Source organism: Crystallibacter permensis (assembly GCF_025960875.1).
GTDB classification, from domain to species: Bacteria; Actinomycetota; Actinomycetes; order Actinomycetales; family Micrococcaceae; genus Crystallibacter; species Crystallibacter permensis.
Map to the genome: position 1 here is coordinate 1 of NZ_JAODLR010000011.1, position 57174 is coordinate 57174.

Genomic DNA, 57174 nt, shown 5'->3' on the forward strand with positions numbered 1-57174 from the left:
ACGGGAACCAGCACTGCACTAAATTCAAACCAGGCTAAAAAACATCGCGGCACACCACGGAGGCGGTGCCCCACGACAATAATTCAACCAATAAACTAATTGGTATCAACAAACTTGGCACACTATTGAGTTCTCAAACAACAGGAGCAAACGAATACTTATTGAAACTAGAATCCTTGAATTCTTTTATTGTTTCGCATTTCTTCGCTGCGATGTTCATAAATTTATTTCATTCCATATCCCTTGTCAAATCGGCGTTTTCCGCGATTTTCCATTCGATAAAGAATGCGCCCGCAACAAATTTTCAGCGTTTCCGGCTCTTGCATCTAAGTGCACGCCGGAATTGCTTCCGATTCATCTTGGGATTTTGCCCTCCTGCTCGCTGTGTCTTTTTCAACTCAGCGGCGGCGACTCAGAAAACAATACACAAGGTTTCAGGCTCCTGCAAATCCGCCCAAATTACGCCTCAAAAATGAAAGCGGACCCGTCCCTGCGCCCGCTGCCATGCTGGCAGTTGACACGGGTACGGGCCCGCCATGTTGGCTTTGCCGGGGTTGTTCCCGACGTGCGGCCTCTGACTATGCAGGTACTTCGACCATGGCCAGGGTGCGCTTGCCCCTGCGCATCAGCAAGTACTTGCCGTGCAGCAGCTCTGCAACGTCGATGACTGCATCCGGATCCGTGATTTTTTCGTTGTTCACGTACGCACCACCTTCGGCTACGGTGCGACGGGCGCCGGAATTGCTCGGCACGAGGCCGGAGGCAACGAGCAACCCAATGATGTTCAGGGAACCGCGGTCCACTGTGGCGCTGGGCAGCTGCGAAGTGGCCGAAACCAATGTGGCTTCGTCCAGCGCTTGCAGCTCTCCCTGCCCGAACAACGCCGCCGAAGCAGCGATCACCTTGTCGGTTGCTTCCTCCCCATGCACCAGCGAGGTCACGTCGTAGGCCAGCACGCGCTGGGCCTCGCGGGTATGGGCGCGTTCGGCCACTGCCTTTTCAAGCTCTTCGATTTCGGTTCTGCTCCGGAAAGTGAAGACCTTGAGCCGCTCGACAACGTCGGCATCGGCCGTGTTCAGCCAGAACTGGTACATCGCGTACGGGCTGCACATTGCGGCGTCGAGCCAGATGGCGTTGCCTTCGCTCTTGCCGAACTTGGTTCCATCCGAGTTGGTAATCAGCGGAGTGCCGATGGCGTGGACGGACTGGCCCTCGACCTTGCGGATCAGCTCGGTGCCGCTGGTCAGGTTGCCCCACTGATCCGACCCGCCGGTCTGCAGCACACAGCCGTACTGGCGGAACAGTTCCAGGTAGTCCATGCCCTGCAGGATCTGGTAGCTGAATTCCGCGTAGCTGATGCCCTCGTCGGAGTTCAGCCGGGAGGCGACGATGTCTTTCTTGATCATGGTGCCGACACGGAAGTGTTTGCCGACGTCCCGCAGGAAGTCCAGCACACTCATTGGTGCCGTCCAGTCCAGGTTGTTCACCATCCGGGCAGCATTCTCGCCCTCGAAGCTGAGGAACCGATGCACCTGGCCCTGCAGGTAGCCGACCCATTCGGCGACGGTTTCCTTGGTGTTCATCGTCCGCTCCGCCGTGGGGCGCGGATCCCCGACCAGGCCGGTGGAACCACCGACCAGGCCGAGGGGCTTGTGGCCCGCCAACTGCAGACGGCGCATGGTTAACAGCTGGACGAGGTTGCCCAGATGCAGGCTCGGCGCCGTCGGGTCGAAGCCGCAGTAATACGTGATCGGTTCACCGGCCAGCAGCTTTTCCAGCTCCGCCTCATCGGTGGAGACGTGGACCAGCCCGCGCCACTTCAGTTCCTGCCATACATTGGCGAAACCGGGGTCATTGCTTTGGGAACTTAGAAACGTATTAGTTGACACGGACTCTAAAATATCAGCCTTCGATGCCCGGTGGGATATCGCCCTCCGCCAGAAGACGCAGACGCTGGGTGGGGCGTGTCATTGCGACGTACAAATCGCCCACCTTGCCGCTGACGCCGTCGAGCAGTTCCGCCGGTTCCAGCAGGACAACACCGTCGAATTCCAGTCCCTTGGCTTCCTTGGGTCCGATGACCGTGATGTCCTGGTCCAATCCGCCGGCTCCCGCACCCACGCGGCTTCCGTAGACAGCCGCCAGTTCCTTGCGTGCTTCCTCAACACGATGATCCGCCGCGATGACCGCCAACAGGCCGCCGTCGAGGGCGTCGAGTTCCTCCGGCATGACCTCGACCAGTCTGCCCAGGAGTCCGCCGTCGTCCACCTTGTCAATGATCGGATCCCAGATGCCGTCCCGGACAGCCTTGGGCGCGGAAATCACCAGTCCGGCCGCATTGGCCATGCGCACCGCGGCTTCCGCGATTTGCGACGGCGTGCGGTAGTTCACCGTCAGCTCTTCCAGCCGCCAGCGGTCCTGGGCAAAGGGCTCAAGGACCTGCTGCCAGGAGTGTGCGCCGGCAGCGGAGCTCGTCTGTGCTATGTCGCCCACCACTGTGAAGGACTTCAGCGGGCAGCGGCGCATCAACAGCCGCCACTGCATGGCCGAGAGTTCCTGCGCTTCATCGACCACGATGTGGCCGAAGGCCCAGGTGCGGTCCGACGCGGCACGTTCTGCCGCGGTGAAGCGAGTCTCCTGTATCTGGTTGTGGGCCGCCAGGTCCTCGGCGCTGACGAGACCGTCGATCCCGCTTGCCTTTAACGCCTCGTCCAGGTTCACGAGGGACTGCTCGGCATTCGCGACGTCGCGGGCACGCTGGTGCTCCCGCTGGGACTTGTCGCGGGCACTGGAAACATCCATCGGGCCGAGAAGTTCCGCCGCCTCGTCGAGGAGCGGCACGTCGGCCTCGGTCCACGGCGCCGACGGATCACGCAAGAGCAGTGCCCGTTCCGCGTCGCTCAACTGACGCGCAGCGCCTTCGAGGTGCGCGGGCTTGCTCAGCAGTTCGCCGATCAGCTGCTCCGGCGTCAGCGGCATCCAGCACAGGTTCAGGGCCACCCGAACGTCGCGGGAGGTGCGGACGTCTTCTGTCAGGTAGCTGCGGTCCGCATTATTGCCAGGCCCGGACGATTCTTCCAGCGCCTGGGTCAACTGCTCGGTCAGTTCGCGCAGCAGGATTTTCACGAACGTCGTGCGGGCCTCGTTGTGCGGCTTGCCGGTGGACCGTGCCCTGTCCCGTGCCCGGATCACCTGCTTGGGAGTCAGCGTAAGGATGGTGCCCTCGACGTTGAGCTTGCGCGGGCCCGCCGGGAGGCGCTGCCGGTTAGCCACCGCCCGCGCCACTACCTTGGCCATGGACGCCCGGCCCTTGAGTTCGGCAACGGCCTGGTCGGTTTCCGGCACGGCGTTAATACCCGGCATCAGTTTGCCTAGGGTGGACATCACCACACCGGTCTCGCCGAGCGACGGCAGGACACGTTCGATGTACTTCATGAACGAGTTCGACGGCCCCACCAGTAGGACGCCGGCGGACTTCAGCCGCTCCCGGTGCATATACAGCAAGTACGCCGCGCGGTGCAGGGCGACGGCGGTCTTGCCCGTCCCCGGCCCGCCCTGGACCACCAGCACACCTTGCATGGGACTGCGGATGATCCGGTCCTGCTCGGCCTGGATAGTGCCGACGATGTCCGACATCTGTCCGGTGCGTTTCGAGTTCAGCGCCGCCAGCAGGGCGCCCTCTCCCTGCAGGTTGCCCGAATCGAGCATCGACGCGTCCAGCACGTCGTCCTCAACGGCTTTAACGTCCCGACCCTTCAGGATCAGATGCCGACGCCGTCGTACGCCCTGGCGTTCGAAGGCCGTGGCCTGGTAGAAGACTCCGGCCTCGGGCGCGCGCCAGTCCACCATGAGCCGCTGCAGATCAGCCGTACTCAGGCCGATGCGGCCGATGTAGCGGGACTCACCGCTATCCAGATCCAGCCGTCCGAAGACAAGCCGGTCATCCACGGCGTTGAGCTGGGCGAGCCGGTCCTCGTACATGGTGGCGAAGGCGTCACGTTCAGAAATATTCTGCATCGTGCCTACTGCACCGCCGCTGCGGACCCGGTCCAGCTGCTGCTGCTTTTCGGCGCGCAACTCATCCAGACGCTGGTACAAACCCGCGACATAGTCCCGCTCGTGTTCAAGTTCCATATGTGCCGAAACCGCTTCCTGCATTATGTGTTCCTCCCGCAAAGGCAGAGCGTCAATCTTACAGTGCCCGGCATGAAATTACATGAACGCCCACGTCAGGGCCACAACAAGACGACAGAACCGGAGGGGTTCAGGAGAAGATCCGGAATAGATCCGGAACGGGTTCCCGACGTGATTACTCGCGGACCAGCGAGCGGATCCGGTGGCCTGCCAGTGCCGCGCGTCCGCGCAGGCCCGTCAGTTCAAGTACGACGCCGAACCCGGAAACCTGTACTCCGGCCCGTTCGAACAGCCGGCAGGCCGCGCCGAGGGTGCCGCCGGTGGCCAGCACATCGTCAAGGATAAGCACGCGCATGCCGGGCTTGAGATCATCGGCATGCAGTTCAAGCGTCGCCGTACCGTATTCGAGGGTGTAATCCTCCGCGTAGACCTTCCGCGGAAGTTTGCCCTTCTTCCGCACCGTCACCACGCCTTTGCCTGATGCATACGCTCCGGCGGCCGCCAGCAAAAAGCCGCGGGCTTCGATGCCGGCCACGGCGTCGAACTGCCCTTCGAAGGGGTCGATGAGCGCATGCACGATGGTGCGAAGAGCGGGACCGTCCGCGAAAACGGGCGTGAGGTCCCGAAAGACAATGCCTGGTTTCGGGTAGTCGGAGACGGTGGCCGAAAGCCGGCTGATGACTGACTCCGCGGACTCTGAAGCTCGTTCACTCACCCCACTACCCTACCGCCGCTGGCCTGCAAGGAAGACGGGAAGACGGCCGTGCCTGGGTAAAGACCTGCTGGCTCCGTCCGGCCCAGGATTCACCCGCCCGATTTTTATCCGTCCGAGCGGCGGCGGGGTTTGGCCGCGCGGTAGGGCGAGACGGTTTTCTCCCCCTCCAGCCAGAACCGCCAGGGGTAGCTATCGGTCCCGCCCTCACCGCTGACCCCCACCCGGGGCCCGCTGCGCACATGGGCTGGCGGAGCGGGCGTGGCAGGTAGCCGGAGCTCGAGTTCACCGGGAACGAAGGCCCGGCCGTTATCCGCCAGGGTCAGCCCCAAGGCCTGCGCCAGGCGGCCCGGTCCGCGAGCCAGCTCGGTATCGTTTTTCGCCGAGGTACGACGGCGGTACGCCAGTTCGCGTCCGTGGGTCACCTCCCCGGCGCGGATCAGCACACCGGTGGCTATGCCGGCGTGGCCGCAGACAATGTTGACGCAGTGGTGCATGCCGTAGGTGAAGTAGACGTAGATGTGGCCCGCCGGGCCGAACATGGCCTTGTTGCGGTTGGTCTGGCCGCGGAAGGCATGCGAGCCCGGGTCCCTTTCGCCCAGGTATGCCTCCACCTCGGTGATCCGCACCCCCACGGCGCCCTCCGCTGTTGCCCGCAGCAGTTGCGCACCGAGCAGTCCCGGGGCCACTTCATCGGCCGGACGTGCGAGCCATTTCAGCAGTGCTCCCGGGATCGCGGGGACAGTCTCCACTACGATCCGGCGCTGCCGGCCATCCGGCGGTAAAAGTGTGTCAAGGCATCCCGGTGGTGCGCGGAAGGATGGATTTCCGCCCCGGAGAAGTACAAGGCCAGCGCGTCGAGCCGCTCGTGCCACAGCGCCATGAGTTCGGCGGCGCTGGCCTTCGAGCGCAGTCCGTGGCGGAGTTTCAGCAGTGTCTTGCCGTCGGAGTTCTCCAGCATCCAGTGCACGGAACTCTGCTCCACTTCCGGGCTGCACCAGCTGTACTCCAGCGTCTGCTCGTTCAGGACGTTCGTTACGTCGCCGCGCATGCTGAACGTCTCGAAGTCCAGCCGGACGTCTCCGCCGACCTGCAGCTGCAGGGTTCCGGGTGCGAGCCATTTTCCAAACATGTCCGGCTCCGTCAGGGCCTGCCAGACCGTTGACCGGTCCACGCCCAGCAGCCGGTCAAAGTGGACGCAGTCGTGGCCGGAGTCCTTGCCGAGGGTGCCCATGGTGTGGGACAGCGAGTACTCGCGCGCGTAGGCTTCCCGCAGCTTGCTCCAGCGGTCCGGCTGCGGCTGCGGCGTGCGTCCGGCCGCCACGTCCTCGAATGCGTCCAGGATGGTTTCCCAGCCCGCGGCACCTTCGGTCAGGAACGCCCGGCTCTCGGAGCGCGCGCGCAGTTGCACCAGCGTGCCGCCGTTGCTGTTGAGCATCCGCCACTCGAGCACGGACTCATTGTCCAGCTCGTCCTCCCAGGTGATCTGCAGGCTCAGCGGCGCGTTCAGCTGCAGCACGGTGCCGGTGACGGTGCCCCCGACCTCCAGTTCGTAAGGCTGGCCCTGTTCCCAGCCGGTGATCAGGTTCCCCAGCCACTTGGCCACGTGTTCCGGCTCGGCCAGCAGGCTCCACAGGTAGCTGTGCGGATAGTCGAGCTGGCGGTCAAAGGCCAGCACGTAGTCGGACGCGATCCGTTCGATCCGTCCGGACGGAACTACTTTCTCATCCTGCGGGCTCAGCGTGGTCATCGTCACTTCCTCGGCTCGTGGGCTCCGGCTGCATCTCTGTTTCACAAACTACCCCAAAGACAGAAGTTACCGGTCGGTAACTTCTGTTTGGCGAGAGCGCCGAAGGGCAGAAACAAGGGTGCCGGCGGACAGAGAACGACGGCGGATCCGCACCTGCTCGCTGCAGGTGCGGATCCGCCGTCGTTAGCTGGTTTTTGCGGGGGTCAGGCGCCCGCAGCGTACGTGCGCACCGGTTCCAGCTGTGCCTTCAGCGCCTCCAGCTGGCTGGCCACGGCAGTGGGTGCGGTGCCGCCCTGGGAGCTGCGGCTGTTCAACGAGCCTTCCACGCTCAGGACCTCGCGCACCTGCGGGGTCAGGTGCTCCGAGATGCCGGCGTAGTCCTCGTCGCTCAGATCCCACAGCTCGATGCCGCGGCTTTCGGCCAGCTTCACGGCCGCCCCGGAGAGTTCGTGCGCCTCCCGGAACGGCACACCCTGGCGGACCAGCCACTCGGCGATGTCCGTGGCGAGGGCGAAGCCCTGCGGTGCCAGCGATTCGAGCCGTTCGGTGTTGAACTTCAGCGTGGCGATCATGCCGGAAACGGCCGGGAGCAGCAGTTCCAGGGTGTCCGCAGCATCGAAAACGGGCTCCTTGTCTTCCTGCAGGTCCCGGTTATAGGCCAGCGGCAGGCCCTTGAGCGTAGCCAGCAGCCCGGTCAGGTTCCCGATCAAACGCCCGGCCTTGCCGCGGGCCAGTTCGGCCACATCCGGGTTCTTCTTCTGCGGCATGATGGAGGAGCCGGTGGAGTACGAGTCATCCAGCGTGACGAAGGAAAATTCCTTGGTGGCCCAGAAAATGACTTCCTCCGAAATCCTGGACAGATCCACCCCGATCATGGCGGACACCCAGGCGAACTCGGCGAAGACGTCGCGGGAGGCGGTGCCGTCGATGGAGTTCCAGGCCGCGGAGTCGAAGCCCAGGTCGGCGGCGACGGCGTTCGGGTCCAGGCCCAGCGAGGACCCGGCGAGGGCGCCCGAGCCGTAGGGCGATACGGCGGCGCGCTTGTCCCAGTCGGCCAGCCGCTGCACATCGCGCAGCAGCGCCCAGGCGTGCGCCAGCAGATGGTGGCTCAGCAGCACCGGCTGCGCGTGCTGCAGGTGCGTGCGCCCCGGCATGGCCACACCGTGGTGCGCCTCAGCCTGCCCAATGAGGGCATCCACCGTGGCGAGGACGCCGCCGGCGATGATGCGGGCGTGGTCGCGCAGGTACATCCGGCCCAGCGTGGCAATCTGGTCATTGCGGGACCGGCCGGCGCGGAGCTTGCCGCCGAGCTGCGTTCCGGCCCGCTCGATCAGGCCGCGCTCCAGCGAGCCGTGCACATCCTCGTCCGATTCGGCGGCAACATAGGCACCGGAGCGGACATCGGCGTCGAGCTCATCGAGGGCGGCCAGCATGCCAGCCAGTTCGCCGTCGTCAAGCAGTCCGGCCTTGTGCAGCACCCGGGCATGGGCGCGCGAGCCGTCGATGTCGTAGAGCGCCAGCCGCCAGTCGAAGTGCGTGGACTTGCTCAGTGCTGCCAGCGCATCCGCGGGGCCGCCGGCAAAGCGCCCGCCCCAGAGTGCGCCTTCATTGGTTCCGTGTGCCATTCTTAGTTGCCTTCCGCTGCGCGCTGGTCGCGTCCGGACGCGACCTTGGAGGAGAGACCGAAGATCTCGATAAAGCCCCGGGCCATGGACTGGTCGAACGTATCGCCGGTGTCGTAGGTGGCCAGGTTGAAGTCGTACAGCGCCGTATCCGAACGGCGACCGGTCACGGTGGCGCGGCCGCCGTGCAGTTCCAGCCGGATCTCGCCGCTGACGTACTGCTGCGTGTCGTCGATGAAGGTGTCCAGCGAACGCTTCAGCGGCGAGAACCACTGGCCGTCGTAGACCAGTTCGGTCCAGCGCTGGCCCACGGTCTTCTTGAAGCGGGCCTGCTCACGTTCGATGGTGACGTTTTCGAGTTCCTTGTGTGCCGCGATCAGTGCCATGGCGCCGGGGGCTTCGTAGATTTCGCGGGACTTGATGCCCACCAGGCGGTCTTCGACGATGTCGATCCGGCCCACGCCCTGGGCGCCGGCGCGGTGGTTCAGCTGTTCGATGGCCTGCAGCGGGGTCACGGCGTGCCCGTCGATGGCCACCGGGATGCCTTCCTTGAACGTGATGACCACTTCATCGGCGATCGGCGGGAATTCCGGGGAGGCCGTGTAGTCGTAGACGTCCTTGGTGGGCGCGTTCCAGATGTCCTCGAGGAAGCCTGTCTCCACGGCCCGGCCCCAGACGTTCTGGTCAATGGAGAACGGGTTCTTCTTGGTGGTGACTATCGGCAGGTTCTTGGCTTCCGCATAGGCAATCGCCTTGTCGCGGGTCAGCGCCAGGTCGCGGACCGGGGCGATGCATTTCAGCTCCGGGCCCAGGGTCTGGATGCCCACTTCGAAGCGGACCTGGTCATTGCCCTTGCCCGTGCAGCCGTGGGACACGGTGGTGGCACCGAACTTCTGGGCCGCAGCCACGAGGTGCTTGACGATCACCGGGCGGGAGACGGCGGAGACCAGCGGGTAGGCATCCATGTACAGCGCGTTCGCTTTCAGCGCCGGCATGCAGTACTCGGTGGCGAACTCATCCCGGGCATCGGCCACATAGGCCTCGACGGCGCCGCAGTCCAGTGCACGCTGCCGGATGGTTTCCAGCGACTCGCCGCCCTGTCCTACGTCCACCGCGACGGCGATCACTTCGGCCCCGGTTGCCTCGGCGATCCAGCCGATGGCAACGGAGGTGTCGAGGCCACCGGAGTAGGCCAGAACAATGCGGTCAGTCACTTAAGGGTGCTCCTATTGGTTTACAGGTTTGGTACGTTTTCAGGTCTGGCTGTTGCGGGCGGGTTCGTCCGCGAACTGCAGGAAGCGGGCGGCCAGGTCGGCGCCGCCGTCGGGGTCCCTGGTCACCAGCAGTACGGTGTCGTCGCCGGCGATGGTGCCCAGCACGGAGGGCATGACGGAGTGGTCGATGGCCAGGGCCAGGAAGTTCGCGGCTCCGGGCGGAGTCCGCAATACCACCAGGTTGCCGGAGGCCTCGGCGGTGACCAGCAGGTCCGCGCACAGTTTGGCCAGGCGGGCGTCCAGAATCTCCTGGGTAATGCCCGCCTGCGGGGCGCGTTCTCCCCCTTCGGACCTGACGGCGTAGACCAGCGCGCCGTCCTGGCTGCGCACGCGCACCGCACCGAGTTCCACCAGGTCCCGGGACAGGGTTGCCTGCGTCACCTGGACGCCTTCGGCGGCGAGCAGGGCCGCGAGCTCCGCCTGCGAACGCACGGACTGCCCGGTCAGGATCGCGGTGATGCGGGCCTGGCGGGCGGTCTTGGTGGTGGGCATGCTGGTCACGGCCTGGTGTTCCTTCAGCGCCTTCAAGAAGTCTTCTGCAACGGTGCCAGGCCGGCCTTGTCCATCAGCCAGGTCATCAGCGCCTTCTGCGCGTGCAGCCGGTTCTCGGCCTCGTCCCACACCACGGACTGGTCGCCGTCGATCACGTCGGCCGCGATCTCGTAGCCGCGGTAGGCCGGCAGGCAGTGCAGCACAATGGCGTCCGGCGCGGCCAGCTTCATCGCCGCTGCATCCACCGCGTAGTCCTTGAACAGCTCAAGCCGCTGGGCCTTTTCCTCTTCCTGGCCCATGCTGACCCAGGTGTCGGTGGCGACGACGTCGGTCCCTGCCAGTGCCTCGGCCGCATCGGAGGTAACCAGCACCGAGCCGCCGGTTTCCGCGGCGCGCGCCTCGGCTTCGGCGACGACGGCGGCAGCGGGCAGGTAGCCAACGGGTCCGCCGATCCGCACATGCATGCCAGCCGTGGCGCCGGCCAGCAGGTAGGAGTTGGCCATGTTGTTGGCCGCATCCCCCAGGTACGTCATGGTCAGGCCGGCGAGTTCGCCCTTGTGTTCCCTGATGGTGAGCAGGTCCGCCAGCAGCTGGCACGGGTGGTAGTCGTCGGAGAGCGAGTTGATTACCGGCACGCGTGAGATGGCGGCCATCTCCTCAAGTCCGGAGTGGGCGTAGGTGCGCCAGACCACGGTCGAGACCATGCGCTCCATTACCTTGACGGTGTCCGAAATGGACTCCTTGTGGCCCATCTGGGATTCGCCCGGATTGATGATCAGCGGCACGCCGCCCAGATCCGCCACGCCGGCGGCGAAGGACAGCCGGGTCCGGGTGGAGGTCTTGTCGAAGATGACCGCCACGGTCTTGCGCGCAGACCCGTCCGCGGCATACGGCTGGTACAGGTAGGGCGACTCCTTCAGCTGCGCCGCCAGGTCCAGCACCGAGAGCTGTTCGGCCGGGCTCAGATCGGTGTCTTTGAGGAAGTGGCGGATCATGGCGTGTCCTTCGGGGCGTCGGCGTTGGGGTCGGCGGGGTTGGCCGCGGCAGTGGTTTCGGCGGCAGCTTCGGCGGCCGCTGCCAGAATGGCGGGCAGCGCCTGGATAAAGACCTCGGCCTGCGCCCCGGTGAGGATCAGCGGCGGCGCGAGGCGCAGCGTGCGCGGACCGGGGTTGTTGATAATGAATCCGGCCTCGAGCGCGGCGCGGACGGCCGGTGCGGCAATCTCTGCCGCCAGGTCGAAGCCGATCAGCAGGCCCTCGCCGCGGACCTCGGTGACGCCGTCGATACCGGCCAGAGCGGTGCGAAGCTGGGCGCCGACGTCGTTCGCATGCTGCAGCAGCTGCCGGGCCTCGATCGAGTGCAGCGTGGCCAGCGCGGCGGCGGTTGCCACCGGGTTGCCGCCGAACGTGGTGCCGTGCTGTCCGGCGGTCAGCAGCGTGGAAACCTGCTCGCCGAACGTCACCATGGCGCCGATGGGGAACCCGCCGCCCAGGCCCTTGGCCAGGGTCATGGCGTCGGGCAGGATGTCCTCGCCGCCGGCCACGCTGCCCTGGTAGGCGAACCAGTTGCCGGTGCGTCCCACGCCGGTCTGGACTTCGTCCAGGATCAGCAGCGCCCCGGCCTCGCGGGTGATTTCGCGCGCGGCCTTGAGGTAGCCCGGCGGCAGCGGCCGTACGCCCACTTCTCCCTGGATCGGCTCAAGAACGACGGCGGCAACGGTCCCGTCGACAGCGGCGCGCAGTGCATCCACGTCGCCGAAGGGGATATGCTCCACGCCGCCGGGCAGGGGCTCGAACGGTTCACGGTAGGCCTGTTTGGCCGTCAGTGCCAGCGCGCCCATGGTCCGGCCGTGGAAGGCACCGTCCAGGGCGATGATCCTGTTCCGCGTGGCGGTGGAGTTGCGGCGGGCCAGCTTGAAGGCCGCCTCGTTGGCTTCGGTGCCGGAGTTGGCGAAGAAGACCTTGGAGCCGGCCGGGGCGTGCGCCAGCTCCAGCAGCTTTTCGGCCAGCGCGATCTGCGTCGGGCTGGTGAAGAAGTTGGAAATATGGCCCAGCGTGGACAGCTGGCTGGAGATGATGCTGGTGATGAACGGGTCCGCGTGGCCCAGGGCGTTCACGGCGATGCCGCCGAGCAGGTCCAGGTATTCCTTGCCGTCGGCGTCCCAGACGGTGCAGCCGTTGCCGCGGACCAGCACGCGCTGCGGTGTGCCGAACACGCCCATCAGGGACTGGTTGTAGCGGGCCAGCAGTTCCTGGTTGTGCAGCCCGTCGAGGCTGGCCAGCTCCGACGCCGATCCGGCGGCCGGCTGTGGTGTTGCCTGTTGGATTGCCTCGCTCATTTCTCGTCTCCGTCCGGAACAACCTGGGTGCCGATGCCGGCAGCCGTAAATATTTCAAGCAGGATCGAGTGCGCCATCCGGCCATCGACCACGGCGGCGCGCTCCACTCCCCCGTCGACCGCCTTGAGGCAGGCTTCCATCTTGGGAATCATGCCGGATTCGAGCTGGGGCAGCAGGTCCCGCAGCTCGGAGGCGGTCAGCGAGGAGATCAGCGAGGACTTGTCCGGCCAGTTGGCGTACAGGCCCTCCACGTCGGTCAGGATCACCAGCCGCGAGGCATGCAAGGCATCGGCCACCGCAGCCGCGGCGGTATCTGCGTTGACGTTCAGCACCTGGTTGGTGCCTTCGCCGTCGTTGTTGATCTCCGGGGCCACGGTGGAGATGACCGGGATCCGGCCGGCATCGAGCAGGTCCAGGATGGCGGAGGGATTCACTCCCACCACTTCGCCCACGAGGCCCAGGTCCACTTCCTCGCCGTCCACCACGGTGCCGGTTCGCACGGCCTGCAGCAGCCGGCCGTCTTCGCCCGAAAGCCCGACGGCGTACGGGCCGTGCGAGTTGATGAGGCCGACCAGTTCCCGGCCCACCTGGCCGGTAAGCACCATCCGCACCACGTCCATGGCCTCCGGCGTGGTCACGCGCAGGCCGCCCTTGAACTCGGACTCAATGCCGAGCTTGGAGAGCATGGCGTTGATCTGCGGGCCGCCACCGTGCACCACCACGGGTTTGATGCCGACGTGGTGCAGGAAGACGATGTCCTCGGCGAAAGCCCGGCGCAGCTCGTCGTTGACCATGGCGTTGCCGCCGTACTTGATGACCATGGTGGTCCCGGCGAAGCGCTGGATCCACGGCAGCGCTTCAATCAGTGTGCCCGCCTTGTCCTGGGCTACAAGCATCGTGTTCATCGGTTCCTCAGCTCGAGTACGCGGAGTTCTCGTGCACATACTCGTGCGTGAGGTCATTGGTCCAGATGGTGGCGGACTCGTTGCCTGCGTTCAGATCGATCATCACGATGACCTCGCGGGTGTCCAGATCCACCAGGTCGCGGGAGTCCCCCACGCCGCCGTCGCGGCAGACCTGCACGCCGTTCATCGTGACGTTCAGCTGGTCCGGTTCAAAGACTGCGTCGGTGGTGCCGACGGCGGAGAGCACCCTGCCCCAGTTGGGGTCCTTGCCGAAGATGGCGGTCTTGAAGAGGTTGGACCGGGCCACGGCACGGCTGACAACCTCCGCATCCCGTTCGGAGGCGGCGTTGAGGGTGGTGATGGCGATGTCGTGGCTGGCGCCCTCGGCGTCGGTAATCAACTGGCGGGCCAGATCGGCGCACACCGTGGTCAAGCCAGCACTGAATTGAGCCAGGTCCGGCACCGCGCCGGAGGCACCGGAGGCCAGCAGGACAACGGTGTCATTGGTGGACATGCAGCCGTCCGAATCCGTCCGGTCGAAGGTCACCCGGGTGGCCTCGCGCAGCGCCATGTCCAAGGCGGGCGCTTCGACGTGGGCATCGGTGGTGATGACCACCAGCATGGTGGCCAGACCGGGGGCCAGCATGCCGGCGCCCTTGGCCATGCCGCCGATGACGTAGCCCGAGCCGTCGAACCGCGACTGCTTGGCCACGCTGTCGGTGGTCATGATCGCGGTGGCGGCGTCAGCGCCGCCGTCGTTGTTGAGGGCCGCCACGGCAGCCTCGACGCCGGGAAGCAGCTTGTCCATGGGCAGCTGCTCGCCGATCAGCCCGGTGGAGCACACCACCACATCGGACGCGGAAATGCCCAGCAGCGCGGCCGTTTTCTCCGCGGTGCTGTGCGTGTTCTGGAAACCCTCGGGACCGGTGCAGGCGTTGGCCCCGCCGGAGTTGAGGATCACGGCGTCCGCGCGGCCGTCGCTGAGCGCCTGACGGGACCAATGGACGGGGGCGGCAGCCACGCGGTTGGAGGTGAAAACCGCGGCGGCCGATTTGGCGGGACCATCGTTGACCACCAAGGCCACGTCCGGATTGCCGGAGGTTTTCAGCCCGGCGGTCACGCCTGCGGCGCGGAAACCTTGTGCAGCGGTGACGCTCACGGTGCTACTCCCTGGTGGGTCAGGCCGGCGGTCTCCTCGAGACCGAGGGCGATGTTCATGGACTGGACGGCGCCGCCGGCGGTGCCCTTGGCCAGGTTGTCGATGGCGCAGCTGACAATCACGCGGCCGGCATGTTCGTCGAAGGCCAGCTGGATGGCGACGTGGTTGGAGCCCTGGACGGACTTGGTGTGCGGCCACTGGCCCTCCGGCAGCAGGTGCACAAAAGCCTCGCCGGCGTAGGCCTCGGTCCAGGCCTGGCGCAGCGCTGCGGTGCCGGTCCCCGGCTTCACCCTGGCCGTGGCCGTGGTGAGGATGCCGCGGCTCATCGGCGCGAGTGTGGGCGTGAAGGACACCTGGACGTCTTCGCCCGCGGCAGCGGAGAGGCCCTGCTCGATTTCGGGCGTGTGCCGGTGGCCGCCGCCGACGCCGTACGGGCTCATGCCGCCCATAACCTCGGAGCCCAGCAGGTTGACCTTCACGGATTTGCCCGCGCCGGACGTCCCCGAAGCGGCGACGATGACCACATCCTGGGTCTCCAGCAGGCCGGCGCTGAAGCCCGGCGTCAGCGCGAGCAGAGAGCTGGTGGGATAGCAACCGGGAACGGCGATCCGCTTGGCCTCGCGCAGACGCTCGCGGTGGCCCGGGAGCTCGGGCAGGCCGTAGGGCCAGGTTCCGGCGTGGACCGTGCCGTAGAACTTTTCCCACACGAGCGGATCTTCCAGCCGGTGGTCCGCTCCGGCGTCGATCACCAGGGTGTCTTCGGGCAGCTTGGCGGCGATCTCCGCGCTGGCACCGTGCGGCAGGGCCAGGAAGACGACGTCGTGCCCGGCCAGGTTTTCCACGGTGGTTTCCGTCAGCTCACGCTCGGCCAGGGTGTGCAGATGCGGCTGGAGCGAACCCAATCGGGAGCCGGCATTGCTGTGCGCCGTGATGGCCCCGATGGAGACCTCTGGATGGCTGGCCAGCAGGCGGAGCACTTCTCCGCCGGCATAGCCACTGGCACCGGAAACAGCTACCGAAAAAGTCATAGAGCCACTATACAGGAAAACTTATTCATAGGGAGTCATAATTATGCACGATACGATGAAGCCAGCGCCCGTGGCGGAGACTGCGGGTGCGCGAAAACGCCAGTCTAGCTGCCGTCGCACGCGCGTGCGCGGTTGATTACAGGAGGACCAGACGCCATGGCCCAAGCAATCGTTGCCGAAGCTCCCGGAGGACCCGAGGTTATGCAGCTGCAGGAGGTCCGGATCCCCACGCCGGGACCGGGCCAGCTGCTGGTCAAGGTTGCGGCCGCGGGTGTGAACTTCATCGACACCTATCAGCGCAGCGGCGTGTACAAGGTCCGGTTCCCGTTCACGCCGGGCAGCGAGATCGCCGGAACTGTGGAAGCCTGCGGCGAGGGCGTCACGGGTTTTGCCAACGGCGACCGGGTGGCCACCTCCGAGGCCCGCGCCGGCTACGCGCAGTATGCGCTTATGGATGCGGACGGTGCCCTGCCGGTCCCGGACGGCGTCAGCGACGAGACGGCCGCGGCCATCCCGCTTCAGGGCATGACGGCGCACTATCTGGTCAATTCGAGCTTCAAGGTCCAGTCCGGCCAGACCGTGCTGACGCACGCGGGTGCCGGCGGTGTGGGCCTGGTCCTGACCCAGTTGCTCAAGGCCAAGGGCGCCCGGGTCATCACCACGGTCTCCACCGACGAAAAGGAAGAGCTGGCGCGGGAAGCAGGAGCGGACGAAGTCCTGCGCTACGACGGCTTCGCCGAGCAGGTGCGCGAGCTGACCGGCGGCACCGGGGTGGACGTGGTGTACGACGGCGTGGGCAAGGATACGTTCGAAGGCTCGCTCGCCAGCCTGCGGACCCGGGGCACGTTGGTGCTCTTCGGGGGCGCCTCCGGCCAGGTTCCGCCGTTCGACCTGCAGCGCTTGAACGCGGCCGGCTCGCTGTTCGTAACGCGTCCCAAGCTGGCCGACCACCTGCTCACCGCAGAAGAACGGCGCTGGCGCTCGGAAGAGCTCTTCGCCGCGGTCCTGGACGGTTCCCTCAAGATGCGGGTGGGTGCAAGCTACCCGTTGTCCGAGGCGGGGCAGGCCCACTCCGACCTGGAGTCACGCCGCACCACGGGCAAGCTCCTGCTGATCCCGTAACCGTTCCGCCGCCATGCTCCTCGAGCCGTGGCTGTTCAGCGCGGCACTGCCAGCGTTTCCCGGAAAATAACACCCGGATCGGCCGAACCGCCGATGGCCAGTGCCGCGGCCAGCGTTGGAGGAACGGCTGTCCCGTCGGCCATGGCCGGCGTGAGCTGAAGGTCCACCAGCTGCACGCCCGGCCGTTCCCCGGCCGAGCCGGGCCAGATGGTCAGCAGTGCGCTGCCTTCCGCATCCGCCACTCCTACCGCGTCGGGGGCAAGGCGGAGGCCGTGGCCGGTGGATTTCAGCACGGCTTCTTTCCGCGTCCAGAGCTGCGCGCGGAGCCGCCGGCGGTCAACGGCCCGGGCGAGCAGTTCGCGTTCGTCGGGGGTGAGCATCACGGCGTCGATGTTGTCATCCTCGCCGAAGGCCGCCGAACCCGTGTCCTCCAGGTCGACGCCCAGGAGCACCGGCCGGAAGGACAGCGCGGCCAGCAGCCAGTCCCCGCTGCGGCTGTAGCTGACCCGAACGGGCGCAGGATTGCCGTCCAGCAGCAGGTACGGCTGGCCATGGCTTCCGTCGTTGCCGCGCAGGCAGTCGCGGCAGTCGAACGCCAACTGCACGCGTTCGGTCCCGACGTCGAGCTCATCCGCCGCCAGGCGCCGCACTGCGTCACGGGACAGGCTGCGGATGGCACCCCGGCGGAAGCCGCGGCTGGCCATGCCGGAACCGGAATCGGCCAGGCGGACCAGCCGCAGGATGACCTCACCCCTCATACACTTACCTCCAAGACCGCCAACGACGGCGGGGCCTACCAAGGCGCGCCCCGCCGTCGTTGTTCAGTTCGCTTTTTCTTTAACGCTGGACGGCGCCGAACCGTTCGGCGGCCAGAGCCACCGCGGCGGCCCGGGCCTCCGAGGCCTCATCGGCCGTCAGCGTGCGGTCATCGGCACGGAAGCGCAACCCGAAGGCCAGGGACTTCTTGCCGTCTTCAATGCCTGTTCCGGCGTACACGTCGAAGAGCGCGATGTCCTCCAGCAGTTCGCCGGCGCCCTCGCGCAGGGTCTCCCGCACTGCCTCGGCGGCCGTGTCCGCATCCACCACCAGCGCAACGTCCTGCGTGGCCACCGGGTAGGTGGAAAGGTGCTTGGCGACGATAACATCCGGGGCGGCCTCGAAGAGCACGTCCGCGTTGAGCTCCAGCGCCGCAGTGCGTTCCGGCAGGTCCTGCGCGGCGAGCAGCTTGGGGTGCAGCTCGCCCGCGTAGCCGACGCCTTGGCCGTTGCGCAGCGAGATCCTGGCCGTACGCCCCGGGTGGAAGGCCTGGTGCGAACCCTGCTCCACTACCAGTTCGACGCCGAGCACGTCGCCGACCAGGCGCGCAGCATCCAGGGCATCCGCCCAGTCCCAGGGACGCGGGGTGTGGTTGGCGCCGGCGGGCGAGTCATGGCCCATGAAGACGGCAGCAAGGTGCAGCGGCTGCTCGGGGATCCCCGAGTAGAGTTCGTCCAGCACCTCTTCGGAAGGGCGCACGCCCAGCGGCGGGATCTCCGCCGAGCCGAGGCGGCCGTTGGGCAGGAAGACCAGTCCGGCCTCGTACAGGGCCAGGTCGCGGAAGCCGCGGGAATGGTTGCGGCGCGCCGTTTCCAGCAGCCCCGGCAGCACTGACGTGCGCAGGTAGCCGTGTTCATCGCTGAGCGGATTGGCCAGCTTGAGCGCACTGCGCTCCTCGCCGTCCGCCGCGGCACCGAAGGTGTCGTTGGCCGCCTTGGTGACAAACGGGTACGAAAGTACCTCGGTCAAACCCGCATCCGCGAGCGCCTGCATGACGCGCCGGCGCTGCTGCTGCACGCGGGTCAGTCCGCGTCCCGGAGGCGCCACCGGCAGGGTCGCCGGGATCTGGTCGTAGCCGACCAGTCGGGCGATCTCTTCAACCAGGTCTTCCTTGATCTCCAGGTCCTGGCGCCAACTCGGCGCCGTGACCTTGTACCCGCCGTCGTACTTTTCAACGTCCGCACCCAGGTCCGTGAGCGCCACGGTGATCTGTTCCTCGGTGAAGTCGATGCCGATCCGTTCGGCGGCGAAACCTGCCGGCAGATCAATAACGACGGCGGCCGGTTCCTGCCCGGCGTCGGTCACCGACGTGTCCGCGGCACCACCGGCCAGCTCGGTCAGCAGGTCCACGGCGCGCTGCGCGGCCTCGTCGGCCACCTGCCAGTCCACGCCCCGCTCGAAGCGCTTGGACGCCTCCGAGGGGAGCTTGTGGCGGCGGCGGGAGCGGGAAATGCTGACTTCTTCGAAGTGGGCCGCCTCGATGAGCACGTTGACCGTACTGTCCGACACCTCGGTCGCCGCACCGCCCATCACGCCGGCGATGCCGATGGCGCCGGAAGCGTCGGTGATCAGCAGGTCCTCGGGATCCAGCTTGCGCACCTTGTCATCGAGCGTCCGCAGCGTCTCCCCCGCATTGGCACGGCGCACCACAATATCGCCCTGGAGCCGGTCCAGATCGTAGAAGTGCAGCGGCTGGCCCAGCTCGAGCATGACGTAGTTGGAAATGTCCACAACGAGCGAGATGGAACGGATGCCGGCCAGCCGCAGGCGCGAAGCCATCCAGGTCGGCGTCGGCCGGGTGGGATCCACGCCCCGCACCGTGCGCGCGACAAACCTGTCGCAGCCGGGCTTGCCGTAAATGGGCGCCTGGTCTTCAAGCCGGACCGGGTAGCCGGGGCCGCTGGAAGGATCGACGACGACGGCGGCCGCCGGATCCTTGAACTGGGTACCAGTCGCGTGGGCGAATTCGCGTGCCACACCGCGGATGGAGAAGCAGTAGCTGCGGTCCGGGGTCACGTTAATCTCGGCGGCCTCGTCGTAGAGGCTGAGCACCTCGAGGGCGTCCGCGCCGATTTCGGGATCCAGGCCCAGCGTGCCGAGTACCAGGATGCCGTCATGGTCATCGCCGATGCCGAGCTCCCGCACGGAAGCGATCATGCCGGCGGAAACGTGGCCGTAGGTCTTGCGCGGGGTGATCCTGAAGTCGCCGGGCAGCACGGCGCCGGGCAGGGTGACGACAACCTTGTCCCCCGGCTCGAAGTTGTGCGCGCCGCAGACTACGCCCTGCACACCGGAAGGGTCGATGCCGTCTCCGGTCAGGGTCTGCTCCTGGCCCTCCGGTACTACGCGGACCTGGCACCAGTTGATGGTCTTGCCGTTGGACTGCGGTTCCTTCTCGGCCGAGAGTACCTGCCCGACAACTACCGGGCCCTTCAGTTCGTCGAGCGGACGGTGGACGTCCTCCTCTTCGAGACCAACCTTGACCAGTTCGGCCATGACGTCTTCAGCGGTTGCTTCCGCCGGTACCTGGGCATACTCGCGCAACCAGGAAAGTGGGATACGCATTACCTAGATCTCCATCCCGAAGTGTTCGCTGAACCGTACATCGCCTTCAATCATGTCGTGCATGTCGCCCACCTCGTTGCGGAACATCAGCGTGCGCTCGATGCCCATGCCGAAGGCGAAGCCCGAATAGACCTCCGGATCAATACCGGCCGCACGCAGCACGTTCGGGTGCACCATGCCGCAGCCGCCCCACTCGATCCACTGCGGGCCGCCTTTGGCCCCCGGGTGCCAGATGTCCAGCTCCGCGGAGGGCTCGGTGAAGGGGAAGAAGTTCGGGCGCAGCCGGATGCTGGCTTCGGCGCCGAACATCTGCCGGGCGAAGTGCTCCAGCGTCCCGCGCAGGTCCGCCATGCTCAGGCCCTTGTCGATGGCCAGGCCTTCGAACTGGTGGAACACGGGTGTATGGGTGGCATCCAGCTCATCGGTCCGGAACACCTTGCCCGGGCACAGCACGTAAATCGGCACCTCGCGCTCCAGCATGGAGCGGACCTGGACCGGAGAGGTATGCGTACGCATCAGCAGGTGGGCTTCCGGGGGCTCCACGAAGAAGGTGTCCTGCATCTCCCGCGCGGGGTGGTCCGGCTTGAAGTTCAGCGCGTCAAAGTTGAACCACTCGGACTCCACTTCGGGACCTTCGGCGATCTCCCAGCCCATACCGACGAAGATGTCGCTCACGCGTTCCTGCAGAATGGACAGCGGGTGCCTGGCACCGGCACGACGACGGCGCGGGGCAGCCGTAACGTCCACGGCCTCATCCACGAGGATCTGCGCATCCCGCTCCGCTTCGAGCTCCTCGGTGCGGCTGGCCAGCGCCTTGTTCAGGCGCCCTCGCGCCGGGCCCACAAGCTTGCCAGCTGCAGCCTTCTCTTCCTTGGCGAGTTTGCCGATCTCGCGGTTGGCCAGGCTCAGCGGCGACTTCTCACCGGTGTGGGCAATGCGGGCGGCCTTCAGTTCTTCAAGGTTGGCGGCAGCGGCAATCGCGGCCAACGCCTGCTCGACGGCGGCGCCAATGGCAGCCTCGTCCAGCGGATGCGGCACAGCGGCGGCCTGCGGGGTCTCAGTCCCCAATGTGGTTTCAGACATGTATGTTCTTACCTATTGATTCTGTATGCAGGTGTGTCTTCGGCTCATGAACAGGTGCCTCGAATACGCCAGTGCAGCACTTCAGGTGCCCGCCACTTCGGTCATGTCTCAGCACAAACAGTCTAGTGGACAGTGCAGATACCTCCGACATCGAGGGCGCGGATGTGGACGGCCACCGATGACCAAATGCGCCGTCGCGAGGCGCAGCACCTGCAGAACCTATGATGTTGGCATGACCGCCGGTGAGCGCCTGCGCAGCTACCTGAACCTCATCAATCTCTCCACCCTGGTGGGGCTCGCCGTCGCGAAGGCGGCGGGGTGCTCCCTTCAGCATGGTCCCCGGGGCCTGCTTGTTGCGCAGGGTTACACCTGGCCGACGCCGAAAGCAGCGGCCTTCACACTGGGAAACGTGGTCCTGCTCCGCCCGGCGGCCACGCATCTGGCCGCCAATCCGGTCCTGATGGGCCACGAGGCACGCCACAGCACCCAGTATGCCTGCTGCCTTGGATTGCCCTTCCTGCCGCTGTACGGCACTGCCGCGCTCTGGTCGCTGCTGCGGACCGGCGATCCGGCCTCGCGCAATATCTTTGAACGGTGGGCCGGCCTGCGTGAAGGCGGGTATTCCGAGCGGCCCCTGCGGCGCCGGCGCACGAGGGACTAGGCCGGATCTCGGCGGCCCTTGCCGAACACGTCGAACGTGTGTTCGAATTGGGGTATGCGTTGGGACGGGCAAGCTTTGGACTCTGTTGATGATCTGGCATTGCCGGGCCTTGCGAAGATGGCCGGACTGGTGCGGTCTACACAAACCCCCGAGTTCAAGGGGGTCACCTTCCACGAGATCGTCTGCAAGTCGGCGCTCAGCAAAGTTCCCGTGCAGTCTGCCATGCCGTTCGAATGGACCATCAATCCCACCCGCGGCTGCCTGCATCAGTGCACCTATTGCTTTGCGCGCAAGACCCACGAGTATCTGGACCTGGATGCCGGGCGGGACTTTGACACCCAGATCATCGTCAAGACAAATATCGTCGAGGTGCTTCGCCGGGAGCTGGCCCGGCCATCGTGGAAACGGCAGCCAGTTGCGCTGGGAACAAACTCGGATCCGTATATGCGTGCGGAGGGCCGCTATAAACTGATGCCCGGCATTATCGAAGCTCTTGCCGACGCCGGAACGCCGTTCTCCATCCTCACCAAGGGCCCTTTGCTGAAGCGGGATCTGCCGCTCCTGGCCAGAGCCTCCGACAGCGTGGACATTGGCATCGGTGTGTCTCTTGCTTTTGCCGATACACGGCTTCAGCAACAGGTTGAGCCCGGAACACCTACGCCCAAGGCCCGGCTGGATCTCATCAAGGCGGTTGCGGACGCAGGTTTCGATTGCAACGTCATGGCCATGCCGATCCTGCCATGGCTTACGGACGGGGACGAGCATTTGGACCGCCTGTTCTCCCAGTTGGCTGCCGCCGGGGCATCCGGCGTCACAGTGGGCGCCCTGCATCTGCGCCCCGGTGCCCGGGAGTGGTATCTGCAGTGGCTCGGCAGGGAATACCCGCAACTCGTGGGCAGGTACCACGGACTTTACAACGGCGGTACCTACGCGTCCAAGGACTACCGCCAGTGGTTGGCAGGACGGGTAACTACGCTTAAATCCCGGTACGCGCTATCCGGCAGCGCCGCCCATCTGCGGGTCCGCACGGCTGCTCAGGCAGCCGAGGGGCCGGCTCCGGCCGCTGGACAGACAGCACCGGGGGCTTCGCCGACTCTGCAGCCCGCGCTTTTCTGACCGTCGGGCAGCGGCGGGTAGCCTGAACCAAGCTGTGATCACGGACACCAGCGCGGCGGCAAGGAACAGTCCGTACACGACGGTCAGCACCGCGCTGTCGATCGCCAGGACGGTCCGGGAGGTCGATAGGAGGAAAATGCCTATCCACTGGCTCCCCTGTTTCCCCGGCTCCTTGGTTGAGTTCACCGTACCCGTTCGTTCAGGATCGGGCGGTGTCTGCCTGTTCCACCGTCTCCAGCACGGCCATGATGATCGGGAAATCGGCTGGAATCCAGGGTAAAGCCATGAGCTCCACGTGCCGCAAGGGCACCCAACACAGCTCGTCGTGGTCTTCGAGCGGCCGAGGGTCGCCGTCGAGAATCCGTGCCGTCCAGACCCGCATCGCGGCGGCACCGTTGAGCTGCCAGCCCTGTTGCATCGGACCAGGGATCTCCGTGCCGAGCTCGACGTCGACACCTAACTCTTCGCGGATTTCACGCAGAAGCGCGTCTTCGCAGCCCTCTCCCGGCTCCACCTTGCCTCCCGGAAACTCCCACAGGCCGGCCAAGGATTCCGGTGCCGTTCTCCGGGCGACCAGGAGCTCGGAGGGCTCCGAAAGAGAGTCCAGGATGGCGGCTCCGACGATCTGTTTTAGAGGCTGTTCCACGGAACCGAGTCTACCGACTGTACGGCGACTCCCCTGAGACGGCCCGCCGCCTCAGTTAGAGTGGAAATGGACAACGACGTCGGCGCGTTGCACTCCCACCATCTGCCGGCAGAAGCCCTGCGCCTATACCTCCGACTGCTGGCTGCCTGACTTCGACCGAGAGCTTCTGCATTCATGACTTCCAAATCCGTTCAACCCGTCAAACAACCCGGTGACAGCACCCATGTTGTTTGGGCGATCATTGCCTTGGCCGCAGGCGGATTTGGTATCGGAACAACGGAATTCGCCATCATGGGCCTGCTCCAGGACGTGGCTGAAGGTCTGCAAATCAGCATTCCCCAGAGCGGCCAACTGATCTCCGCCTATGCCCTGGGCGTGGTCGTGGGCGCGCCCATCCTGGCCGCGCTCGGCGCCAGAGTTCCGCACAAATACATGGTTCTTGGGCTCATGGGGTTGTTCACCATCGGCAACCTCTCGTCGGTGGTGGCGGCGGATTACACCACCATGCTCCTGACCCGCTTCCTTTCCGGTCTCCCCCACGGCGCCTACTTCGGCGTCGCTGCCGTAATCGCAGCCTCCCTTGTTGCCCCGGCCAAGCGCGCCCGGGCCGTGGCCGCCGTCATGCTGGGGCTTTCGGTGGCAAACGTCGTCGGCGTTCCGCTGGTGACTTGGCTGGGCCAGCAATACGGCTGGCGGCTGATGTTCGTGGCCGTGGGCATCATGGGCGCAATTACTCTGGTCCTCCTCCAGCGTTTCGTACCGTTCACTCCCACCCATGCGGAAGCGAGCATCCGCAAGGAGCTCAGCGCACTCAAACGCATCCAGGTATGGCTGGCTTTACTGATTGGCATTGTCGGCTTCGGCGGTTTTTTCGCGGTGTATTCGTATATCAGCCCAACCATGACCGATGTCACTGGCGTACCTGAATCGGCACTGCCGCTCATCGTGGGACTGTACGGCCTCGGCATGGTCGCGGGAAACCTTATCGGCGGCCGGCTTGCCGACCGCTCGGTTATGGGCAGCATCTACATAGTCATGACGGCAATCATTATCGTGTTGGTGCTGTTCTGGGCCGCTGCGGGTATCCCGTGGCTGGCGATCCCGCTGGTATTCCTGCTTGGCGCCGCAGGCGCCAGCCTGATCCCGGGACTGCAGACCCGCCTGATGGATGCCTCACCGGATGCACAGACACTCGCCGCCTCGCTGAACCATTCGGCCCTTAACATGGCGAACGCGCTGGGTGCCTTCCTCGGCGGAGGCGTCATCGCCGCAGGATGGGGCTTCAAAGCCCCTGCCCTCGTCGGTGCCGGGCTGGCGTTCCTCGGACTGGCAGTTGCCGCTATTTCCGGCCTCCTTGATCGCCGCGGTCAGGCTCCTGTTGCTTCCGACGACGCTGATGCCCTGTCTGACCGGAAAATATCCGGCTCCAAGTAGATCACCCGGGCAATCGGCACAGCCTCCCGGATCCGCTGCTCGGTTGCATCGATCTGTTCCGCGATCTTGCGGCCTGATTCGCTGTGGGCAATAGTGACCTTCGCAGCAACCAACAGTTCCTCGGGACCCAGGTGCATCGTTTTCAGATGAATGATTCTGGTCTCGTTGTCGGCGCCGATTGCCTCTTCGATCAGCCTGATGTGTTCCTTGGTCGCCGATTCCCCCAGAAGCAGCGACTTCGTTTCGATCGCCAAAACAACAGCGATTACCACTAGTAGCACGCCGATCATCGCCGTGCCGACAGCGTCCCAGATGCCGTTGCCGGTGAGCAGCGTCAGGCTGACTCCAAAGAGTGCGAAGACCAGCCCCAGCAGTGCTCCGATGTCCTCCAGCAGAATTACGGGAAGCTCCGGCGACTTGGCGTTACGGACGAACTGCACCCAGCTCTTCTTTCCGCGGACGTGGTTCGACTCGACAACGGCAGTGCGGAGGGAAAACGATTCCGCGATGATGGCACCGATCAGGACAGCGAGCGGAACCCACCACCAGAAGCCTTCAATAGGATGCGGGTCTTGCCACTTGTGGAAGGCCTCGTAGAGCGCGAACAGTCCGCCGACGCTGAAGAGCACTATCGAGACAATGAAAGCGTAAATGTAACGGTCTCGGCCGTATCCGAACGGATGCTGCGGGCTGGCCTGCCGGGCGGCACGTTTACCGCCGACCAGGAGCAGTATCTGGTTCCCCGAGTCGGCCACGGAGTGAATCGCCTCGGCCAGCATCGAGGATGACGCAGTCAGAATATAGGCGACGAACTTCAGAACCGCGATTGTCAGATTCGCCGTCAAGGCGGCAATAATCGCCTTAGTACCTCCGCCGGCAGCCATGGCTACTCCGTTTCTAGACGCTGGGTTTCTAGACTCTCGGTCTCCTCAAAGCTATACCCATCCCGTTGTGCTCGGGCCGAGGCATACAAACAAACTGTCGCTGCGGTTCCAACATTGAGACTCTCGGCTTCCCCGTAAATCGGTACGGCGACTCGCCATTGCGCCACGTCCAGCTCTACGGCTGATAGCCCCTTTGCCTCATTGCCAAAGAACCATGCAGTGGCTTTCTCCAGATGCGGTATCTTCAGTTCTGCGGCCACGCCGTCGGAATCTCCTCCGCACTTAAGCCGGCGGCCGGCGCTTTGGTCCTGCAAGCGGTCGAGATCGACGTTTCCATATCCATCGGCAGCCAGCAGAGCAACCCCATGCCTGCGGAGCTCGTCGGTGAGCGAGATGAAATCCTGACCCGTGACGATGGGCAGGTGGAAGAGCGAACCGGCGGTCGAGCGGACAGCTTTCGGGTTGTAGATGTCCACGCTCCCCTCCGTGAGAATCACCGCGTCCGCGCCGGCGGAATCGGCCGCCCGAAGAACCGTCCCTGCGTTCCCAGGATCCTGGACCCGGCACATGACCGCCAGTAGCTTCGGGGTCGCCGCCAGTACGCTAGCCAGAGGCCGGTCCAGGAAGTTGCAGACGGCGACGATGCCCTGCGGGCTGACTGTATCGGCCATGGCAGCCAAAACTTCCTCCGTGGCGTACCTCAGTGGGACCCCGGCAGCCAGATCGGCCAATTCGGGCAGCCGTTCGAGACACGGTTCGGTGGCAAATACTTCAACTACGATGCCGCTTCCACCGGGCGTGGCATCGGCACGGTGCGCAGCCAATGCTTCGCGGACGGCCTGCGGACCCTCGGCCAGGAACTGCCTGCGTTTTAAACGCACTGAGCGCCCGGCAAGCTTAGCTACGTCTTTAACCCGATCTGCTCGGGGGTTCGACATAACGGCTTGCGGGCGCCCAGTAGTGCTCATAAAGCGACTATAGCGTCACCACAGATGCTGCTTGAAACGGCAGTCTTACTCGGCGATCTTCTGACGTGCCTCGCCACCTGCAGGCTCGTAGCCGGCAGCCTTGGCGGACGCGACAGAGTCAAACCAGTACTGAGCAGCAGTCTGCTCGTACCAGGTGGAGCCCGGAACGTGGTACTTGTTGGACTCAGCGTTGCCCTTGATGGTGAAACCCTCGGGGGCGGGCTGACCATCAACAACAAGAACCGCACCGGCGGGAGCTTCGGTGTTCTCAGCGGCAGCAGCTTCGCTCTTTTCGGCCTTTGCCGGGGCCGTCTGGGCCTTCTTCGCGGCCTTGGCAGCTTCGGCCTTCTTTACGGCCGGCTTTGCCTCAACAGCTGCGGGAGCGGAGGTGTCAGCGGGGAGGGAGTCCTTGGCAATCTGAACCAGGGCAGCGAATGCATTGGCATCCGAAACAGCCAGCTCGGCAAGCATGCGCCGGTCAACCTGAACCTCGGCGGCCTTCAGGCCCTGGATAAGGCGGTTGTAGGTCAGGCCGTTGGCGCGGGATGCAGCGTTGATGCGCTGGATCCAGAGACGCCGGAAGTCACCCTTGCGCTTGCGACGGTCGCCGTAGCTGTACACAAACGAGTGCAGCAGCTGTTCCTTCGCCTTGCGGTAGAGACGGGACCGCTGTCCGCGGTATCCCTTTGCGCGTTCCAGGATTACCCGACGCTTCTTATGGGCATTAACCGCCCGCTTCACACGTGCCACGTGCGTACTCCTTATGTGTTGATACCCAGAAACCTAAGTTGATGTTCTTCAGGCTTGGGGGCTAGTTGAAAAGATTTGGTGGACCGGATGACCGCACCAGGAACCAGAAATTTGAGCTAGATGCCCAGCATCTTCTTGATGTTCCTTACATCAGCCGGAGCCACGATCTTGTCGCTGGCCAGACGGCGCTTGAGAGTGGAAGCCTTGTGCTCCAGGTAGTGACGGCGGTTAGCCTGCTGCCGCTTGAGCTTGCCCGTACCGGTGAGCTTGAAGCGCTTCTTGGCGCCGCTGTGGGTCTTCTGCTTCGGCATAGCTGCCGTTCTCCTTACGTCTTCCTCCGGCCATACGGCCATCGGTTCATGCGGTACCCAAATTCGGGCACCGGCGGTGTACATGTCTGCCGGACACCGGATGCAATTACAGCAACCGGCACCAGATGAAACCCGGCGTGGCTCAGCTCTTGGAGCTGCTCCGGCCGGAAGGTTTGGGTGCTGCGGGTTTGGCCGGTGCCTTGGCCGCGGCTGGTTTCGGCTTGGCCATAGGCTTCGGCATCGGAGCCGGAGCCTTGGCTGCTGGCTTCGGTGCCGGAGCTTCCGCCTCAGCCGGAGCAGCCTTCGGTGCCGGGGCCTCAGCCTCAGCCGGAGCAGCCTTCGGTGCCGGAGCTTCCGCCTCAGCCGGAGCAGCCTTCGGTGCCGGAGCCTCAGCCGGCACAGCCTTCGGTGCCGGAGCCTCAGCCTCAGCCTCAGCCTCAGCCGGCACAGCCTTCGGTGCCGGAGCCTCAGCCTCTGGAGCCTGGGCCTCTTCCTTGGGCGCTTCCTGAACAGGTGCAGCTTCTGCCGGCGACTCCGAAGCAGCCGGCTCCGCGGCGGCCTTGGTCAGCTCTTCGGGCAACAGGTCGCCCAAGCTCTGGGTCATCGGAGCCTGGTCCGAGGAAACGTCTACGCGCTCCTTCTTGGCTTCGTTGGCTGCCTTCGCTTCGGCTTTCTGGGCCGCCCGACGCGCTTCTGCCTTGGCCTCAGCCTTGTTCTTAAGCGGGCCGATAACCATTACCATGTTGCGGCCGTCAATGCGTGGGCTGGATTCGATCACGCCGACTTCGGCAACATCATCAGCGAACTTCTGAAGGAGGCGAATGCCCATCTCCGGACGCTGCTGCTCACGGCCACGGAACTGGATCATGGCCTTGACCTTGTCCCCGGCTCCAAGGAAACGCAGAGCATGACCACACTTGGTCTCGTAGTCGTGCTTGTCAATCTTCAGTCGGAAACGGATCTCCTTGAGTACCGTATTCGTCTGGTTCTTGCGCGCTTCACGGGCCTTGACTGCAGCTTCGTACTTATACTTGCCAAAATCCATGAGCTTGCACACCGGAGGCTTGGCCTGCGGTGCGACCTCAACAAGATCCAGATCCGACTCGGAGGCCAGACGCAGGGCGTCCTCAATACGGACAATACCGACTTGTTCACCAGCCGGTCCTACCAACCGCACCTCAGGGACGCGGATCCGATCATTGATTCGTGGCTCGCTAATGTGTTGCTCCTGTTGTTCTGGTAACGAGTACCGCCTGCAATAAAAGAAGGCCTCCCATTGCACGCGCAATCGAAGGCCTCAAACGCCGGCTGCGAAACGACACCGCATGACGGGCGCTTCCTGTTCATCCTCGCTGTCCGAAAGGACTGCGAACTGAACATGCCGACCAGGAACCCGGCAGCTCTGGAATATCCATGCCGACAGGTGGGAGAGGACTCCGCTTGCATATTGATTCGCGTTGCTTCCGACGGCCTGTAATGCCGTGTGCTTTTGGGCACCAAAATAACTTGAATCAATCGGTCTGTGACAAGCTTACCAGTATGAGCACGCCAGATAATAATCCTGCCCCCGCAACAGAGCACCGCCACAGTTTTGGATCCGCCGCGGATTCTGCCCCCGGCGCCAGCACTCAGGAGCAGGAAGTCCTGACCCAGATGCGCGATATTGCCGAAGTTCCGGCGGTAGAGGTCATCACCACCGCCGCTGTCCACCTTATGAGTGCTGCAGCCGTCAAATGCGGCTTGGCCGCCGGCGACGATGCCGAAGAGCTCAAAGACCTGGACGAGGCACGGAAACTGATTACGGCCTTGGCCGGCTTCGTGACCGCGGCCGCACCGGAAATTGGCAGCCAGCATGCCGGCCCGTTGCGTGATGGGCTGCGTTCCCTGCAGCTGGCCTTCCGCGAAGCATCGACCATCCAGGACGAACCGGGCAAGGGCCCAGGCGAAAAGTACACCGGCCCGGTCAGCTAAACTCTGTCCTGCCCACACCAAGTTCGACGCCGGAGTCTCGCTCCGGCGTCGAACTTTTATTATCGGGTGAATCGGATCTCGAGTGAGTCCACCCGCTCCATAAAGTCCGCGTCTCCCCCCAGCCTCCGCTGCAAACGTGCGGCCAAGGCCTGCAGTTCAGTCCGCCCAAGCCCCTCACGGACTTTAAGCACGAGGCGCAGCTCAGGACCGGCGCCGCCACCGGCAACAATCTTGCCGCTTGCAGTTTTTGCCCCGATTCCTCCTCCAGGTGCCAAACCGACCCCGCTGATATCGGCCTCGACCGCGACTGCCTGTGAAACGATCCCGGTCAACCATTCGTCTTCGTAGGACGGCACCCATTCCTGCTGTTTCGCCAGAGCCCACATGCCCGGCCGGCGAACAACGAAAGTCAGTTCAGCACCAGGATCGACAACAAGCAGTTCCGCCTTCTCAGCGACCGCGGACAGTGCGGCACGTGCGGCGTAGACGGCCACGGGCCGCGCCGCCGTGTGCCAGGCTTCCAGCGCGGCGATGGAAGTAAACACGGGCAATGCCCGCCGACCATCTGGAGCCTGCACCGTTACGAGTGCCATGTCCGCCTGTTTGTCGGCAGACAGTCCGTGGGCACCGGCTTCTTCCTCTGCCAACTGCGCCACAATCGGCACAAAGACACGCGCCGTCGCCAAGGCGCGGACAACATCGGTTTCGCCACCGGTTCCGGCGATGAGCGCGGATAACGCCTTGGTGTAAGCAGCGTCGGCGGTGCCGTCGTCCTGGTCGAAATTATGCAGCGGATTACCCGCGCCACTCAGGTCCCGGCCTTCCCAGGACTGTCCGGCGGAATCAGTGCTTCCGCCGGCGCCTGCCAGCGCCGCCGCTATGTGCCCGGGAAGCTCTCGCTTTTCCACTTCGGTCAGCGGCGGCCGGCGGTATCCAGGGCCTGCGGCAAAGTAAAGGCGCCAGCGTAGAGTGCCTTACCCACAATCGCGCCTTCCACACCGTGCGGCACCAGGGCGCGCAGGGCAACAAGATCATCGAGACTTGAAATTCCGCCGGAGGCGACCACCGGCTTTTCCGTACGCGCAGCTACTTCCTGCAGCAGTTCGATGTTCGGGCCCTTGAGGGTACCGTCTTTGGTCACGTCGGTGACAACATAGCGGGCGCAGCCGGCATCCTCGAGACGAGCCAGCACCTCCCACAGATCGCCGCCCTCCTTGGTCCATCCGCGCGCTGCCAAAGTCGTGCCGCGTACGTCAAGCCCAACGGCAATGGCGTCGCCGAATCGATCGATAACCCGGGCTGTCCATTCAGGATTCTCCAGCGCAGCGGTGCCGAGATTTACCCGGGCCGCCCCGAGCTCCAGTGCCTGCTCCAGGGAGGCGTCATCCCGGATGCCTCCCGAAAGTTCAACCTTGATGGAGAGTTCCTTGACCACCCGCTGGAGCAATTCGGAGTTCGAACCGCGGCCGAAGGCGGCGTCCAGATCTACCAGGTGGACCCACTCTGCGCCGTCGTTCTGCCAAGCCATCGCAGCATCCAATGGATCGCCGTAGCTGGTTTCGCTGCCGGCCTCGCCTTGAACGAGGCGGACGGCCTGGCCGTCGGCAACGTCCACTGCGGGCAGCAGTTCCAGAATCGGGGCGTTGTCTGTAGTCATTCGGTATGTCTGCTTTCTCGGTTGGTTGGAAAGTTCTACTCGGACGGGCCGAGTGTGAGCAGGTAAGCGGCCAGCAGCGACATTCCGGCTAGCACATAGAAGCTAATGACAATAGCCTTCGGGGCCTTCTGGCTGCGGAAGGATATGGCACCACCGACAAGCAGTCCGGCGACACCCATGAGCACCATGCTCCACATATCTAGCCCAGCGTCCGGAGCCAGTTGCGCAGCAGTTCAGCTCCCGCGTCGCCTGACTTTTCCGGGTGGAACTGCGTGGCGCAAAGAGGGCCGTTTTCGACAGCGGAGATGAACCTTCCTCCGTGTTCGGACCAGGTCACCTGCGGCGGGGTCATAGCCGGCTGGGACACATCGAAATCCCAACGCTGCACTCCGTATGAGTGTACGAAATAGAAGCGCTCGTCCTCGATGCCGGCAAACAGGCGGCTGCCTTCCGGGGGGTCAACAGTGTTCCATCCCATATGCGGTACAACATCGGCAGCAAGACGCTCCACCGTTCCGGGCCACTCCCCCATACCCGGGGTACTGACACCATGTTCAACACCCTCATCGAACAACACTTGAAGACCGACGCAGATGCCAAGAACCGGCCGACCCCCGGCAACGCGGCGCCCAATCCAGCGCAACGCATCCACCTTCTTCAGCTGCTCCATAACAGCGGCGAAAGCACCGACCCCGGGAACCAGCAGGCCATCCGCATTGAGAACGTCCTCTGAGGCATGACTAAGCGTTACTTCCGCACCAACATGCTCAAGCGCACGCACCGCGGACCGGACGTTGCCGGATCCATAGTCGAGGACGGTGATTTTTGGGGCTGATGTCACAAGGCCCCCTTCGTGGAGGGAATGCCTTCCACCCGCGGATCCGGTTCGATAGCAGCCCGCAAGGCCCGCGCAAAGGCCTTGAACTGGGCCTCAACAATGTGGTGCGGGTCCCTGCCGCCCAAGACCCGCATGTGCAGGCAAATCTGTGCATGCAGTGTGACGGCCTCGAAGACGTGGCGCGTCAGCGAACCCGTGAAGTGACCGCCAATCAAGTGGTACTCCTGGCCCGCGGGTTCCCCGTCGTGCACCAGGTAAGGGCGCCCGGAAATGTCTACAACAGCGTTGGCAATAGCCTCGTCCAGCGGAACCGTGGCCTCACCGAACCGCCTGATCCCGGCCTTGTTGCCGAGAGCGCTTTTTAGAACCTCCCCAAGGGTGATTGCGACGTCTTCAACGGTGTGGTGGACGTCGATATGGGTATCCCCGGAGGCCTTCACCGTCAGATCTATCAGCGAGTGCTTCGCCAGCGCCGTGAGCATATGGTCATAGAACGGCACGGTCGTGCTGATATCGGATTGGCCTGTGCCATCGAGGTTCAGTTCCACCAGGACGGAGGATTCACTTGTAGTGCGTTCAAGGCGCGCGGTGCGTCCGGTGGCAATATCCACGGTCATTGGAGTCCTTTGAAGAAAATCGATTCGGCTGTCCACGAAGACGTGCGCCTCTTATATCAGTCTAGGAGAAATCGCTCAGACAAGCTCGCGGAGACGGTTCAGGAACGCCGTGGTCTCCGCCTCAGTGCCGGCAGTAACCCGAAGATGGCCCGGAATCCCCACATCTCGGATGAGCACTCCGGCGTCGAGCAAACCCTGCCATACTGCGTGTGGATTACGTACTCCCCCGAAGAATACGAAATTCGAATCCGAGGGCGCGGGATGCAGACCCATATCCGTGAGCTCGGACACGATCCTGTCACGCTGGCCCTTGATGTCTTCAACGTTGGCCAGCAGCGCGTCCGCATGGTCCAGGGCCGCAACAGCAGTTGCCTGGGTAATGGCGGACAGGTGGTACGGAAGGCGGACCAAACGCAACGCATCCGTCACTTCGGGGGCCCCTGCCAGGTAGCCCACACGCGCCCCCGCTAAAGCGAACGCTTTGCTCATTGTTCGCGAAACGATCAGACGCTCTCTACCCTGAAGCAATTCCAGAGCGCTGGGGGAGCCGGTGTGGGCAAACTCGGCATACGCTTCGTCGACAATAACCATGGTGTTGTATTCGGCCCCGGCCTCATACACGGCTTCTACAACGTCCAGACCTAGAGCTGTCCCGGTCGGATTATTCGGGGAACAAAGAATGACGATATTGGCAGCTGACTCCCTGACTGCCCGCGCGGCTGCCTCGGCCGTCAAACTGAAGTCGGAGGAGCGAGCGCCGGTCACATATTCAGTGTCCGTGCCGCTTGCGAGCAATGGATACATCGAATATGTAGGGGGGAAGCTGAGTAAGCGTCGGCCCGGACCGCCAAAAGCCTGCAGAATCTGCTGGAGGACTTCGTTCGAACCGTTGGCAGCCCAAACGTTTTCTTCGGTAAGCCCGTGACCCAGGTAACGAGCCAACGATTGACGCAGTTGCGTAAATTCGCGGTCAGGGTAGCGGTTCAGCCCCGTGGCTGCCGCATCGACGGCTGCCGCAATGGCCTTGTGAACACTCTCGGGAAGTGGATGGGTGTTCTCGTTAACATTCAGCAGCACCGGCACATGCAACTGGGGTGCGCCATATGGTTCTAAGCCTCTGAGATTTTCCCTGAGAGGCAAGCGGTTCAGTCGTTCTAGCTGGTCACTCACTGATCAAGCTTAAGCTCCGGCCGGCCCGGGGCAGGAATCGGGCCAGCCGGAGGGTCTCATATTACGGCCGTTGGCCGCTGCCGCTGACGGGAACGTGGAGTTGCTGTCCGGCTTGCACAACCGAGCCTGGAAGGTTGTTCAATTGGGACATCTCGGCAATCACCTCGTGCGGATTCCGTTCAGGGGCAACGGCACTGGCGACTTCCCACAGGGTCTGCCCGGCGCCGACCGTCACGGTAATCGTCTCGCCAGCTCCTAGACGGTCGCCGGTAGAGGCCATTGCGGGAGCAGTAAAGAAGCCGATCAGCGTCAACAGGGCAGCAGCTGACAGGATGAGCGGAAGGCCGATCAACAGCAGGCGGCCCCGGCGGGTGAGCTGGAGTGGTTGAGCGTGGCGCGGTACGGCAGGCGACTGCGGTGCGAGCTGTGCAGACATATTGACACCTTTCCCGATCTTCGAACACTGATGTCCGAGATCAACTATTCGAACTCATGTTCGAATCCTTCTTCCACAGTTTTAGCACTTATGATCGAACATTGTCGAGACTCACTAGAACAAATGTTTGAAAGTTCACCGCGACTCCCCTAGCGTTAAAGCCAAAGGTGGCCGTACATGCAGTGCATCAGCTGCCACTGACAAAATAAGATTCCGGTTCGAATTCAGGCACGGCACTGCTGAATCGGACCGGACGGAGAAACCGGAGTCCGGCCATGTCGAAGAATGTTTCCAACGCAGCTGCCACATCGGACAGCAAACAGTCAAAGCCGACTCGGGCTGCGGGCCAGTCCAAGGGCCTCACTGTGCGCCAAAAGAAGATCCTTGAAACCATCCAGGGCTCTGTAAGTGCCAATGGTTATCCGCCATCGATGCGGGAAATCGGGGACACAGTCGGACTGGCAAGCCTTTCCAGCGTGACCCACCAGCTGATCCAACTCGAAAAGATGGGCTACATCCGTCGTGACCCCAAGCGTCCCCGCGCAATGGAGGTGCTGACTCCGCTCACTATTGAGGACGGCGCTGTCCAGGTGGCCGGGATGGAACAAGCAGGCAATGTGCGAAGTATCAACGGTTCCACCGTTTCGGATCTCGGCAGTGCGTCGGATACAGCTATGGTTCCCCTCGTCGGTCGCATCGCCGCCGGCGGTCCAATCTTGGCGGATCAGGTTGTCGAGGACGTCATGCCACTTCCGCGACAACTGGTTGGCCATGGCGAACTGTTCATGCTCAAGGTCTCCGGCGATTCCATGATCGATGCAGCCATCTGCGATGGCGATTGGGTTGTCGTGCGGCGACAGCAAAGCGCGAACAACGGAGACATTGTGGCAGCCCTGCTTAATGACGAGGCAACTGTGAAGACATTCAGGCAGCGGGACGGCCATACATGGTTGCTGCCCCAAAATACGCAATACGAACCGATCCTCGGCGACCATGCAACGGTGATGGGCAAAGTGGTTTCAGTAATGCGCACCCTGTAGCCGAACGCCGTGTTCGCCGAGGTGTCTGGGAGCCGCTTTCTCGCTGGATGCGGCGCGGCGCCCTACGATCCTTGCAACGTGTCCATGTCTTCGGATGGACCGGAGCTAAGGGCCGGGGCCTTCCATGTCACGGGTACCGTGGGTTGCCATTGACATACCCCCATGGCCTTGCGGCCGGATAGCGGTGCAATGGTAGTGCCACACGTGAAGCTTGGGAGGTCCCGGCTATGCTCCAGCATACTTTCATCGGACTCGATGGTCACGCGGTAATATCATCGGCCTCGCATAGCGGGACGCGCCGGTCAACCCGACTGACGTGCCGAGAGGCGTTCCAAGATCTGCAGCGCCACACTCCGGTCCTTAGTAGACCAGAATGGAGGCAAAGCAGACCGGAGGAAACTGCCGTACCGGGCGTTTGCCAAGCGGGAATCCAGCACTGCGACCATGCCACGATCGCCCGCGGCGCGAATAAGGCGTCCGGCTCCCTGAGCCAGACGGACTGCGGCGTGGGTAGCGGAGACGGCCATAAAACCGTTGCCACCAGCTTGCGCCACCGAGCGGGTCCTCGCTGTCATCAGAGGGTCATCCGGACGCGGAAACGGAATCCGATCGATGACGACCAACCTACAGGCGTCTCCGGGTACGTCCACACCCTGCCACAGTGTCATCGTCCCGAACAAGCAGGTATCCGGCTCCGCCGCAAACTGCTTGACCAAGGCAGCGATCGAAGACTCGCCCTGGCACAGGATTTCGCTACTAATCCTCCGCCGCATTTCGGCGGCCGCTTCCTCGGCCGCCCGCCGGGATGAGAACAGGCCCAATGCCCCGCCTCCGGAAGCCTTCAGCAGTGCTTCCAACTCGTCCAGCTGTTCCGCGCTGGTTCCGCGTTCAGGCTTCGGCAAATGCGAAGCCACATACAGCACTCCCTGCTTCGGATAGTCGAACGGGCTTCCAACGTCTGCGCTCGAATAGGCCGGTGCACCGGCCCCCATCAGTCCCAGCGATCCTGCCACTGCATCGAAAGCGTTGCCGATGGCTAACGTCGCGGAAGTCAGAACCACCGTGTGGCCGTCAAACAATCCTTCACGTAGCCGTGAGGCCACGGATAGGGGTGCAACGTTGACTGTTGCGGGCTGCGTATCGTCCTCTGAACCGAAATCCGTTCCGGACGCGAAATTACTAGGCCTGGTAATCCACAAGACTTCCCGAGCCTGTGCCGCCGAGAGAATCCGGTCGCACACCTCCAGCACAACCATCAGTCTGGAGCGGGCCATCTGCCGTCCACCGTCAGCATTGTTAGACGTGTCCGACTTGGAGTCGGAAAGTGCGATCCGGCAAGCCTCCCGCAACTGCGTCAACGCCATCTCATGATCGTCACGGAGCCCGGAGGCCATCAGCCCCGTGGCAGTTGCCTCCAAGGCTGCTTCAAGGCTCTTCGCTGCGCTGTTGATCGACTCGACGCTGGCCGCAGTATGCTTGCGGGCCATGGACGCCGCTGTATGCACCATCGCCACCGAGAGCTGCCCAGCGACCGCGCTGGTGACGCGGTCCTGCAGTTCATGTGCTTCGTCGATGACTACCACGTCGTATTCCGGAAGTACCGACAGGCCTTCAAAGGCATTGATAGCCAGCAGTGCATGGTTGGTGATCACGACGTCCGCTTCACCGGCCCGCGTGCGGGCTAGCTCGCTGAAACATTCTGCCGCCATCGGACACTTCTGTGCTCCGAGGCACTCCATGGAACTGACCGAAACTTGTCGCCAGGCGCGATCGCTGACGCCGGGGACGATCTCATCCCGATCACCGGTGTCAGTCTCGTCCGCCCATTCCCGCAGTCGTACCACTTCTTTTCCTAGACCGGAGGCCGGTCCGCCGGTTGGCGGGGCAGGATGCGGTACGGCATCCTCGCCAAGAGTGAAGAGAGCGTCAGGAACGTCGTCCTCGGGGAAACCACCCGCCAGCTTGTGCTGGCAGAGGTAGTTGTTGCGCCCCTTCAGGAGGGCTACATCTACCGGCCGGGGCAGTTCGTCCGAGATAGCCTCGAGCAATCGCGGCAGGTCGCGCTTGACGATCTGTGATTGCAAGGCCAGCGTCGCAGTGGAAACAACTGCGGGCTTCTCGCTCTCCAGGGCATGGACGATCAGGGGAATGAGATACGCCAATGATTTGCCGGTGCCCGTCCCCGCTTGAACGAGCAGATGTTCCTGATTATTGAACGCCTCGGCAACGCGGTCGGCCATCTCATGCTGCCCCGCGCGGTTCTGCCCGCCCATGGCACGCACCGCAACGTCAAGCAGACGCAACGCTTCCTTTTCGGTCAACGATGCCTCAGCCACGATGGAGGAAGGGTCCGAGCTCTGCAGCCAGCCCTTCACGGACCTTCACTTCCAGCTTCGTTCCGTTTTCGACATGTTCGACGGAGAGAATTTCCGCATCCGGGCTATGCAGCCGGCTCACCACTTCGCCACGGTCATACGGAATCAACAACTCAAGCTTGACCGTGGGACGTGGAATTCCGTCGCTGATGGCCTCAAGCAGTTCCGGGATCCCTTGGCCTGTGCGCGCCGAAACTACCACGTGCCGCGGTTCACGCTGGCGCAGTCGCTCGATGACAAACGGGTCGGCTGCGTCCGCCTTGTTCAGGACTATGATTTCCGGGAGCTTTCGCGCGTCGACCTCAGTGAGCACTTCCCGGACAGCGGCAATCTGCCCTTCGGGATCCGGGTGGGAGGCGTCGACCACGTGCAGAATGAGGTCCGCATCCGCTGCCTCTTCCAAGGTCGAGCGGAATGCCTCCACCAGCTGAGTAGGCAACGAGCGGACGAAGCCGACCGTGTCGGCCAGGGTATAGCCGAGGCCATCGGCGGTTTCGGCCTTCCTCACCGTGGGGTCGAGGGTGGCGAAAAGCGCGTTTTCCACCAGTACGCCCGCATTGGTCAGACGGTTCAACAACGACGACTTGCCCGCATTGGTGTAGCCGACGATGGCAACGGACGGAACAGCATTGCGTTTTCGGTTGGCCCGCTTCGTGTCGCGCGCAGGTTTCATCCCTGTGATTTCCCTGCGCAGCTTCGCCATCCGGGTGCGAATCCGGCGCCTGTCCAGTTCGATCTTGGTTTCACCCGGACCGCGGGAACCGATGCCGCCACCGGCAGCGCCGACCCGGCCACCAGCTTGGCGGGACATTGATTCGCCCCAGCCGCGCAATCTCGGAAGCAGGTATTCGAGCTGGGCCAGTTCCACCTGCGCTTTGCCTTCGCGGCTCTTGGCGTGCTGGGCGAATATATCAAGGATCAGGGCTGTCCGGTCGATCACCTTGACCTTGACGATGTCTTCCAAGCCCCGTCGCTGCGACGGGGAAAGTTCGCCGTCCACAATGACGGTGTCCGCACCCGTGCCCATCACGATGTCCCGCAACTCCTGGGCCTTGCCGGATCCAAGGAACGTGCCGGGGTCCGGCTTGAGCCGCCGCTGCACTACGCCGTCGAGTACCTCGGAACCTGCGGTCTCTGCCAGGGCTGCAAGCTCGCGCAACGAATTGTCGGCGTCGTCGGCGGTTCCTTCAGTCCAGAGACCGGTAAGGACGACTCGTTCGAGCCGCAGCTGCCGGTATTCAACCTCGGTGACGTCTTCGAGTTCGGTAGAAAGACCTGCAACCCGGCGCAAGGCGCGCCGTTCGGCCAAGTCCTGTTGCTCGCCGTCGAATTCCGAGTGTTCCTCGTCCAACGTCGAGATGGCTTGTGCCCTGCCTCTGACACCGCCGGATTTCGTCCGTGCCGCAGTATCCTTGGCCAGAATCCGGTCAATGACCGCCTGGATTTCCTCGGGGCTCAGCTCCGGTTCCGGCGAGGGCTGGCTGTTGCTAGTGGTGGACATGCTCTCCTTTGAAAAGTCTGTAGTTCTATCGTAGACCTCAGCGGCGTCGGGTACCGAGGGACCAGCCGGTCTTTGTTGATGAGGGGTCAAGAAATCCTCCTGACAACGGGCGGCGCGTGTCCGCCGGCGCATAATCTGGTAGGCGCCGAAGCGTTCGGCTTCGGCTGATGAAGATCGGAAAACTGCGGCACACACCGCCGCAGGTTCAAGGAAGAAGGAACTTGGTTGCGCTTCCCGATTGAGGGTGCATCATCTTCCCTCGGAGCTGGGCTCAACGGCAGAGAAGATTCGGCGCGGCTCAGGTCAGCCGCAACAGCACAATCACTTATTTCACATGGAGCTACCATACCAGCACTTCGGCCCTCGTTAGGCGTGCCTAGATACACATTCCGCTCCTGGCGCACTACTCTGGCGGATTATGGCCACAGATCATTACTTCAGTGCGGATCCCGAAAAACCCGAGATCCGAAAGCCTCTGACCGTGGTGTTGGACGGTGAGTCCCGCCGCTTGACCACGTCCAACGGAATTTTCAGCCCGGAGGGCATTGATAAGGGGACGGCGGTTCTCCTGGCTGAGGTGCCGGCCCCCCCGGCCAGCGGGAATTTGCTGGACATTGGCTGCGGCTGGGGACCGATCGCTCTCACCCTTGCTTTGAAGTCCCCCGGGGCAACGGTGACCGCCGTCGACGTCAACACCCGCTGCATCGCCTTGACCAATGACAACGCCCGCGCGCTCGGGCTGGCGAACGTCCGCGCTTGCCTGCCTGAAGAAGTCGATCCTGCGCTCCGCTTCGATGCGATCTGGTCCAATCCGCCGATCCGGATCGGCAAGAGCGAGCTGCATTCTCTGCTCATGCTATGGCTGCCACGACTCGCGTCTGGGGGAAACGCCTGGTTAGTGGTGCAGAAGAATCTCGGTTCCGATTCGCTGCAGCGTTGGTTAGCCGCCGAGCTTCCCGGGGAGTTTTCGATACGCCGCGAAAGCACGGCCAAGGCCTTCAGGATACTGCGGGTCACCCGGGCTGCCTGAAGCTTAGGCGATGGTCCCGGTGGCGACTAGAACCGCCGGGCCGCTGAGCTGCACATGTTCTTTGCCGTCAAGGCCGGGCAGGAAACTGACATGCACAGTGCCGCCGGGTACCTGCACCTGCCATTCGTTCGGTGCTCCTGAGCCGGCCCAGTGCCGGATGGCTACGGCCGAGGCACACGCCCCGGTTCCGCACGACTGTGTTTCGCCGACCCCGCGCTCGTGTACCCGCATGGTGATATGTCCGGCACCGTTGTGAACCAGCGGCTCGGCCGGAACAACAAATTCGACATTGGTGCCGTTGGCGGGCTGCGGATCAACTTCGGGTGATTCGTGCAGCTTTGTGGCTGCCAGCTCGTCAAGTTCAGCCAATGCAACCACGGTATGGGGATTTCCCATGCTGATGCTCAGCGCGGGCCGCGGTACCTCCAATCCCTCCGCATTGACCAGGGAATCCATGGCTTTGGCGGCGGCCTGGTCGGGAAAGATGAACTCCCAAGGCCCCATATCCACCGCATAGCCGTCATTGGAGCGCGTGATGACCTTGAGTCCGGCGCGCGTGCCGATGGTCAGGGACTGGCCCTCGCTCAATGTGACAAAGCCCTGCTCAATCAGGAAGTGCACAAACACGCGAACGCCGTTGCCGCACATTTCCGAGAAGGATCCGTCCCCGTTGCGGTAGTCCATGAACCATTCGGCCTCGGGCGCCATCATGAGCAGGTCGCGGCCCTCGGGCAGATGCTTGGAACGCACTGCGCGGATCAGGCCGTCACCGCCGATTCCTTGGTGTCGGTCGCAGAGGACTGCCACAGCTTCCGGCCCGATCTGCCGCGTTCCGTCGGGATCGGCGATCAGGACAAAGTCATTGCCGGTGCCGTGACCTTTCGAGAATGTGGTTCCGGAGAGAGAAGTCAGAATTGCTGCGCTGGAAGTATCGGTCACTGTCCAAGCTTAGCGACCTCGGCTGCCGCCTTGTCCACGAGGAACTCGTCCTTCCAATGAAGCCAATTGATGCGTGGGTCTGCACGGAACCAGGTCAGCTGGCGGCGGGCGAATTTGCGCGTGGCCACAACTGTTTCCTCAACCGCCCCTTCGATGGAGAGCTGTCCGTCAAGTACCCGCAGGAACTGTGAGTATCCTAACGCGCGCGCGGCCGTCTTCCCGTCCCGCAGCCCTTGGCCTTCCAGCCAACGAACCTCGTCCAACAGGCCCTCCTCGACCATTCGATGGACTCGCAGCGCCAGGCGTTCCTTGAGTTCCTCCCGCTCTACTTCCAGACCGATCTGTACAGCCGGTTGCCAGTAGCGGCGGTCAGGCATGTAGGAGCTAAACGGCCGGCCGGTCAACGCATGGACTTCAAGGGCACGCACCACCCGGCGCGCGTCCCCGAGACGGGCCGCCGAGATCGGGTCGACGGCAGCCAGCCGTTCCCGCATGGCCTGCAGGCCGTGCGCGTCCAGCTCTGCTTCGAGTTGGCCGCGGAGCCCGGGATCGGTTCCGGGGAAATCGATGACATCCAGGGCCGCCCTGATGTACAGCCCTGATCCGCCGACGAGAATGGCCCGCCGGCCCCTGTTGCTTATGTCGGCAATGGCCGCACGGGCCTGCTGCTGGAACGCCGAAACGCTGGCTTCCTGACGGACATCAAGAATGTCAAGCAGGTGGTGGGGTACTCCCCGGCGTTCGGCCTCGGGCATCTTCGCCGTGCCGATATCCATGCCGCGGTAGAACTGCATGGCATCGGCGTTGATGATTTCGGCATCAATCCGCTGCGCCAGCGCGACAGCCAGATCCGATTTGCCCGAGCCGGTAGGTCCGACGACCGCAATGACCGGCGGCACCGCCGCGGACCCGTTGCCCATTCCGTCGCCGGTTAGTTGCTGCGGACAGGCAGTACCGGCATCCCCAGGGATACGGCAGCCTTGGCTTCGCGGGCCGCCCCTGCCGACGGAACGCCACAGGACCCAGCTTGGGACCGGTCCCATGCATCTCCCGCGCGGGAGCGGCGTACCGAGTAATCGGCGGCGCTGTCCGGGTCGGCAACAAGATGGAACGGTGCAGCCTCCGTAATTGCCACTGTTACCAGATCTCCGGGACGCGGTGGCTCTGCGCCTGCCGGCACCGAGAAGTGGACCAGCCGCTGGTCGCAGGACCGGCCCGACAACCGATGGGTCTCGCTGGCTTTGCGGCCTTGATGAGCGGTGACCATGACTTCGACCCGGCGTCCTACCTGCTTGGCGTTCTCCTCCGCGGAAATCCTGTCCTGCAAGGCCGTGAGGCGCTCATAGCGTTCCTGGACAACGGATTTGGGAAGCTGGTCCGGCAGTTCCGCGGCCGGCGTCCCCGGACGCTTCGAGTATTGGAACGTAAATGCGGTTGCAAAGCGGGACTTCTCCACCACATCCAGCGTTGCCTGGAAGTCTTCCTCGGTTTCCCCGGGGAATCCGACGATGATGTCAGTTGAAATGGCCGCGTGCGGGATACGGTCCCGGACTTTGTCCAGGATGCCCAGGAACTTGGTTGACCGGTAGGAGCGGCGCATGTCCTTGAGCACCTTGTCCGAACCCGACTGCAGCGGCATGTGCAGCTGGGGCATGACATTGGGCGTTTCCGCCATCGCATCGATGACGTCGTCGGTAAACGCAGCCGGATGCGGACTCGTGAACCGCACCCGCTCGAGACCCTGGATATCCCCGCACGCGCGCAGCAGCTTAGCGAACGCACCCCGGTCACCGAATTCGACGCCGTACGAGTTCACGTTCTGCCCCAGCAGGGTAACTTCGATGGCGCCGTCGTCGACCAGTGCCTGGATTTCGGACAGGATGTCCCCTGGCCTGCGGTCCCGCTCTTTGCCTCGAAGGGACGGCACAATGCAAAACGTACAGGTGTTGTTGCAGCCTACCGAAATGGAGACCCAGCCCGAGTAGACCGCATCCCGCTTTGTCGGCAGTGTGGAGGGAAAGACGTCCAGAGATTCGAGGATCTCCAGCTGTGCCTCGTTATTGTGCCGCGCCCGTTCCAGCAGCGTCGGCAGCGAGCCCACGTTATGCGTGCCGAAGACCACGTCGACCCACGGAGCCTTCTTAAGGATCGTCTCCCGGTCCTTCTGCGCCAAACATCCGCCGACGGCTATCTGCATACCGGGGTTCTGTTCCTTAACGGGAGCCAACTGGCCGAGGTTTCCGTACAGCTTGTTGTCCGCGTTTTCGCGTACTGCACAAGTGTTGAAAACAACGACGTCGGCCTGGGCGCCTTGCGCTTCCACCAGACCCGCATTCTCCAACAGGCCGGACAGGCGTTCGGAGTCATGCACGTTCATTTGGCAGCCAAAGGTCCGTACCTGATATGTACGTTGGGTGCCTTCGGGCAGGATCGATTCGGGGGCAGGGATGGTCACGCTCACCTCTTAAGGGTAAGACCTGCGAAGCAGGTCGCCACAATCGGCACCCGAGGACCCAGGGCAAACACGTATTTGTCAGTCCCAGGCTTCCTGCGGGGCGTCGAGTTCCTCGTTCACCACGCGAAACGCCATCGAGGGCGGATAGCCCTTCCGGGCCAGCATGGCAACCAGGCGCCGTATGTGCTTGTCCCTGACGAGGCGGTCGCCCAGATTCCAGTCGGGCCGGATTTTCCGGCGGATCAGCTCCCTGGCACTTTCCAGTTCGTCCTCGGGCGTCAACTGGTTGAGCGCTTCTTCCGCTATCTCTCCATCGATGCCTTTGTCCGCCAACTCCCGCTTGAGCGCCCCACGAGCCAAAGCCCGCGTCTGCGACCGGCTGCGCACCCACATTCGGGCGAATTCAGCGTCATCGATGAGCTGAACCTCTTCGAACCTGTCCAGGACGGCAGCCGCGACATCGGCGGGAACATCGCGCTCGGCCAGCTTCTCCGCCAGTTGCTTCCTACTGCGGGGAGCCATCGTGAGCTGCCGCAGAACAATTGACCGCGCCACCTCATGCGGGTCCGCTTCGGAAGCCTGGTCCGCAGGGCTGCCGGGAGTTGGCCCTGCAGCCCTGCTTCTTTTGCCGGTCATGGCAGGCTAGAAGCCGTCGACGGCCTTGAGCTTGGGCTCTCCGCCTTCGCCCTCGTCCGGCACAACCCCGATGCCAAGCTTCTCCCTGATCCGGCGTTCGATCTCGTCAGCCAGGTCCGGGTTGTCCACCAGGAACCTACGCGCATTTTCTTTACCCTGACCCAGCTGGTCACCGTCGTAGGTGAACCAGGCACCGGACTTCTTGACCAGCGACTGCTCAACACCCATATCGATCAGGCCGCCCTCGCGGGAAATGCCGTGGCCGTACAGGATGTCGAATTCCGCCTGCTTGAAGGGCGGAGCCATCTTGTTCTTGACGATCTTGGCCCGGGTGCGGTTACCGACGGGGTTGGAGCCTTCCTTCAAGGTCTCGATCCGCCGAACATCGATGCGGACCGAGGCGTAGAACTTCAAGGCCTTACCACCGGTGGTCGTCTCCGGGCTGCCGAAGAAGACACCGATCTTTTCACGCAGCTGGTTGATGAAGATCGCCGTCGTCTTGCTCTGGTGAAGCCGGCCCGCGATCTTACGCAGGGCCTGGCTCATCAGCCGGGCTTGGAGCCCGACATGCGTGTCGCCCATTTCGCCTTCAATTTCGGCCCGCGGAACGAGCGCAGCAACCGAGTCAATGACGACGACGTCCAACGACCCGGAGCCAATGAGCATGTCCATGATTTCCAGCGCCTGCTCACCGGTATCCGGCTGAGACACGAGCAAAGCATCCGTATCCACCCCAAGCTTTTTGGCATACTCGGGATCCAGGGCATGTTCCGCGTCGATAAACGCGGCAATACCGCCCTTGCGCTGCGCATTGGCAACAGCATGCAACGCCAACGTGGTCTTACCGGAAGATTCCGGACCATAGATTTCCACCACGCGCCCGCGTGGCAGTCCGCCGATGCCCAAAGCTATATCCAGGGCAATGGAACTGGTGGAAATTGTTTCGATGGGCGCCCGGGTGTCATCGCCGAGGCGCATGATCGAGCCCTTGCCAAACTGCTTATCGATTTGTGCAAGCGCTGCTTCCAGAGCCTTCTCGCGGTCAGCTGGTGCGGCCATTCTTCACCTCGGTATCTTGGGGCCCGTCAGGACCATGTTCATTACTCACTCTGACCGTAGCTTTCCGCACTGACAGAATCTGATCAGGGATGTCGTTTGTGGATAATCCGCGCATACTGCGCAGATTCCAACCTCTGTGTAGGAGCTTATCCGCTCACAAGCACTGATTCGAACACATCTGCGAATTTTCTAGGCGTGTCGGTACTTAGCGGGACGGCTTAATATCCCGGCCCAGACGTCGCTCGGCCGGCACATCCTGCATCTCGCACACGGCCAGCCAGACCGACTTTGGCGGTATCCCCGCTTCGAGAGCGGCCATGGCAGTCCTTCCGCCGAGCCCCGTCAGGACGAGGTCCGCAGCGAGGACACGCGAATATCCCGGCCCGAACTCGTCATCCATCAGTCGCCAGAAGTCACTTATGCGCACATTTCCATCCTCTCACGGCAGCGCCTGCGACGGGAGTTCCACCGTCTCACTACAATGGCTTCATGACCCGACAGGATCCCGCACCGGACGAGACTGGTTTCGACGTGGCAATCGATGCCCTGGAGCAACAGCTCAGTCTCCTGTGGCGACGCGCCCGAGCCAACTCCCACCGTGTGGCACGTCAGGTGCACCCGGACATGGAGCCAGCAGCGTATGGGCTGCTGATGCTGCTGCAGCGGGAGGACTCGATGCGCCTGACCGAGCTGGCAGCCAGCATCGGGGTGGGTAAACCTTCCGTCAGCCGTCAGGTCGCACTCCTTGAGCAGCTGGGCTTGGTCCAGAAGGAAACGGATCCGCTGGACGCCCGTGCCCAGGCCATCACCCTGACCGAAGCCGGACGGGAGAAATTGCACTCCGCCCAGACCGCCAGAAAGGCAGCCTTCCATGACCGGCTCGAAGACTGGACTGTGGACGATCTAACGTCCCTTGCCCAGTTGCTTGACCGCCTCAACGAGTCCTATGCCCATGAACAGCCGGTGGCGCACGACCAGCCCTGAGAAAGGCTGCGCACGCCGCGTCGCGGACACTGAAACCGCGCAACAAAAAAGCGGCCCGGTTACCTGATCCCAGGTAACCGGCCCGCTTATTGGCTTGTTAGGACCGCGCGGATGCGAGCCCGCGGCTCAGGCCGTCCGGCAGTTCGTCCGGAATATCGGCGACAAATTCGCGGGAAAGTTCCTGCGGCACGGTATCCGGTATGACCACTCCTTCTGCATCTGCGACGCGATCACTGACTTCGCGGAGCATCAGGGAAAGCGGAACATCAAGAGCCGAGCAGATAGACGAGAGAAGCTCTGAAGATGCTTCCTTCTGGCCACGCTCCACTTCGCTCAGGTAACCGAGGGAAACACGGGCGCTGTGTGAAACTTCGCGCAGGGTGCGGCCCTGCCGCTGCCGGACGTCGCGCAAGACGTCACCGATCTCGTGGCGTAGCACTACCATTTTGCGCTCCTTCTGCTCCCGGTGGGATTCTTCCGTCAGACCCACATCACGCCAACGGACGACGCCGTTTACGGACACGGGTTGCTTGACCATCTGTATCGCCTTACTCCCTCAATGCATGGCGGCTGCTGCCGCTTGTCTCCAGCTTAGGCCAACTACCGTAACAGTTGCTGACACCTTTGATAACTACTGGGCTAATTATTTTGTTCCCGTGACATGAAAGATTCGGGATAGGTCACCTTTGACCACGCGCCGCTGTGGTCCGCTGGATAGCATCCAGCAACTGTTCCAATGCGGCTTCCTCCGCTTGGGCACGGATTTCCGCCCGCCCGCCGCTGAAGGTAAACCCCACCGCATCCGAACCGTCGGCACCGGCAGTTCCAATGAACACAGTGCCTACTGGCTTGCCCCCGTGCTGTTCCGGACCAGCCACACCGGTGGTCGAAACAGCAATGTCGGCGCCAAGGACCCGACGGGCTCCTTCAGCCATTTGCCTGGCCACATCGGCGTGGACCGACCCCTCTGCGGCCAGCAGGTCCTGATCAACCCCGAGCACGCCCGACTTCACCTCGTCCTGGTAAGACACGATGCCGCCCTGCAAGGCAGCCGACGCGCCGGGAACGGTGGCCAGTGCCGAAGAGACCATTCCGGCAGTCAGTGATTCGGCCGTGCCAATTGTCACGCCGTCCGCGACGGCGGCCAGAACAACCTGCTGCGCCAACGTATGCTCGTTCACTTTCCGGCCTCCCGTCGTGCCCCGGACCGTAGCCGGACAGCTTTGAGAACATAGTCGACGCCGGTCACCACTGTCACCAGCACCGCCACCAACATGACAATAAAGGCGATCCAGACTGCCCACTCCCCCAGCCAGGTTCCCAGCGGCAGCAGATACAGGAAGATGGCAAGGGTCTGGAGAACGGTCTTCAACTTGCCGCCTCGCGACGCCGGCATGACGCCATACTTGATCACCACGAACCGCAACAAAGTGATGCCGAGTTCGCGCACCAGGATGACCGCCGTGATCCACCAAGGCAATTCGCCGAGGACAGACAGGAGGATGAGGGCGGACCCGATCAGCAACTTGTCGGCAATCGGATCGGCAATCTTGCCGAAGTTGGTGATCAGGCCCCTGCTGCGGGCCAGATCGCCGTCCAGCTTGTCCGTGTAGATAGCAACGGCGAAAACGACGACGGCGATCCACCGGAACAGCCCGTGCTCGGCGTTGTCCGCGAGCAGAAGCCAGATGAAGACCGGCACCAGGAGGATGCGCACCGTCGTGAGGACGTTGGCAATGTTGAGCGTGGGCACCGGATGGGCTGGTGAATCAGTCACGACGCTAAGGTTACCCGTCTATCGGCCGGTCAGGCTCCAGGCATCTTCCGATCCCTGGTCGTCATCGTCGTCGTAATACTCCGCGGCCTGGGCCCTGGCGTCCAGGTCTGCCTGGACAAGATCCTCCGGCCCGTCCTGGTCGAAGTTGTGGTTGGCATTGGCGTTATCGGCGAGAGCCTCCGTCATCGGGTCCGCGCCCGGTGCGGCCGCTGCCGGCACATCGTCGCCCCGGATCGCAGCCAGCGTCACGGCGAGGTCGTCCGGCTTCACCAGCACGTCGCGGGCCTTCGAGCCTTCGGACGGGCCCACCACGCCGCGGGACTCGAGCAGGTCCATCAGTCGCCCGGCCTTGGCGAAACCGACCCGGAGCTTGCGCTGCAGCATGGAGGTGGAGCCGAACTGCGTGGTCACGACCAGTTCGGTGGCCTGCAGCAGCACATCCAGGTCGTCCCCGATGTCGTCGTCGATCTGCTTCTTGGGCGCCTCGACGGCCACATCCTCGCGGTACACCGCCTGCAGTTGGCCCTTGACGTGTTCGACAACCTTGTGGATCTCGGTCTCGCTGACCCAGGCGCCCTGGACGCGCATAGGCTTGTTGGCCCCCATCGGCAGGAAGAGCGCGTCGCCCTGGCCGATCAGCTTTTCGGCGCCCGGCTGGTCCAGCACCACGCGGGAGTCGGTGACCGACGACGTGGCAAACGCCATTCGGGAGGGCACGTTGGCCTTGATCAGGCCGGTAACGACGTCGACCGAAGGCCGCTGCGTGGCGAGCACCAGGTGGATGCCGGCTGCACGGGCCAGCTGGGTGATGCGGACAATGGAGTCTTCTACGTCACGCGGGGCGACCATCATCAGGTCGGCAAGCTCGTCCACGATCACCAGGAGGTACGGGTACGGCTTGACGATCCGTTTGGAGCCTTCCGGCGGGATGACCTTGCCGTTGCGCACGGCCTTGTTGAAGTCGTCGATATGTTTGTAGCCGAAATTGGCCAGGTCGTCGTAGCGGGTGTCCATCTCCCGGACCACCCACTGCAGCGCTTCCGCGGCTTTCTTCGGGTTCGTGATGATGGGCGTGATCAGGTGCGGGACGCCTTCGTATGCGGTCAGTTCCACGCGCTTCGGATCCACCATCACCATGCGGACCTCGTCCGGCGTCGAGCGCATCAGGATTGAGGTGACCATGGAGTTCACGAACGCGGATTTACCGGCACCGGTGGCGCCGGCCACGAGCAGGTGGGGCATTTTCGCCAGGTTGGCCACCACGTAGCCGCCTTCGACGTCCTTGCCCACGCCCATGACCATCGGATGATCCGTCTTGCGCGCGTTGTTGGACCGCAGCACGTCACCGAGAGACACCGTCTCGCGGTCCGTGTTCGGGATTTCGATGCCGATGGCGGACTTGCCGGGAATGGGGCTCAGGATCCGGACGTCCGAGCTGGCCACCGCGTAGGAGATGTTCTTGGACAACGCCGTCACACGCTCCACCTTGGTGCCCGGCGAGAGTGAGATTTCATACCGGGTGACGGTTGGGCCGCGGGAGAACCCCGTCACGTGGGCCTCCACCTTGAACTGGTCCAACGTATGGGTCAGCGCGGCAACGACGGCGTCATTGGCTTCCGAGCGCTCCTTCGACGGGGGGCCCGCAGGCAGGTAGTCCGAGGGCGGCAGCGTGTACGCCACATCGCCAGAGAGCTGAAGCTGCTCGGTCCGTTGCGGAATGGGCGTCGCCGGCGGCTGTGGCTGGACCGGGTTGGCCGGTACCGCCGCGACGCTCCCGGTCGAGGCAGGGGGCACAACAGGGATGGCCTCGGTGGCACCCTCCGGCAGGAGGCCCTGGTCGCGCTTGAGCTTCTCGGCGGCCAGCTCGGACTGAGTCGGACGGCGCACGCCCGGCGGCACCTTCGGGGCGGCCTGTCCGGGGGCTCCGGCACTCGAAGCGTCTTCGTCTTCAATGACGGGTGTCTCGAAGGCTTCGTCGCCGTAGTAGCCGTCGTCGTGCTCTTCCTCTTCGGACTCATGCTTGTCGCGGCCGAACCTGCGCTTCCGGGGCTTCTTCGCCTTCGGCTCGCTCCGGTCCGATTCATAGAGGTAGCTCTGGTCATGGCCGTTGGCCGTGACCTCGTTGAGATCCTGGCCCATGAGGCCTTCGTAAAGGGCGCGGAGCCGGGCCGGAATATGCCGGAACGGCGTGGCGGTAACGATGAGCAGGCTGACGAAGGCCAGCAGCGAGTAGACGGCAACCGCGAGCCACATGTTGATGGTTGCCAGCGGCGAAGAGATGAGGAAACCGACCATGCCGCCGGCGGCCCACAATGCATCCAGCCCGTCCGCCAAACCAGGCTCGCCGCCGATGACGTGTGCCAGGGCTGTTCCGGACAGCGTCATCAGAGTCAGCCCGATGGCGATCCGGTTGTTTCCGCGGGCATCCTCCGGGGAGCGCATCAGGCGCACGGTGAAGATCAGCAGGAAAACGGGCAGCAGCAATGCCATCCAGCCGAACGTCCCGCCGGCCACAGCATGCACGGCGTCGGCGAATCCGCCGGTGAGCGCCCACCATTCGACCGCTGCGATGACCACGGCCAGCAGGAGCATGAAGAAACCAGTGCCGTCGCGACGGAGGTCTTTGTCCGGATGGACATCCGGACCGAGTTTGCGGATGCCCGCCGCGACGATGTGCGCGGTACCCATCCAAGCGCCGCGGACCATCCTCAGCGGCAGCGGAAGGTGGTCCTCCGACTGCACACTGAGGGCCTTGGTTTTGGCCGCGCCGCGTCCCGCAGTAGAGCGCGAAGCACTGCCTGAGTTCCTACCGCGCGACTGCTGAGTGCCTTTTTTGGCAGGAGAAGTACGAGTCGCCATATCGGATACGTTACCCGCAAAGACCCGGCAACTGGGGGATTTGCCACCGAGCACGAGCAGGTGTCAGCCGAATCACGGGCGCGGCGGCCGCACCAACTGCCGCACCGGCGACAGGCCGCCGGAGCGCAACAGAGAGCAGATCAGGCTTCGAGCACGACCGGGACGATCATGGGCCGGCGGCGGTGCCGCTTATTGACCCAGGTACCCACGACCCTGCGGACCACTTGCTGGAGTTGGTAGGTGGTGTGCTCCTTGGTGCCCACCACTGCTTCCTCGAGGGCGGCAGTGATCTGGGGCTTGATGTTGTCAAAGACCGCGTCGTCCTCGGCGAAACCACGCGCATGGATTTCCGGGCCGGAGACAATCTTGCCGGTGCTGCGGTTGACTACTGTGATGACCGAAATGAAGCCTTCTTCGCCCAGGATCCGGCGGTCCTTCAGGTCCGAGTCCGTTATTTCGCCGATGCTGGAGCCGTCCACGTAGACGAAGCCGCATTCGACCTGGCCCACGATGCGCGCCTTGCCGTCGACGAGGTCGACTACGCTGCCATCATCGGCCAGCAGGACATTTTCGTCGGCCACGCCGGTCTGGCGCGCCAGGTTTCCGTTGGCAATCAGGTGGCGCGTCTCGCCGTGGACCGGCATCGCGTTCTTGGGCTTAAGGATGTTGTAGCAATACAGCAGTTCGCCGGCAGCGGCATGGCCGGAGACATGGACCTTGGCCGTACCCTTGTGGATGACCTCGGCCCCCAGCTTGAGCAGGCCGTTGATGATCCGGAAGACCGCGTTCTCGTTGCCCGGGATTAACGACGACGCGAGGATCACGGTGTCGCCCTTGCCAACCTGGATCCGGTGGTCCCCGTTGGCCATCCGCGAGAGGGCAGCCATTGGCTCCCCTTGCGAGCCGGTGGACATGAGCACGATCCGGTCATCCGGGAAGTCTTCGACGTTTTTCAAATCGACAATGATGCCCGGGGGGACGTTCAGGTAGCCCAGCTTCTCGGCGATGGCCATATTGCGCACCATGGAGCGGCCGACGAATGCTACGTGGCGGCCGTGGGCGGCGGCGGCGTCGAGCACCTGCTGGACGCGGTGGATGTGCGAAGAGAACGACGCGACGATGATCCGCTTCTGGACCTGCCCGAAGAGCCGTTCCAGCACCGGGCCGATTTCCTTTTCCGCGGTAGTGAAACCGGGGACGTCGGCGTTGGTCGAATCCGACATGAACAGGTCCACGCCTTCTTCGCCGAGCCGGGCGAAGGCACGCAGGTCCGTCAGGCGCCCGTCCAGCGGCAACTGGTCCATCTTGAAGTCGCCGGTGTGCAGGACATTGCCCGCGGCCGTGCGGATGAAGACGGCCAAAGCGTCCGGAATGGAGTGGTTGACGGCGACGAATTCGCACTCGAATGGCCCGAACTGCTCGATCTGGCCTTCGGAAACAGTCAGCGTGTACGGCTTGATGCGGTGCTCGGTCAGCTTGGCCTCGACCAACGCCAGAGTCAGACGGGAACCGATCAGCGGTATGTCCTGGCGCATGCGCAATAGGTACGGGACCGCGCCGATATGATCCTCATGCCCATGGGTCAGGACCACACCAACGATGTCGTCCAGGCGGTCCTCGATGTAGGAGAAGTCCGGCAGGATCAGATCCACACCCGGCTGGTGTTCCTCGGGGAAGAGGACACCGCAATCCACAATCAGCAGCTTCGAGTTGATCTCGAACACTGCCATGTTCCGGCCGATCTCGCCCAGGCCGCCCAGCGGCACCACCCGCAGGGTACCGTCGGCGAGTTTTGGCGGGGTGCGCAGCTCTGTAATTGTGGACTCGCTCATACTTTAGATCAAACCTCCAGGTTCCAGCCGGCCTCTTCGAGGTCTGCGCGGATCATTGCGATCTCGGCGTCGGACGGCTCGACCAAAGGCAAGCGGACCACCGAGTTGGGCAGAACGGACTGCCACTTAAGAATGAGTTTGGACGCGACCGCCCCTTGGATATGGGTCATCACCGCCCGCTGGACCGGGTCCAGCTCGAAGTGCAGCCGGCGGGCCATAGCCAGATCACCGGCATGCATGGCATCGACCAGTGCGCGGTATTGCGCCGTCGCAACATGGGCGCTGACCGACACGAGGCCGACGGCTCCCGCTGCCATCAGCGGCAGGGTGAGCGAGTCATCGCCGGCGTACACGTCCAGATCGGTGTTTGCCAGGACGCGGGTGGTCTCCTGGTAGTCCGCCTTGGCATCCTTCAGCGCGACGATGCGCGGGTGTTCGGCCAGCCGGTACAGGGTCTCGGTCTCGATCGGGATGCCGGCGCGGCCGGGGATGTCGTAGACCATGACGGGCAGATCGACGGCGTCCGCGATCGCTTCGATGTGTGCCTGGACACCGGCCTGGCTCGGCTTGTTGTAGTACGGCGTAGTGACAAGGAGTCCGTCCACGCCCAGTTTCGCTGCCTCCTGGGACAGACGGATGGAGTGCCGCGTGTCGTTGGTGGTGGAGCCGGCGATGACCTTTGCCCGTCCGCCGACGGCGTCGACCACTGCGCGGAACATGCCGAGGTTTTCCTCATCCAGCAGGGTGGAGGTCTCCCCCGTGGTCCCCGTGACCACCAGTCCGTCGCAGCCGTCCTCGACGAGCTTCAGGGCCAGCTTTCCAGCGACCTCATAATCCACGTCCCCCTTTTCGTTGAAGGGGGTAACCATGGCAGTCACCAAAGTTCCGAAGGTGTACTCACGGGAAGAAGACTCAGACATAGACAAAACGTTACCGCGTGGACCTCGGTTTGCCGCAACGGCCCTCAGGAGTTTCGTATCACGGGCCCTTTCCGCCTCGAGGCGCTGCGATTGTTACGCCGCGGGCTCCAATAAAGGGGGCTGTGAGAATATCGGAATATGGCATCCACACACAGCGGTTCCGCCGGGCAGCGGCTGGCCGGAATCGACGCTGCCCGGGGCCTGGCCCTGCTCGGCATGATGGCCACCCATATCTTTCCGCTGTGGACCGCCGGCGCCAACCCCGAGCCCAGTTTCAGCGGCTTGGTGCTCTCCGGCCGGTCCTCGGCCCTCTTCGCGGTCCTGGCCGGCGTCGGGCTTGGCCTGTTGACCGGCGGCCGCCGCCCCCACAGCGGCCGGTCGCTGCTGGCCGACCGGTCCGGAATTGCGGTGCGGGCGGCCATTATCGCCGTCGTTGGTCTGATGCTTGGCACGCTGAACGTCAGCATTGCCGTCATTCTTGTGCACTATGCGGTGCTGTTCCTCTGCGCCCTGCCGTTCCTGCAACTGCGTCTGCCCGTGCTGGCAGCGTGGGCCGGCGGCTGGCTGGTGCTCTCCCCCGTGGCTGCCTATCTGCTGCGACCATGGCTGGAAAACACGCTCGGCCTGGGCAGCCTGGGGCACAATCCCATGATTCTCGACGTGTTTATCCCGTCCACGTTCCTGGCCGACATCTTCGTCACCGGCTACTACCCCGTGCTGCAGTGGCTTGGCTACATCCTGGTTGGACTTGTCATCGGCAGGCTGGATATCCGCCGCGCAGTGGTCCAGCTGTGGCTGCTTTCGGGCGGCCTGGCGGCGGCGGCGCTGGCCAAGGCCGGCTCGTGGCTCATCATGGACGGCCTGGGCGGCTACCGCCAGCTCGCCTCCACCGAAGCGGCAGAGCGTGCGGATTTCGCCCTGATCTACCAGGTGAACCTCAGTTGGGTGGACACGGACGATTCCTGGTGGTGGCTGGGGATTTCCGGCCCGCATTCCGGCACAACCTTCGATCTGCTGCATACCTCCGGTACGGCGGCGATGGTGCTTGCCATCTGCCTGCTGCTGACCACGAAGAAGCCGAATCTGCTGCTGCCGCTCTCGGGCGCCGGTGCCATGACGCTGACCCTGTACACGGTGCATGTCTGGGTGATGAGCTTGATCCCGAAGAACGCCGTCTGGCCCGGGGACAACGAGATTTACTGGGTGCAGGTTATCGTGGCCCTGTCCGTGGGCACCACTCTGCGTGTGCTGGACCGGCGGGGGCCTTTCGAATACATGACTTCCGCCACCTCGCGGGCAACCCGCGATGCCATCCGCGGCGGCCACCGCCAATTCAGCTGACGCCCGCCACTTCGGTTACGCATCAAAAGTACGACGGCGGGACACCCGCCTGCCGCTGTCGGCGGCGGATTCAGCCGCGGCTGAGCTCGATGGCCTTGCGCATGGACTCGCGGGCGCGCTTGCGGTCGCGGGCGGCATCGTAGGCGCAGGAGAGCCGGAACCAGCTGCGCCAGTCCTCGGGCGCGGCCTCGGCCTCCACCTTGTACATTTCGAACTCGGCATCCGCTGCCTCGCGGACAATGCGTCCGCCCGGGGTGCGCGGCAGATTGTCCACCGGCAGCCCGCCTTCAGCCTCAAGAATCTTGGCCAGTTTCGACATCCTTGAGCCGAAGAGGATTTCGCGGATCAGTGCCCATGCGCCAATCACCGGGAGCACCAGCAGGGCGGCGCCGAGGGCGATCGCCACCGGCTGCGGGTCCTGCAGGAGCAGCCAGGCGCGGTGCACGGTCAGCGCCATGTACGCGAGCAGCAGGAAGATGATGGCCGAGACCCAGATCTTCTCGCCGTGGCGCGAATACCAGGAAGCGGAGCCGGTTCCCGGGGTTGCGGAGTCAGTCATTGAGGTCAAGGTATCCGTCCAGGCCATAGGTCAATCCCGGGTGGGCTGCCACGGCGCGCACGCCCAGCAGGACTCCGGGCATAAAGGAGGCACGGTCAAACGAGTCGTGCCGGATGGTCAGCTGTTCCCCGGGGCCGCCGAGCAGCACTTCCTGGTGCGCCACCAGGCCGCGCAGCCGCACGCTGTGCACCCGGACCCCGTCCACGTCCGCGCCGCGGGCGCCGTCGAGGGACTTGGTGGTGGCGTCGGGGCTGGCGGAAACGCCGGCCTCTTCGCGCGATGCGGCGACGAGCTGTGCCGTGCGTACCGCGGTGCCGGAGGGCGCATCGACCTTGTCGGGGTGGTGCAGTTCGATGATCTCCACCGATTCGAAGTACTTGGCAGCCTTGGCGGCGAATGCAGACGCCAGCACCGAGCCCAGCGCGAAGTTGGGCGCGATCAGCACGCCGGTTCCCGGGTGCCCTCCAAGCAGTGCGGCCAGGTCGCGGCGCTTCTGCTCGTCCCAGCCTGTGGTTCCGACGACGGCGTGCATGCCGTGTTCGACGGCGAAACGGACGTTGGCTTCGGTGCTGTCCGGCGTGGTCAGATCCACGACCACCTGTGCGCCGGTGCCGGTCAGCGAATCCAGGCTGTCCCCGCGTCCCAGTGCCGCGACAAGTTTGAGGTCTTCGGCGGCGTCAACGGCCTTGACCGCCTCCGCGCCCATTCGTCCGCCGGCACCGAGCACGGCCACCGCAAGTTGTTCAGTCATGGTTTCCAGCGTATCGCTACTGGCCGATGCCTACCCATTCGGTACGTCCGTCCGCGAAATGCTGTTCCTTCCAGACCGGCACCCGTTCCTTGACGGTGTCCACCAGTTCCGACGCCGCGGCGAACGCTTCGGCACGGTGGGCGGAGGCGACGGCGGCCACCAGCGCCGGATCCCCGATCTGCAGCGATCCGATCCGGTGCGCAACCCAGATGCGCACGCCGTCGTACTTCGCGGCAATGTCGGCGGCGACCTCGGTAATCACCCGGCCGGCGCTGGGATGTGCGGAGTAGCCCAGCGCGGACACCGCTTCCCCGCCGTCGTGGTTGCGGACTACGCCGCTGAAAGTCACGACGGCGCCGCACTCGGGCGACTCCGCTGCGGCCATCGCCTGTGCAACGTCCAAGGGGGAATCGGCGACCCCTGCGTACAGCACTTCGCTAGTGCCCATGATGCCCTCCGGTTTTGTGGCTTGTGGTGTGGGTGGAGCTCTCCTCCGCGGCGGCCTGATGTCCGGGTCCTTCGTGTCCGGCTGCTTCGTGTCCGGCGTCGCGGCGGCCTTCCAGTTGGGTGCAGATGTGCTCGATCAGCGGCTGCAGCACTGCGAGCCCGTCGCGGACGCCTCCCGGCGAGCCCGGAAGATTGATGATGAAGGTTCCG

At 63.9% G+C, this 57174-nt stretch carries 56 protein-coding genes (1 of these 56 only partly in view); 9 read left to right on the forward strand and 47 right to left on the reverse strand.

Annotated features, from left to right (window positions below):
- Positions 1-578: 578 nt before the first annotated feature.
- The 13 genes from tyrS to argC all read right to left on the reverse strand — a co-directional run bounded on the left by tyrS (position 579) and on the right by argC (position 15414).
- Positions 579-1889: a tyrosine--tRNA ligase gene (gene tyrS / locus B0G38_RS13365; protein WP_264669866.1), complete on the reverse strand. Its 1311-nt coding sequence runs from the start codon at positions 1887-1889 to the stop codon at positions 579-581.
- 13 nt (positions 1890-1902) lie between these two features.
- Positions 1903-4158: a HelD family protein gene (locus B0G38_RS13370; protein ID WP_264669867.1), complete on the reverse strand. Its 2256-nt coding sequence runs from the start codon at positions 4156-4158 to the stop codon at positions 1903-1905.
- A 151-nt stretch (positions 4159-4309) separates the two neighbouring features.
- Positions 4310-4849, reverse strand: a complete 540-nt coding sequence (locus B0G38_RS13375; RefSeq protein ID WP_264669868.1) for an adenine phosphoribosyltransferase — start codon at positions 4847-4849, stop codon at positions 4310-4312.
- A gap of 104 nt (positions 4850-4953) precedes the next feature.
- Complete coding sequence (locus B0G38_RS13380; protein WP_264669869.1) at positions 4954-5598, reverse strand: DNA-3-methyladenine glycosylase; 645 nt, start codon at positions 5596-5598, stop codon at positions 4954-4956.
- Entirely contained in the window at positions 5598-6596 is a 999-nt protein-coding gene (locus B0G38_RS13385; RefSeq protein WP_264669870.1) for an SRPBCC domain-containing protein, read from the reverse strand. Before B0G38_RS13385 ends, B0G38_RS13380 begins: the two co-directional genes overlap by 1 nt.
- Before the next feature lie 203 nt (positions 6597-6799).
- Entirely contained in the window at positions 6800-8221 is a 1422-nt protein-coding gene (argH, locus tag B0G38_RS13390; protein WP_169996293.1) for an argininosuccinate lyase, read from the reverse strand.
- A gap of 2 nt (positions 8222-8223) precedes the next feature.
- A complete protein-coding gene (locus B0G38_RS13395; RefSeq protein ID WP_264669871.1) occupies positions 8224-9432 on the reverse strand; it encodes an argininosuccinate synthase in 1209 nt (402 codons plus the stop codon).
- A 39-nt stretch (positions 9433-9471) separates the two neighbouring features.
- On the reverse strand, positions 9472-9993 hold the full coding sequence (locus tag B0G38_RS13400; protein WP_264669872.1) for an arginine repressor: 522 nt from the start codon (positions 9991-9993) through the stop codon (positions 9472-9474).
- 23 nt (positions 9994-10016) lie between these two features.
- A complete protein-coding gene (gene argF / locus B0G38_RS13405; RefSeq protein WP_264669873.1) occupies positions 10017-10979 on the reverse strand; it encodes an ornithine carbamoyltransferase in 963 nt (320 codons plus the stop codon).
- A complete protein-coding gene (locus B0G38_RS13410) occupies positions 10976-12322 on the reverse strand; it encodes an acetylornithine transaminase (RefSeq protein ID WP_264669874.1) in 1347 nt (448 codons plus the stop codon). Before B0G38_RS13410 ends, argF begins: the two co-directional genes overlap by 4 nt.
- Entirely contained in the window at positions 12319-13227 is a 909-nt protein-coding gene (argB, locus tag B0G38_RS13415) for an acetylglutamate kinase (protein ID WP_264669875.1), read from the reverse strand. Before argB ends, B0G38_RS13410 begins: the two co-directional genes overlap by 4 nt.
- 7 nt (positions 13228-13234) lie before the next feature.
- Positions 13235-14386 (reverse strand): bifunctional glutamate N-acetyltransferase/amino-acid acetyltransferase ArgJ, encoded by a 1152-nt coding sequence (gene argJ / locus B0G38_RS13420; RefSeq protein ID WP_264669876.1) that lies wholly within the window; start codon positions 14384-14386, stop codon positions 13235-13237.
- Entirely contained in the window at positions 14383-15414 is a 1032-nt protein-coding gene (gene argC / locus B0G38_RS13425; RefSeq protein ID WP_264669877.1) for an N-acetyl-gamma-glutamyl-phosphate reductase, read from the reverse strand. The genes argJ and argC overlap by 4 nt, the downstream gene beginning before the upstream one ends.
- Positions 15415-15570: 156 nt before the next feature.
- Between argC and B0G38_RS13430 the strand changes: the two genes are divergently transcribed.
- Positions 15571-16536, forward strand: coding sequence for a quinone oxidoreductase family protein (locus B0G38_RS13430; protein WP_264669878.1), 966 nt, complete (start codon positions 15571-15573; stop codon positions 16534-16536).
- Positions 16537-16571: 35 nt separating this feature from the next.
- Here B0G38_RS13430 and B0G38_RS13435 read toward each other — a convergent pair whose 3' ends face one another.
- The 3 genes from B0G38_RS13435 to pheS all read right to left on the reverse strand — a co-directional run bounded on the left by B0G38_RS13435 (position 16572) and on the right by pheS (position 21000).
- The gene (locus B0G38_RS13435; protein ID WP_264669879.1) at positions 16572-17294 is read right to left on the reverse strand and encodes a 4'-phosphopantetheinyl transferase family protein; all 723 of its coding nucleotides are present in this window, start codon (positions 17292-17294) and stop codon (positions 16572-16574) included.
- 79 nt (positions 17295-17373) lie between these two features.
- Positions 17374-19917, reverse strand: a complete 2544-nt coding sequence (pheT, locus tag B0G38_RS13440; RefSeq protein ID WP_264669880.1) for a phenylalanine--tRNA ligase subunit beta — start codon at positions 19915-19917, stop codon at positions 17374-17376.
- Positions 19918-19920: 3 nt separating this feature from the next.
- Complete coding sequence (pheS, locus tag B0G38_RS13445; protein ID WP_264669881.1) at positions 19921-21000, reverse strand: phenylalanine--tRNA ligase subunit alpha; 1080 nt, start codon at positions 20998-21000, stop codon at positions 19921-19923.
- A gap of 232 nt (positions 21001-21232) precedes the next feature.
- On the opposite strand from pheS, the gene B0G38_RS13450 reads away from it, so the two are divergent.
- Both B0G38_RS13450 and B0G38_RS13455 read left to right on the forward strand, forming a co-directional pair.
- A complete protein-coding gene (locus tag B0G38_RS13450) occupies positions 21233-21661 on the forward strand; it encodes a hypothetical protein (protein WP_264669882.1) in 429 nt (142 codons plus the stop codon).
- A 54-nt stretch (positions 21662-21715) separates the two neighbouring features.
- The gene (locus B0G38_RS13455) at positions 21716-22777 is read left to right on the forward strand and encodes an Rv2578c family radical SAM protein (protein ID WP_264669883.1); all 1062 of its coding nucleotides are present in this window, start codon (positions 21716-21718) and stop codon (positions 22775-22777) included.
- A gap of 199 nt (positions 22778-22976) precedes the next feature.
- Here B0G38_RS13455 and B0G38_RS13460 read toward each other — a convergent pair whose 3' ends face one another.
- Positions 22977-23423, reverse strand: coding sequence for a (deoxy)nucleoside triphosphate pyrophosphohydrolase (locus B0G38_RS13460; protein WP_264669884.1), 447 nt, complete (start codon positions 23421-23423; stop codon positions 22977-22979).
- A gap of 174 nt (positions 23424-23597) precedes the next feature.
- On the opposite strand from B0G38_RS13460, the gene B0G38_RS13465 reads away from it, so the two are divergent.
- Complete coding sequence (locus B0G38_RS13465) at positions 23598-24857, forward strand: MFS transporter (RefSeq protein ID WP_264669885.1); 1260 nt, start codon at positions 23598-23600, stop codon at positions 24855-24857.
- Here B0G38_RS13465 and B0G38_RS13470 read toward each other — a convergent pair.
- The 5 genes from B0G38_RS13470 to infC form a co-directional block, all read right to left on the reverse strand.
- A complete protein-coding gene (locus tag B0G38_RS13470; protein ID WP_264669886.1) occupies positions 24791-25741 on the reverse strand; it encodes a cation diffusion facilitator family transporter in 951 nt (316 codons plus the stop codon). The genes B0G38_RS13465 and B0G38_RS13470 overlap by 67 nt on opposite strands.
- Before the next feature lie 2 nt (positions 25742-25743).
- Entirely contained in the window at positions 25744-26709 is a 966-nt protein-coding gene (locus B0G38_RS13475; RefSeq protein WP_264669887.1) for a TrmH family RNA methyltransferase, read from the reverse strand.
- Positions 26710-26754: 45 nt separating this feature from the next.
- The gene (gene rplT, locus B0G38_RS13480) at positions 26755-27459 is read right to left on the reverse strand and encodes a 50S ribosomal protein L20, sunset domain variant (RefSeq protein ID WP_264669888.1); all 705 of its coding nucleotides are present in this window, start codon (positions 27457-27459) and stop codon (positions 26755-26757) included.
- A 116-nt stretch (positions 27460-27575) separates the two neighbouring features.
- On the reverse strand, positions 27576-27770 hold the full coding sequence (gene rpmI / locus B0G38_RS13485; protein WP_169996328.1) for a 50S ribosomal protein L35: 195 nt from the start codon (positions 27768-27770) through the stop codon (positions 27576-27578).
- A 142-nt stretch (positions 27771-27912) separates the two neighbouring features.
- Positions 27913-28947, reverse strand: a complete 1035-nt coding sequence (infC, locus tag B0G38_RS13490; protein WP_413542067.1) for a translation initiation factor IF-3 — start codon at positions 28945-28947, stop codon at positions 27913-27915.
- Positions 28948-29309: 362 nt separating this feature from the next.
- Here infC and B0G38_RS13495 point away from each other — a divergent pair, with 362 nt between their 5' ends.
- A complete protein-coding gene (locus B0G38_RS13495) occupies positions 29310-29741 on the forward strand; it encodes a DUF1844 domain-containing protein (RefSeq protein ID WP_264669890.1) in 432 nt (143 codons plus the stop codon).
- Between the two features lie 59 nt (positions 29742-29800).
- Here B0G38_RS13495 and B0G38_RS13500 read toward each other — a convergent pair whose 3' ends face one another.
- The 7 genes from B0G38_RS13500 to B0G38_RS13530 form a co-directional block, all read right to left on the reverse strand.
- Positions 29801-30649 carry an SseB family protein gene (locus tag B0G38_RS13500; protein WP_264669891.1) on the reverse strand — a complete coding sequence of 283 codons (849 nt, stop codon included), beginning with the start codon at positions 30647-30649 and terminating at the stop codon, positions 29801-29803.
- Between the two features lie 5 nt (positions 30650-30654).
- Positions 30655-31398, reverse strand: a complete 744-nt coding sequence (gene priA, locus B0G38_RS13505; protein ID WP_169996332.1) for a bifunctional 1-(5-phosphoribosyl)-5-((5-phosphoribosylamino)methylideneamino)imidazole-4-carboxamide isomerase/phosphoribosylanthranilate isomerase PriA — start codon at positions 31396-31398, stop codon at positions 30655-30657.
- 35 nt (positions 31399-31433) lie between these two features.
- Complete coding sequence (locus B0G38_RS13510; protein WP_264669982.1) at positions 31434-31586, reverse strand: hypothetical protein; 153 nt, start codon at positions 31584-31586, stop codon at positions 31434-31436.
- Between the two features lie 11 nt (positions 31587-31597).
- A complete protein-coding gene (hisH, locus tag B0G38_RS13515; RefSeq protein WP_169996334.1) occupies positions 31598-32239 on the reverse strand; it encodes an imidazole glycerol phosphate synthase subunit HisH in 642 nt (213 codons plus the stop codon).
- Positions 32236-32853, reverse strand: coding sequence for an imidazoleglycerol-phosphate dehydratase HisB (gene hisB, locus B0G38_RS13520; protein ID WP_169996336.1), 618 nt, complete (start codon positions 32851-32853; stop codon positions 32236-32238). Before hisB ends, hisH begins: the two co-directional genes overlap by 4 nt.
- Before the next feature lie 75 nt (positions 32854-32928).
- Entirely contained in the window at positions 32929-34023 is a 1095-nt protein-coding gene (locus B0G38_RS13525; RefSeq protein WP_264669892.1) for a histidinol-phosphate transaminase, read from the reverse strand.
- A gap of 61 nt (positions 34024-34084) precedes the next feature.
- Positions 34085-34459: a LysM peptidoglycan-binding domain-containing protein gene (locus B0G38_RS13530; RefSeq protein ID WP_264669893.1), complete on the reverse strand. Its 375-nt coding sequence runs from the start codon at positions 34457-34459 to the stop codon at positions 34085-34087.
- 275 nt (positions 34460-34734) lie between these two features.
- Between B0G38_RS13530 and lexA the strand changes: the two genes are divergently transcribed.
- A complete protein-coding gene (gene lexA / locus B0G38_RS13535; protein WP_264669894.1) occupies positions 34735-35499 on the forward strand; it encodes a transcriptional repressor LexA in 765 nt (254 codons plus the stop codon).
- A gap of 302 nt (positions 35500-35801) precedes the next feature.
- On the opposite strand, the gene B0G38_RS13540 is transcribed toward lexA, so the two are convergent.
- Positions 35802-37874 carry an ATP-dependent DNA helicase gene (locus B0G38_RS13540; RefSeq protein WP_319801247.1) on the reverse strand — a complete coding sequence of 691 codons (2073 nt, stop codon included), beginning with the start codon at positions 37872-37874 and terminating at the stop codon, positions 35802-35804.
- Positions 37828-39375, reverse strand: coding sequence for a GTPase HflX (hflX, locus tag B0G38_RS13545; RefSeq protein ID WP_264669895.1), 1548 nt, complete (start codon positions 39373-39375; stop codon positions 37828-37830). Before hflX ends, B0G38_RS13540 begins: the two co-directional genes overlap by 47 nt.
- Before the next feature lie 418 nt (positions 39376-39793).
- On the opposite strand from hflX, the gene B0G38_RS13550 reads away from it, so the two are divergent.
- Complete coding sequence (locus B0G38_RS13550) at positions 39794-40405, forward strand: class I SAM-dependent methyltransferase (RefSeq protein WP_264669896.1); 612 nt, start codon at positions 39794-39796, stop codon at positions 40403-40405.
- Between the two features lie 3 nt (positions 40406-40408).
- Here B0G38_RS13550 and dapF read toward each other — a convergent pair whose 3' ends face one another.
- The 6 genes from dapF to B0G38_RS13580 all read right to left on the reverse strand — a co-directional run bounded on the left by dapF (position 40409) and on the right by B0G38_RS13580 (position 45921).
- Complete coding sequence (gene dapF, locus B0G38_RS13555) at positions 40409-41344, reverse strand: diaminopimelate epimerase (RefSeq protein ID WP_264669897.1); 936 nt, start codon at positions 41342-41344, stop codon at positions 40409-40411.
- Positions 41341-42264, reverse strand: coding sequence for a tRNA (adenosine(37)-N6)-dimethylallyltransferase MiaA (miaA, locus tag B0G38_RS13560; RefSeq protein WP_264669898.1), 924 nt, complete (start codon positions 42262-42264; stop codon positions 41341-41343). The genes dapF and miaA overlap by 4 nt, the downstream gene beginning before the upstream one ends.
- Before the next feature lie 11 nt (positions 42265-42275).
- The gene (miaB, locus tag B0G38_RS13565; RefSeq protein ID WP_264669899.1) at positions 42276-43805 is read right to left on the reverse strand and encodes a tRNA (N6-isopentenyl adenosine(37)-C2)-methylthiotransferase MiaB; all 1530 of its coding nucleotides are present in this window, start codon (positions 43803-43805) and stop codon (positions 42276-42278) included.
- 72 nt (positions 43806-43877) lie between these two features.
- A complete protein-coding gene (locus tag B0G38_RS13570) occupies positions 43878-44435 on the reverse strand; it encodes a regulatory protein RecX (RefSeq protein WP_264669900.1) in 558 nt (185 codons plus the stop codon).
- Between the two features lie 6 nt (positions 44436-44441).
- Positions 44442-45494 carry a recombinase RecA gene (recA, locus tag B0G38_RS13575; RefSeq protein WP_264669901.1) on the reverse strand — a complete coding sequence of 351 codons (1053 nt, stop codon included), beginning with the start codon at positions 45492-45494 and terminating at the stop codon, positions 44442-44444.
- A 205-nt stretch (positions 45495-45699) separates the two neighbouring features.
- Positions 45700-45921, reverse strand: a complete 222-nt coding sequence (locus tag B0G38_RS13580; protein WP_169996359.1) for a DUF3046 domain-containing protein — start codon at positions 45919-45921, stop codon at positions 45700-45702.
- Positions 45922-45983: 62 nt separating this feature from the next.
- On the opposite strand from B0G38_RS13580, the gene B0G38_RS13585 reads away from it, so the two are divergent.
- Positions 45984-46478 (forward strand): MarR family winged helix-turn-helix transcriptional regulator, encoded by a 495-nt coding sequence (locus tag B0G38_RS13585; RefSeq protein ID WP_264669902.1) that lies wholly within the window; start codon positions 45984-45986, stop codon positions 46476-46478.
- Positions 46479-46575: 97 nt separating this feature from the next.
- Here the strand turns inward: B0G38_RS13585 and B0G38_RS13590 are convergent, their stop codons facing one another.
- From B0G38_RS13590 to dapA, 6 genes are all read right to left on the reverse strand, one after another.
- Positions 46576-47016 carry a helix-turn-helix domain-containing protein gene (locus tag B0G38_RS13590; RefSeq protein WP_074702696.1) on the reverse strand — a complete coding sequence of 147 codons (441 nt, stop codon included), beginning with the start codon at positions 47014-47016 and terminating at the stop codon, positions 46576-46578.
- A gap of 142 nt (positions 47017-47158) precedes the next feature.
- Entirely contained in the window at positions 47159-47659 is a 501-nt protein-coding gene (locus B0G38_RS13595) for a CinA family protein (protein WP_264669903.1), read from the reverse strand.
- Positions 47656-48255, reverse strand: coding sequence for a CDP-diacylglycerol--glycerol-3-phosphate 3-phosphatidyltransferase (gene pgsA, locus B0G38_RS13600; protein WP_264669904.1), 600 nt, complete (start codon positions 48253-48255; stop codon positions 47656-47658). The genes B0G38_RS13595 and pgsA overlap by 4 nt, the downstream gene beginning before the upstream one ends.
- 18 nt (positions 48256-48273) lie before the next feature.
- A complete protein-coding gene (locus B0G38_RS13605) occupies positions 48274-51114 on the reverse strand; it encodes an FtsK/SpoIIIE family DNA translocase (RefSeq protein WP_264669905.1) in 2841 nt (946 codons plus the stop codon).
- A gap of 140 nt (positions 51115-51254) precedes the next feature.
- Complete coding sequence (locus B0G38_RS13610; RefSeq protein WP_264669906.1) at positions 51255-52946, reverse strand: ribonuclease J; 1692 nt, start codon at positions 52944-52946, stop codon at positions 51255-51257.
- Positions 52947-52954: 8 nt separating this feature from the next.
- Complete coding sequence (gene dapA / locus B0G38_RS13615) at positions 52955-53866, reverse strand: 4-hydroxy-tetrahydrodipicolinate synthase (protein ID WP_264669907.1); 912 nt, start codon at positions 53864-53866, stop codon at positions 52955-52957.
- A 138-nt stretch (positions 53867-54004) separates the two neighbouring features.
- Between dapA and B0G38_RS13620 the strand changes: the two genes are divergently transcribed.
- Positions 54005-55207 (forward strand): DUF1624 domain-containing protein, encoded by a 1203-nt coding sequence (locus tag B0G38_RS13620; RefSeq protein WP_264669908.1) that lies wholly within the window; start codon positions 54005-54007, stop codon positions 55205-55207.
- Between the two features lie 70 nt (positions 55208-55277).
- Here the strand turns inward: B0G38_RS13620 and B0G38_RS13625 are convergent, their stop codons facing one another.
- The 4 genes in view from B0G38_RS13625 to B0G38_RS13640 are tightly spaced (at most 16 nt apart) and all read right to left on the reverse strand, a layout consistent with a single transcriptional unit that may run on beyond the window.
- Positions 55278-55766, reverse strand: a complete 489-nt coding sequence (locus B0G38_RS13625; RefSeq protein WP_264669909.1) for a tetratricopeptide repeat protein — start codon at positions 55764-55766, stop codon at positions 55278-55280.
- Positions 55759-56517, reverse strand: a complete 759-nt coding sequence (dapB, locus tag B0G38_RS13630) for a 4-hydroxy-tetrahydrodipicolinate reductase (protein ID WP_264669910.1) — start codon at positions 56515-56517, stop codon at positions 55759-55761. Before dapB ends, B0G38_RS13625 begins: the two co-directional genes overlap by 8 nt.
- Before the next feature lie 16 nt (positions 56518-56533).
- Positions 56534-56965 (reverse strand): molybdenum cofactor biosynthesis protein MoaE, encoded by a 432-nt coding sequence (locus B0G38_RS13635; RefSeq protein ID WP_264669911.1) that lies wholly within the window; start codon positions 56963-56965, stop codon positions 56534-56536.
- On the reverse strand, positions 56955-57174 hold the end of the coding sequence (locus B0G38_RS13640; RefSeq protein WP_413542068.1) for a MogA/MoaB family molybdenum cofactor biosynthesis protein. 446 nt of this gene lie beyond the right edge of the window; only the last 220 of its 666 coding nucleotides appear in the window; its start codon lies off the right edge, out of view; its stop codon occupies positions 56955-56957. Before B0G38_RS13640 ends, B0G38_RS13635 begins: the two co-directional genes overlap by 11 nt.

Bases quoted from the DNA above. Each gene is read 5' to 3' on its own strand.
- B0G38_RS13370 (WP_264669867.1), bottom strand. From the start codon at position 4,158: ATGCAGGAAGCGGTTTCGGCACATATGGAACTTGAACACGAGCGGGAC.
- B0G38_RS13510 (WP_264669982.1), bottom strand. From the start codon at position 31,586: ATGGTGCTCATGGGTGTCGCCGGACTGCTTGTCGGTGGTGCCATATCC.
- B0G38_RS13620 (WP_264669908.1), top strand. From the start codon at position 54,005: ATGGCATCCACACACAGCGGTTCCGCCGGGCAGCGGCTGGCCGGAATC.
- B0G38_RS13585 (WP_264669902.1), top strand. From the start codon at position 45,984: ATGACCCGACAGGATCCCGCACCGGACGAGACTGGTTTCGACGTGGCA.
- B0G38_RS13465 (WP_264669885.1), top strand. From the start codon at position 23,598: ATGACTTCCAAATCCGTTCAACCCGTCAAACAACCCGGTGACAGCACC.
- hflX (WP_264669895.1), bottom strand. From the start codon at position 39,375: ATGTCCACCACTAGCAACAGCCAGCCCTCGCCGGAACCGGAGCTGAGC.
- dapA (WP_264669907.1), bottom strand. From the start codon at position 53,866: ATGTCTGAGTCTTCTTCCCGTGAGTACACCTTCGGAACTTTGGTGACT.
- argB (WP_264669875.1), bottom strand. From the start codon at position 13,227: ATGAACACGATGCTTGTAGCCCAGGACAAGGCGGGCACACTGATTGAA.
- B0G38_RS13550 (WP_264669896.1), top strand. From the start codon at position 39,794: ATGGCCACAGATCATTACTTCAGTGCGGATCCCGAAAAACCCGAGATC.
- priA (WP_169996332.1), bottom strand. From the start codon at position 31,398: ATGACTACAGACAACGCCCCGATTCTGGAACTGCTGCCCGCAGTGGAC.
- hisB (WP_169996336.1), bottom strand. From the start codon at position 32,853: ATGACCGTGGATATTGCCACCGGACGCACCGCGCGCCTTGAACGCACT.
- B0G38_RS13385 (WP_264669870.1), bottom strand. From the start codon at position 6,596: ATGACCACGCTGAGCCCGCAGGATGAGAAAGTAGTTCCGTCCGGACGG.
- B0G38_RS13605 (WP_264669905.1), bottom strand. From the start codon at position 51,114: ATGGCGACTCGTACTTCTCCTGCCAAAAAAGGCACTCAGCAGTCGCGC.
- pheT (WP_264669880.1), bottom strand. From the start codon at position 19,917: ATGCGTATCCCACTTTCCTGGTTGCGCGAGTATGCCCAGGTACCGGCG.
- B0G38_RS13570 (WP_264669900.1), bottom strand. From the start codon at position 44,435: ATGACCGGCAAAAGAAGCAGGGCTGCAGGGCCAACTCCCGGCAGCCCT.
- rpmI (WP_169996328.1), bottom strand. From the start codon at position 27,770: ATGCCGAAGCAGAAGACCCACAGCGGCGCCAAGAAGCGCTTCAAGCTC.
- B0G38_RS13590 (WP_074702696.1), bottom strand. From the start codon at position 47,016: ATGGTCAAGCAACCCGTGTCCGTAAACGGCGTCGTCCGTTGGCGTGAT.
- argH (WP_169996293.1), bottom strand. From the start codon at position 8,221: ATGGCACACGGAACCAATGAAGGCGCACTCTGGGGCGGGCGCTTTGCC.
- argC (WP_264669877.1), bottom strand. From the start codon at position 15,414: ATGACTTTTTCGGTAGCTGTTTCCGGTGCCAGTGGCTATGCCGGCGGA.
- B0G38_RS13625 (WP_264669909.1), bottom strand. From the start codon at position 55,766: ATGACTGACTCCGCAACCCCGGGAACCGGCTCCGCTTCCTGGTATTCG.
- B0G38_RS13430 (WP_264669878.1), top strand. From the start codon at position 15,571: ATGGCCCAAGCAATCGTTGCCGAAGCTCCCGGAGGACCCGAGGTTATG.
- B0G38_RS13475 (WP_264669887.1), bottom strand. From the start codon at position 26,709: ATGAGCACTACTGGGCGCCCGCAAGCCGTTATGTCGAACCCCCGAGCA.
- B0G38_RS13455 (WP_264669883.1), top strand. From the start codon at position 21,716: ATGCGTTGGGACGGGCAAGCTTTGGACTCTGTTGATGATCTGGCATTG.
- B0G38_RS13495 (WP_264669890.1), top strand. From the start codon at position 29,310: ATGAGCACGCCAGATAATAATCCTGCCCCCGCAACAGAGCACCGCCAC.
- recA (WP_264669901.1), bottom strand. From the start codon at position 45,494: ATGGCCGCACCAGCTGACCGCGAGAAGGCTCTGGAAGCAGCGCTTGCA.
- B0G38_RS13470 (WP_264669886.1), bottom strand. From the start codon at position 25,741: ATGGCTGCCGGCGGAGGTACTAAGGCGATTATTGCCGCCTTGACGGCG.
- dapB (WP_264669910.1), bottom strand. From the start codon at position 56,517: ATGACTGAACAACTTGCGGTGGCCGTGCTCGGTGCCGGCGGACGAATG.
- argF (WP_264669873.1), bottom strand. From the start codon at position 10,979: ATGATCCGCCACTTCCTCAAAGACACCGATCTGAGCCCGGCCGAACAG.
- B0G38_RS13635 (WP_264669911.1), bottom strand. From the start codon at position 56,965: ATGGGCACTAGCGAAGTGCTGTACGCAGGGGTCGCCGATTCCCCCTTG.
- miaA (WP_264669898.1), bottom strand. From the start codon at position 42,264: ATGGGCAACGGGTCCGCGGCGGTGCCGCCGGTCATTGCGGTCGTCGGA.
- B0G38_RS13530 (WP_264669893.1), bottom strand. From the start codon at position 34,459: ATGTCTGCACAGCTCGCACCGCAGTCGCCTGCCGTACCGCGCCACGCT.
- B0G38_RS13435 (WP_264669879.1), bottom strand. From the start codon at position 17,294: ATGAGGGGTGAGGTCATCCTGCGGCTGGTCCGCCTGGCCGATTCCGGT.
- pheS (WP_264669881.1), bottom strand. From the start codon at position 21,000: ATGTCTGAAACCACATTGGGGACTGAGACCCCGCAGGCCGCCGCTGTG.
- B0G38_RS13610 (WP_264669906.1), bottom strand. From the start codon at position 52,946: ATGAGCGAGTCCACAATTACAGAGCTGCGCACCCCGCCAAAACTCGCC.
- lexA (WP_264669894.1), top strand. From the start codon at position 34,735: ATGTCGAAGAATGTTTCCAACGCAGCTGCCACATCGGACAGCAAACAG.
- B0G38_RS13410 (WP_264669874.1), bottom strand. From the start codon at position 12,322: ATGAGCGAGGCAATCCAACAGGCAACACCACAGCCGGCCGCCGGATCG.
- B0G38_RS13450 (WP_264669882.1), top strand. From the start codon at position 21,233: ATGACCGCCGGTGAGCGCCTGCGCAGCTACCTGAACCTCATCAATCTC.